This window comes from Ramlibacter sp. GS1-15, from assembly GCF_057785015.1.
Genome location: NZ_JBYNTU010000001.1, coordinates 2,644,976 through 2,700,637, shown reverse-complemented (window position 1 = coordinate 2,700,637; position 55,662 = coordinate 2,644,976). Strand labels below are relative to the sequence as shown.

At 66.1% G+C, this 55,662-nt stretch carries 54 protein-coding genes (2 of these 54 only partly in view); 23 read left to right on the top strand and 31 right to left on the bottom strand.

Annotated elements, in window-relative coordinates; all coding sequences use genetic code 11:
- From AC3EF3_RS13475 to nagZ, 10 genes are all read left to right on the top strand, one after another.
- Positions 1-843 carry the 3' portion of a DegQ family serine endoprotease gene (locus AC3EF3_RS13475; protein WP_488532662.1) on the top strand. The gene continues 636 nt to the left of window position 1, outside the view, so only the last 843 of its 1,479 coding nucleotides appear in the window; its start codon lies off the left edge, out of view; its stop codon occupies positions 841-843.
- Positions 844-1,340: 497 nt separating this feature from the next.
- On the top strand, positions 1,341-3,149 hold the full coding sequence (gene lepA / locus AC3EF3_RS13470) for a translation elongation factor 4 (RefSeq protein ID WP_488532661.1): 1,809 nt from the start codon (positions 1,341-1,343) through the stop codon (positions 3,147-3,149).
- A gap of 4 nt (positions 3,150-3,153) precedes the next feature.
- On the top strand, positions 3,154-4,122 hold the full coding sequence (lepB, locus tag AC3EF3_RS13465; protein WP_488532660.1) for a signal peptidase I: 969 nt from the start codon (positions 3,154-3,156) through the stop codon (positions 4,120-4,122).
- A gap of 38 nt (positions 4,123-4,160) precedes the next feature.
- A complete protein-coding gene (locus AC3EF3_RS13460) occupies positions 4,161-4,517 on the top strand; it encodes a DUF4845 domain-containing protein (protein ID WP_488532659.1) in 357 nt (118 codons plus the stop codon).
- A 14-nt stretch (positions 4,518-4,531) separates the two neighbouring features.
- Entirely contained in the window at positions 4,532-5,215 is a 684-nt protein-coding gene (gene rnc / locus AC3EF3_RS13455; protein WP_488532658.1) for a ribonuclease III, read from the top strand.
- 7 nt (positions 5,216-5,222) lie between these two features.
- Positions 5,223-6,131, top strand: coding sequence for a GTPase Era (era, locus tag AC3EF3_RS13450; RefSeq protein ID WP_488532657.1), 909 nt, complete (start codon positions 5,223-5,225; stop codon positions 6,129-6,131).
- 12 nt (positions 6,132-6,143) lie between these two features.
- Positions 6,144-6,896 (top strand): DNA repair protein RecO, encoded by a 753-nt coding sequence (gene recO, locus AC3EF3_RS13445; RefSeq protein WP_488532656.1) that lies wholly within the window; start codon positions 6,144-6,146, stop codon positions 6,894-6,896.
- On the top strand, positions 6,893-7,651 hold the full coding sequence (locus AC3EF3_RS13440; protein WP_488532655.1) for a pyridoxine 5'-phosphate synthase: 759 nt from the start codon (positions 6,893-6,895) through the stop codon (positions 7,649-7,651). The genes recO and AC3EF3_RS13440 overlap by 4 nt, the downstream gene beginning before the upstream one ends.
- Positions 7,648-8,049 (top strand): holo-ACP synthase, encoded by a 402-nt coding sequence (gene acpS / locus AC3EF3_RS13435; protein WP_488532654.1) that lies wholly within the window; start codon positions 7,648-7,650, stop codon positions 8,047-8,049. The genes AC3EF3_RS13440 and acpS overlap by 4 nt, the downstream gene beginning before the upstream one ends.
- A complete protein-coding gene (gene nagZ / locus AC3EF3_RS13430) occupies positions 8,046-9,110 on the top strand; it encodes a beta-N-acetylhexosaminidase (protein WP_488532653.1) in 1,065 nt (354 codons plus the stop codon). The genes acpS and nagZ overlap by 4 nt, the downstream gene beginning before the upstream one ends.
- Before the next feature lie 7 nt (positions 9,111-9,117).
- Here nagZ and AC3EF3_RS13425 read toward each other — a convergent pair whose 3' ends face one another.
- From AC3EF3_RS13425 to AC3EF3_RS13395, 7 genes are read right to left on the bottom strand one after another with little or no spacing between them, the layout of a single operon-like run.
- The gene (locus AC3EF3_RS13425; RefSeq protein ID WP_488532652.1) at positions 9,118-9,912 is read right to left on the bottom strand and encodes a DUF707 domain-containing protein; all 795 of its coding nucleotides are present in this window, start codon (positions 9,910-9,912) and stop codon (positions 9,118-9,120) included.
- A gap of 17 nt (positions 9,913-9,929) precedes the next feature.
- A complete protein-coding gene (gene lysS / locus AC3EF3_RS13420; protein WP_488532651.1) occupies positions 9,930-11,459 on the bottom strand; it encodes a lysine--tRNA ligase in 1,530 nt (509 codons plus the stop codon).
- Positions 11,460-11,498: 39 nt separating this feature from the next.
- Positions 11,499-12,059, bottom strand: a complete 561-nt coding sequence (locus AC3EF3_RS13415; RefSeq protein WP_488532650.1) for a sugar transferase — start codon at positions 12,057-12,059, stop codon at positions 11,499-11,501.
- Positions 12,056-12,955, bottom strand: a complete 900-nt coding sequence (locus AC3EF3_RS13410) for an NAD-dependent epimerase/dehydratase family protein (protein WP_488532649.1) — start codon at positions 12,953-12,955, stop codon at positions 12,056-12,058. The genes AC3EF3_RS13415 and AC3EF3_RS13410 overlap by 4 nt, the downstream gene beginning before the upstream one ends.
- A 23-nt stretch (positions 12,956-12,978) precedes the next feature.
- The gene (locus AC3EF3_RS13405) at positions 12,979-14,115 is read right to left on the bottom strand and encodes a glycosyltransferase (RefSeq protein ID WP_488532648.1); all 1,137 of its coding nucleotides are present in this window, start codon (positions 14,113-14,115) and stop codon (positions 12,979-12,981) included.
- A complete protein-coding gene (locus AC3EF3_RS13400; protein WP_488532647.1) occupies positions 14,112-15,359 on the bottom strand; it encodes a glycosyl transferase in 1,248 nt (415 codons plus the stop codon). The genes AC3EF3_RS13405 and AC3EF3_RS13400 overlap by 4 nt, the downstream gene beginning before the upstream one ends.
- Positions 15,356-15,907: an acyltransferase gene (locus tag AC3EF3_RS13395; RefSeq protein ID WP_488532646.1), complete on the bottom strand. Its 552-nt coding sequence runs from the start codon at positions 15,905-15,907 to the stop codon at positions 15,356-15,358. The genes AC3EF3_RS13400 and AC3EF3_RS13395 overlap by 4 nt, the downstream gene beginning before the upstream one ends.
- Before the next feature lie 370 nt (positions 15,908-16,277).
- On the opposite strand from AC3EF3_RS13395, the gene AC3EF3_RS13390 reads away from it, so the two are divergent.
- Positions 16,278-17,534 (top strand): glycosyltransferase family 4 protein, encoded by a 1,257-nt coding sequence (locus AC3EF3_RS13390; RefSeq protein ID WP_488532645.1) that lies wholly within the window; start codon positions 16,278-16,280, stop codon positions 17,532-17,534.
- 160 nt (positions 17,535-17,694) lie between these two features.
- Here AC3EF3_RS13390 and wecB read toward each other — a convergent pair whose 3' ends face one another.
- A complete protein-coding gene (gene wecB, locus AC3EF3_RS13385) occupies positions 17,695-18,828 on the bottom strand; it encodes a non-hydrolyzing UDP-N-acetylglucosamine 2-epimerase (protein WP_488532644.1) in 1,134 nt (377 codons plus the stop codon).
- 198 nt (positions 18,829-19,026) lie between these two features.
- Here wecB and AC3EF3_RS13380 point away from each other — a divergent pair, with 198 nt between their 5' ends.
- Together AC3EF3_RS13380 and AC3EF3_RS13375 are read left to right on the top strand one after the other, a co-directional pair.
- On the top strand, positions 19,027-20,376 hold the full coding sequence (locus AC3EF3_RS13380; RefSeq protein WP_488532643.1) for an oligosaccharide flippase family protein: 1,350 nt from the start codon (positions 19,027-19,029) through the stop codon (positions 20,374-20,376).
- 46 nt (positions 20,377-20,422) lie between these two features.
- Positions 20,423-21,226, top strand: a complete 804-nt coding sequence (locus AC3EF3_RS13375) for a glycosyltransferase family 32 protein (RefSeq protein ID WP_488532642.1) — start codon at positions 20,423-20,425, stop codon at positions 21,224-21,226.
- 62 nt (positions 21,227-21,288) lie between these two features.
- On the opposite strand, the gene AC3EF3_RS13370 is transcribed toward AC3EF3_RS13375, so the two are convergent.
- Entirely contained in the window at positions 21,289-23,244 is a 1,956-nt protein-coding gene (locus AC3EF3_RS13370; RefSeq protein ID WP_488532641.1) for a polysaccharide biosynthesis protein, read from the bottom strand.
- 7 nt (positions 23,245-23,251) lie between these two features.
- Positions 23,252-23,887, bottom strand: a complete 636-nt coding sequence (locus AC3EF3_RS13365) for an LON peptidase substrate-binding domain-containing protein (RefSeq protein ID WP_488532640.1) — start codon at positions 23,885-23,887, stop codon at positions 23,252-23,254.
- A gap of 53 nt (positions 23,888-23,940) precedes the next feature.
- On the opposite strand from AC3EF3_RS13365, the gene AC3EF3_RS13360 reads away from it, so the two are divergent.
- Positions 23,941-24,489, top strand: coding sequence for a YggT family protein (locus AC3EF3_RS13360; protein ID WP_488532639.1), 549 nt, complete (start codon positions 23,941-23,943; stop codon positions 24,487-24,489).
- Here the strand turns inward: AC3EF3_RS13360 and accD are convergent.
- The 19 genes from accD to AC3EF3_RS13265 form a co-directional block, all read right to left on the bottom strand.
- Positions 24,486-25,358: an acetyl-CoA carboxylase, carboxyltransferase subunit beta gene (gene accD, locus AC3EF3_RS13355; protein ID WP_488532638.1), complete on the bottom strand. Its 873-nt coding sequence runs from the start codon at positions 25,356-25,358 to the stop codon at positions 24,486-24,488. The two genes, AC3EF3_RS13360 and accD, sit on opposite strands and share 4 nt — an antisense overlap.
- A 13-nt stretch (positions 25,359-25,371) precedes the next feature.
- The gene (trpA, locus tag AC3EF3_RS13350) at positions 25,372-26,196 is read right to left on the bottom strand and encodes a tryptophan synthase subunit alpha (protein WP_488532637.1); all 825 of its coding nucleotides are present in this window, start codon (positions 26,194-26,196) and stop codon (positions 25,372-25,374) included.
- Entirely contained in the window at positions 26,193-27,443 is a 1,251-nt protein-coding gene (gene trpB, locus AC3EF3_RS13345; protein ID WP_488533789.1) for a tryptophan synthase subunit beta, read from the bottom strand. Before trpB ends, trpA begins: the two co-directional genes overlap by 4 nt.
- Positions 27,421-28,134 (bottom strand): phosphoribosylanthranilate isomerase, encoded by a 714-nt coding sequence (locus AC3EF3_RS13340; RefSeq protein WP_488532636.1) that lies wholly within the window; start codon positions 28,132-28,134, stop codon positions 27,421-27,423. The genes trpB and AC3EF3_RS13340 overlap by 23 nt, the downstream gene beginning before the upstream one ends.
- The gene (truA, locus tag AC3EF3_RS13335; protein ID WP_488532635.1) at positions 28,131-28,913 is read right to left on the bottom strand and encodes a tRNA pseudouridine(38-40) synthase TruA; all 783 of its coding nucleotides are present in this window, start codon (positions 28,911-28,913) and stop codon (positions 28,131-28,133) included. The genes AC3EF3_RS13340 and truA overlap by 4 nt, the downstream gene beginning before the upstream one ends.
- A gap of 25 nt (positions 28,914-28,938) precedes the next feature.
- Positions 28,939-31,665 (bottom strand): motility hub landmark protein FimV, encoded by a 2,727-nt coding sequence (locus tag AC3EF3_RS13330; RefSeq protein ID WP_488532634.1) that lies wholly within the window; start codon positions 31,663-31,665, stop codon positions 28,939-28,941.
- A 241-nt stretch (positions 31,666-31,906) separates the two neighbouring features.
- Positions 31,907-33,052: an aspartate-semialdehyde dehydrogenase gene (gene asd, locus AC3EF3_RS13325; RefSeq protein WP_488533788.1), complete on the bottom strand. Its 1,146-nt coding sequence runs from the start codon at positions 33,050-33,052 to the stop codon at positions 31,907-31,909.
- Between the two features lie 77 nt (positions 33,053-33,129).
- Positions 33,130-34,221, bottom strand: coding sequence for a 3-isopropylmalate dehydrogenase (leuB, locus tag AC3EF3_RS13320; protein WP_488532633.1), 1,092 nt, complete (start codon positions 34,219-34,221; stop codon positions 33,130-33,132).
- A gap of 10 nt (positions 34,222-34,231) precedes the next feature.
- Positions 34,232-34,882 (bottom strand): 3-isopropylmalate dehydratase small subunit, encoded by a 651-nt coding sequence (leuD, locus tag AC3EF3_RS13315; RefSeq protein WP_488532632.1) that lies wholly within the window; start codon positions 34,880-34,882, stop codon positions 34,232-34,234.
- The gene (locus tag AC3EF3_RS13310; RefSeq protein WP_488532631.1) at positions 34,879-35,004 is read right to left on the bottom strand and encodes an entericidin A/B family lipoprotein; all 126 of its coding nucleotides are present in this window, start codon (positions 35,002-35,004) and stop codon (positions 34,879-34,881) included. Before AC3EF3_RS13310 ends, leuD begins: the two co-directional genes overlap by 4 nt.
- Before the next feature lie 22 nt (positions 35,005-35,026).
- Positions 35,027-36,448, bottom strand: a complete 1,422-nt coding sequence (leuC, locus tag AC3EF3_RS13305) for a 3-isopropylmalate dehydratase large subunit (protein WP_488532630.1) — start codon at positions 36,446-36,448, stop codon at positions 35,027-35,029.
- 28 nt (positions 36,449-36,476) lie between these two features.
- A complete protein-coding gene (locus AC3EF3_RS13300) occupies positions 36,477-37,424 on the bottom strand; it encodes a LysR family transcriptional regulator (RefSeq protein WP_488532629.1) in 948 nt (315 codons plus the stop codon).
- Positions 37,425-37,553: 129 nt separating this feature from the next.
- Positions 37,554-38,864 (bottom strand): citrate synthase, encoded by a 1,311-nt coding sequence (gltA, locus tag AC3EF3_RS13295; RefSeq protein ID WP_488532628.1) that lies wholly within the window; start codon positions 38,862-38,864, stop codon positions 37,554-37,556.
- A 10-nt stretch (positions 38,865-38,874) separates the two neighbouring features.
- Positions 38,875-39,165: an FAD assembly factor SdhE gene (locus AC3EF3_RS13290; RefSeq protein WP_488532627.1), complete on the bottom strand. Its 291-nt coding sequence runs from the start codon at positions 39,163-39,165 to the stop codon at positions 38,875-38,877.
- Entirely contained in the window at positions 39,162-39,866 is a 705-nt protein-coding gene (locus tag AC3EF3_RS13285) for a succinate dehydrogenase iron-sulfur subunit (protein ID WP_488532626.1), read from the bottom strand. Before AC3EF3_RS13285 ends, AC3EF3_RS13290 begins: the two co-directional genes overlap by 4 nt.
- A gap of 39 nt (positions 39,867-39,905) precedes the next feature.
- Positions 39,906-41,714, bottom strand: coding sequence for a succinate dehydrogenase flavoprotein subunit (gene sdhA, locus AC3EF3_RS13280; RefSeq protein ID WP_488532625.1), 1,809 nt, complete (start codon positions 41,712-41,714; stop codon positions 39,906-39,908).
- A 4-nt stretch (positions 41,715-41,718) separates the two neighbouring features.
- Entirely contained in the window at positions 41,719-42,084 is a 366-nt protein-coding gene (gene sdhD / locus AC3EF3_RS13275) for a succinate dehydrogenase, hydrophobic membrane anchor protein (RefSeq protein ID WP_488532624.1), read from the bottom strand.
- 21 nt (positions 42,085-42,105) lie between these two features.
- A complete protein-coding gene (sdhC, locus tag AC3EF3_RS13270) occupies positions 42,106-42,540 on the bottom strand; it encodes a succinate dehydrogenase, cytochrome b556 subunit (RefSeq protein ID WP_488532623.1) in 435 nt (144 codons plus the stop codon).
- A gap of 115 nt (positions 42,541-42,655) precedes the next feature.
- Positions 42,656-43,420, bottom strand: coding sequence for a GntR family transcriptional regulator (locus AC3EF3_RS13265; protein ID WP_488532622.1), 765 nt, complete (start codon positions 43,418-43,420; stop codon positions 42,656-42,658).
- 166 nt (positions 43,421-43,586) lie between these two features.
- Here AC3EF3_RS13265 and AC3EF3_RS13260 point away from each other — a divergent pair, with 166 nt between their 5' ends.
- The 5 genes from AC3EF3_RS13260 to acnB are packed head-to-tail and all read left to right on the top strand — an operon-like array spanning position 43,587 to position 49,542.
- On the top strand, positions 43,587-44,573 hold the full coding sequence (locus AC3EF3_RS13260) for a malate dehydrogenase (RefSeq protein WP_488532621.1): 987 nt from the start codon (positions 43,587-43,589) through the stop codon (positions 44,571-44,573).
- 16 nt (positions 44,574-44,589) lie between these two features.
- Positions 44,590-45,366 (top strand): trans-aconitate 2-methyltransferase, encoded by a 777-nt coding sequence (gene tam, locus AC3EF3_RS13255; protein WP_488532620.1) that lies wholly within the window; start codon positions 44,590-44,592, stop codon positions 45,364-45,366.
- The gene (locus AC3EF3_RS13250; RefSeq protein WP_488532619.1) at positions 45,363-46,376 is read left to right on the top strand and encodes an HpcH/HpaI aldolase/citrate lyase family protein; all 1,014 of its coding nucleotides are present in this window, start codon (positions 45,363-45,365) and stop codon (positions 46,374-46,376) included. Before tam ends, AC3EF3_RS13250 begins: the two co-directional genes overlap by 4 nt.
- Positions 46,373-46,918 carry a hypothetical protein gene (locus tag AC3EF3_RS13245; RefSeq protein ID WP_488532618.1) on the top strand — a complete coding sequence of 182 codons (546 nt, stop codon included), beginning with the start codon at positions 46,373-46,375 and terminating at the stop codon, positions 46,916-46,918. Before AC3EF3_RS13250 ends, AC3EF3_RS13245 begins: the two co-directional genes overlap by 4 nt.
- A 38-nt stretch (positions 46,919-46,956) precedes the next feature.
- Positions 46,957-49,542: a bifunctional aconitate hydratase 2/2-methylisocitrate dehydratase gene (gene acnB / locus AC3EF3_RS13240; protein ID WP_488532617.1), complete on the top strand. Its 2,586-nt coding sequence runs from the start codon at positions 46,957-46,959 to the stop codon at positions 49,540-49,542.
- Positions 49,543-49,592: 50 nt separating this feature from the next.
- Here acnB and AC3EF3_RS13235 read toward each other — a convergent pair whose 3' ends face one another.
- Both AC3EF3_RS13235 and AC3EF3_RS13230 read right to left on the bottom strand, forming a co-directional pair.
- Positions 49,593-50,093: a pyridoxamine 5'-phosphate oxidase family protein gene (locus AC3EF3_RS13235; protein WP_488532616.1), complete on the bottom strand. Its 501-nt coding sequence runs from the start codon at positions 50,091-50,093 to the stop codon at positions 49,593-49,595.
- A 102-nt stretch (positions 50,094-50,195) separates the two neighbouring features.
- Complete coding sequence (locus tag AC3EF3_RS13230; RefSeq protein ID WP_488532615.1) at positions 50,196-51,017, bottom strand: helix-turn-helix domain-containing protein; 822 nt, start codon at positions 51,015-51,017, stop codon at positions 50,196-50,198.
- Positions 51,018-51,124: 107 nt separating this feature from the next.
- On the opposite strand from AC3EF3_RS13230, the gene AC3EF3_RS13225 reads away from it, so the two are divergent.
- From AC3EF3_RS13225 to AC3EF3_RS13210, 4 genes are all read left to right on the top strand, one after another.
- Positions 51,125-51,529: a hypothetical protein gene (locus AC3EF3_RS13225; protein WP_488532614.1), complete on the top strand. Its 405-nt coding sequence runs from the start codon at positions 51,125-51,127 to the stop codon at positions 51,527-51,529.
- A gap of 75 nt (positions 51,530-51,604) precedes the next feature.
- On the top strand, positions 51,605-52,687 hold the full coding sequence (gene serC / locus AC3EF3_RS13220; protein WP_488532613.1) for a 3-phosphoserine/phosphohydroxythreonine transaminase: 1,083 nt from the start codon (positions 51,605-51,607) through the stop codon (positions 52,685-52,687).
- Positions 52,680-53,873 carry a phosphoglycerate dehydrogenase gene (locus AC3EF3_RS13215; RefSeq protein WP_488532612.1) on the top strand — a complete coding sequence of 398 codons (1,194 nt, stop codon included), beginning with the start codon at positions 52,680-52,682 and terminating at the stop codon, positions 53,871-53,873. The genes serC and AC3EF3_RS13215 overlap by 8 nt, the downstream gene beginning before the upstream one ends.
- A gap of 76 nt (positions 53,874-53,949) precedes the next feature.
- Positions 53,950-55,662 carry the 5' portion of an aconitate hydratase gene (locus tag AC3EF3_RS13210; RefSeq protein ID WP_488532611.1) on the top strand. 1,161 nt of this gene lie beyond the right edge of the window, so only the first 1,713 of its 2,874 coding nucleotides appear in the window; it begins with the start codon at positions 53,950-53,952; its stop codon lies off the right edge, out of view.

Below are 55,662 nucleotides of genomic sequence, written 5' to 3'. Positions count from 1 at the left end.
ACGGGCGACTACCTGCCGCTGATCCAGACCGACGTGGCCATCAATCCGGGCAACTCGGGCGGCCCGCTGATCAACATGCGCGGCGAGGTGGTGGGCATCAACAGCCAGATCTATTCGCGCTCGGGCGGCTACATGGGCATCTCGTTCGCGATCCCCATCGACGAGGCCATCCGCGTGAGCGAACAGCTGCGCGCCACCGGCCGTGTCACCCGTGGGCGCATCGGCGTGTCCATCGACCAGGTCAGCCGCGACGTCGCGGAATCGATCGGGCTCGGCCGGCCGATGGGCGCACTGATCCGCAGCGTCGAAAGCGGCTCGCCGGCGGACAAGGCGGGGCTGGAGCCGGGCGACATCATCACGAAGTTCAACGGCAACTCCATCGAACGGGCGAACGAGCTGCAGCGCATGGTCGGGAACACGAAGCCTGGCACGCGCGCCACGCTGACGATCTTCCGCAAAGGGGCTGCGCGCGACCTGCCGGTCACGGTCGCCGAGTTCGAACCCGAAAAGCCGGTGCGGGCCGCTTCGGCGCCCAAGGAGGAAAAACCCAAGCCCTCCTCGCCGGGGGCGCAATCCATCGGCCTGCAGGTGAGTGACCTGACGGAAGCGCAAAAGAAGGAGCTCAAGGTCAAGGGTGGGGTGAAGGTCGAAGCGGCGAGCGAAGGCGCGGCGCGCGCAGGCATCCGCGAGGGCGACGTGATCGTGCAGATCGGAAATGTCGACGTGAGCAGTGTTCGCGAGTTCGAGGCCGTGCTGGCGAAGACGGACAAGAGCAAGCCGATTCCCGTGTTGCTGCGGCGAGGCGAGCTGGCCACCTATCTGGTGATCCGTCCCGCGCGCTGAGCGGCCCTGGCGTGAAAGCCCCAACCCGGACTCGGGTTTGGGGCTTTTTTTGCGGCAGCCGGTCGTCCAAATGAGACGCGGCAAAAATTTTTTTCAGGACGGCTGGGCTGGCTTCAAAGTTTGCGTCCGCTAACTTTCGCCTCAAGCACCTGCCTTTTTCGATAGAATCCACCGGCCCGAGTCGCCATTCGGCGTATATCGCAGGCCTTGCGAACCACCATGCGGGAACCGCAGCTCAGATTCACAGATCGCCCACAAGTTGTCCCAGAGCTTGCTCCCGAAAATTGTTGATAACCTGTGATCAAAGTGCTTGTTGCTGGTCTGCAACGACGGTTGGCGGCCGTCCCTGCGGCTGTACGCCCCGGGCTTTTTGCCTACAATGAAGCTCCAACTATCGCAGTTGCCATAGATTGTTGGTTCAGGGCGCGTCGCCATTCGACGCGCCCTTTTTTCTTGTCCTTCGCCGTTTGAATTCAATCACTTAAGCGTTCCCGTTGATGAATCACATCAGAAACTTCTCGATCATCGCGCACATCGATCACGGCAAATCGACGCTCGCGGATCGCCTGATCCAGCGCTGTGGCGGCTTGTCGGATCGCGAGATGGAAGAGCAAGTGCTCGACTCGATGGAGCTCGAGAGGGAGCGTGGGATAACCATCAAGGCGCAGACCGCTGCACTGCGTTATCAGGCACGCGACGGACGCGTCTACAACCTCAATCTGATCGACACGCCCGGCCATGTCGACTTCTCGTACGAGGTCTCGCGTTCGCTGTCCGCGTGCGAGGGCGCACTGCTCGTTGTCGACGCGAGCCAGGGTGTCGAGGCGCAGACGGTCGCCAACTGCTACACGGCCCTCGACCTGGGCGTCGAGGTCCTGCCGGTCCTGAACAAGATGGACCTGCCGCAGGCCGACCCGGAAAACGCCAAGCGCGAGATCGAGGACGTGATCGGCATCGACGCGTCCAACGCCATTCCCTGCTCGGCCAAGACCGGCATGGGCATCGACGACATCCTGGAGGCGATCGTCGCCAACATCCCGGCGCCCCGCGGCAATCCGCTGGCGCCGCTGCGCGCCATGATCATCGACAGCTGGTTCGACAGCTACGTCGGCGTCGTGATGCTCGTGCGCGTGGTGGACGGCCGCCTCGCCAAAGGTGAGCGCATCAAGCTGATGGCCACCGACGCGGCGTACGAGGCCAACCAGCTCGGCGTCTTCACGCCCGCCAACCAGCCGCGCGATTCGCTGGAGGCGGGCGAGGTCGGCTACGTGATCGCCGGCATCAAGGAGCTGCAGGCGGCCAAGGTCGGCGACACGGTGACGCTCGAGAAGAAGCTGCCGAACAACGCGGGCAGCGCCACCGAGCCGCTGCCGGGCTTCAAGCAGATCCAGCCGCAGGTGTTCGCGGGCCTGTACCCGACCGAGGCGAATCAGTACGACTCGCTGCGCGATGCGCTGGAAAAGCTCAAGCTGAACGACTCGTCCTTGCATTACGAGCCGGAGGTGAGCCAGGCGCTCGGCTTCGGCTTCCGCTGCGGCTTCCTCGGCCTGCTGCACATGGAGATCGTGCAGGAGCGCCTGGAACGCGAATTCGACCAGGATCTCATCACCACCGCGCCGTCCGTCGTCTATGAAGTCGTCAAGGGCGACGGCGAGGTGATCATGGTCGAGAACCCCGCCAAGATGCCGGACCAGGGCCGCATCCAGGAGATCCGCGAACCGATCGTCACGGTGCACCTGTACATGCCGCAGGAATACGTCGGACCGGTGATGACGCTGGCCAACCAGAAGCGCGGCGTGCAGCTGAACATGGCCTACCACGGCAAGCAGGTGATGCTCACGTACGACCTGCCGCTCGGCGAGATCGTGCTGGACTTCTTCGACAAGCTGAAGTCCGTGAGCCGCGGCTACGCGTCCATGGACTACACGTTCAAGGAGTTCCGTGCCTCGGACGTGGTGAAGGTCGACATCCTGCTGAACGGCGACAAGGTCGACGCGCTGTCTATCATCGTGCACCGCAGCCAGGCTCCCTACCGCGCGCGGGCGGTGGTGGCGAAGATGCGCGAGATCATCAGCCGCCAGATGTTCGACGTGGCGATCCAGGCGGCCATCGGGGCGAATATCATCGCGCGCGAAACCGTCAAGGCGCTGCGCAAGAACGTGCTGGCAAAATGCTACGGCGGCGACATCACCCGCAAGCGCAAGCTCCTCGAAAAACAAAAGGCAGGCAAGAAGCGAATGAAGCAGATCGGTTCCGTCGAAGTCCCGCAGGAAGCCTTCCTCGCCATCCTCCAGGTCGAGGAATAAGGCGATGCAGCTCCTGACCGCCGCGATCCTCGCGGCTTTCGTCGGCTACGCAGGCGCGTGGTACTTCGGATTCCTCGAGGGCAACTTCGCGCTGCTCCTTTTCCTGGCCACCGTCGTCACCGGCCTGTACTGGCTGGCCGAACGCTTCTATTTTCTGCCCAGGCGCCGCGAGGTCGCCTCCGAGCTGGAGGCCAAGGCGGAAGTTCGGCGCGCGAGCCTCTCGGCGCAGGGCATCCGCGCCGAGGACGGCGAGATGGTCGCGCAGGCCAGGCAACGGGTGCTCATGCAGCCCTGGTGGCTGGATTGGACGGCGGGCCTGTTTCCCGTGATCCTCGCCGTCTTCGTCCTGCGCTCGTTCCTCTTCGAGCCTTTCAAGATCCCTTCCGGCTCGATGATCCCGACGCTCCTGGTGGGCGACCTGATCCTGGTGAACAAGTTCGCCTACGGCGTGCGCCTGCCGGTGCTGAACACCAAGCTCACCGAGGGCACGCCGCCGCAGCGCGGAGACGTGATGGTTTTTCGCTACCCGCCCAAGCCGAGCCTGGACTACATCAAGCGCGTGGTCGGCGTCCCCGGCGACGAGGTCGCGTACTTGAACAAGCGCCTCACGGTCAACGGGCTGCCCGTGAGCAAGCAGCCGGTGGCCGACTACTTCGACGAGGACTCGATGGCGTACTTCAAGCAGTACGAGGAGGTGCTCGGAGGCAAGCGCCATCGCATCCTGAACGACGACAACCGGCCCGCGTTCATCCCGGGCGTGGAGAACTTCCCATTCAAGGAGAATTGCCGCTACAGTGTCGAGGGCGTCGTGTGCAAGGTGCCGCCGGGACACTATTTCATGATGGGCGACAACCGCGATAATTCGCTCGACTCGCGCTACTGGGGGTTCGTCCCGGACCGGAACATCGTCGGCAAGGCGTTCTTCATCTGGATGAATTTCGGCAGTTTCAGGCGCATCGGGTCATTCGAGTAGTCGCCCAGGGTCAAGGGCGCTGAGGAGTGGGAATGGAGATGAAATCAAGAGCGGGGCAGTCGGGTGTGTCCTTCATCACCCTGCTGTTCATCGCGGGCGTGCTCGCCTGCGTCGGGGTGGTGGGCGCGCAGGTGTTGCCGACGGCCGTCGAATACCAGGCGATCCTCAAGGCCGCCCAGAAGTCGTCCGACGGAGCCACTGTCGCCGATGTGCGAAAGATTTTCCAGAATGCGGCGGACATCGACAACATCACATCGATCGAGCCGAAGGACCTCGTGGTCACCAAGGACGGCGACTATGTCGTCGTGAGCTTCGCGTACAACAAGGAAATCCACCTGTTCGGGCCGGCGTTCCTGCTGCTCAAGTACGCCGGGCAGTCCAAGCACGCCAGGTAAGTCGCCCAGCACGCGTGGATGGCCAGCTCGCCCAGTTGCAGGAAAGGCTGCAACACCGGTTTCGCGACCCGAAGCTGCTCGAGCGGGCGCTGACGCACCGCAGCTATTCCAGCGACCACAACGAGCGCCTCGAATTCCTCGGCGATTCGGTCCTGAACCTCGCCGTGGCCAGCCTGCTGTACCAACGCCTGAGCGCGCTGCCGGAGGGCGACCTCTCGCGCGTGCGCGCCAACCTCGTCAAGCAGGACACGCTGCACCGCCTGGCGGTGCAATTGAAGCTGTCCGACGTCATCCGCCTGGGCGAAGGCGAAGCGCGTTCCGGCGGGGAACGGCGTCCCTCGATCCTCGCCGACTCGCTGGAGGCCCTCATCGGCGCCGTGCACCTCGACGCCGGCTATGCCACAGCCGAGGCGCTGGTCCATCGGCTGTACCGGGATGTCGAGATCAACCCGGGCATGGCCCAGGCCGCCAAGGACCCGAAGACGGAACTGCAGGAGTGGCTGCAGGGGCGCAAAATGAAGCTGCCGGTGTATCGCGTGGCCGCCACGCTGGGGGCCGCGCACAAGCAGACCTTCGACGTCGAGTGCGAGATTCCCGAACTGGGCGTGGTCGAGCGCGGCATCGGCGCATCGCGGCGGGCCGGCGAGCAGGCTGCCGCCGCCGCTGCCTTGCTGACGCTCAAATCGAAGCACAAATGAGCCCCACATGACCGAGGCCGCCCCGCAGCGCTGCGGACTGATCGCCATCGTCGGCAAGCCCAACGTCGGCAAGTCGACGCTGCTCAACGCGCTGGTCGGCCAGAAGATCAGCATCACCTCGCGCAAGGCGCAGACCACGCGCCACCGGATCACGGGCATCCGCACGATCGGTGCCACGCAGTTCGTGTTCGTCGACACGCCGGGTTTCCAGACCCGCCATGGCACGGCGCTCAATCGCGCGCTCAACAAGGCCGTGACGGGCGCCGTGTCCGACGTCGACCTCGTGCTGTTCGTGGTGGAAGCGGGCCATTTCACGCCCGCCGACGCGAAGGTGCTCGGCCTGCTCCAGCCGGGCATCCCGGTGGTCCTGGTCGCGAACAAGCTCGACACGGTGAAGCGCCGCGCCGAACTCGCGCCGTGGCTGCAGGACGTGGCCCAGCGCCACGCGTTCGCCGACATCGTGCCCATGGCGGCCAAGAACGCGAAGGACATCGAGCGCCTGTTCCCGGTCTGCGAGAAGTACCTGCCCGAGCAACCCTGGTTCTATGGCGAGGACGAGCTCACGGACCGCAGCGAACGGTTCCTCGCCGGCGAAACGGTGCGCGAGAAGCTGTTCCGTCTCACGGGCGACGAGCTGCCCTACACCTCCACGGTCGTCATCGAGAAGTTCGAGGAGGAGCCGAGCCCGAAATTCAACCGGCTGGTGCGCATCTCGGCCACCATCGTCGTCGAGCGGGATGGCCACAAGGCGATGGTGATCGGCGAGAACGGTGAGCGGCTCAAGCGCATCGGCACCGAGGCGCGCCAGGAACTCGAGAAGCTCATGGACTGCAAGGTGTTCCTCGAGCTGTGGGTGAAGGTGCGTTCCGGCTGGGCGGACGACGAAGCGCGCGTGCGCAGCTTCGGCTACGAATAGCCCGGCAGTCCGATGGCCACCAAGCGAATCTCGGACGAGCCGGCGTTCGTGCTTCACCGCTATGACTGGAGTGAATCCAGCCTGATCCTCGAGGTCTTCACGCGCCATCATGGTCGCGTGGCGCTCGTCGCGAAAGGCGCCAAGCGCCCCAGTTCCAGTTTTCGCCCGGTCCTGCTGCCGCTGCAGCCGTTGCACGTCGCGTTCGGTGGCGACGCGGAGATCCGCACGCTCAAGGGCGCCGAGTGGGTCGGCGGGCAGGTGATGCCCACCGGCGACGCGCTCCTGTCGGGCTATTACCTGAACGAGCTGGTCCTGCGGCTGCTGGCGCGCGACGATCCGCATCCCCAGCTGTTCGACGCGTATGCGGCGGCCGTCGCCGTGCTCGGCTCCGAACACGGCGACGCGCTGGAGCCGGCGCTGCGCGCCTTCGAGCTGCTGCTGCTGCGGGAAATCGGTCTGCTGCCAACGCTCGATGCCCAGACGCTCACGTTCACCCCGCTTGACGTGGACGCGCGCTATGCGCTCGTTGCCGAAGCCGGCCTGATCGCGGTCGGGGAGGACGACGAGCGGCCGGCCCTCACCGGGGCGCAGTGGCTCGCGTTGCAGCGGGCGCTGGACAATCCGGCGCCGTTCCAGGCGACCGCGCGCGAGGCGGCACCCGTCAATGCCGAGCTCAAGCCGCAGCTGCGCGCGCTGCTGCACTACCATTGCGGGGTCGGTACGCTGCGCACGCGCCAGCTGATGATCGACCTGCAATCGCTATGAACACCCCTCGCACCGCGCTGTCCGTGAACCTCAACAAGGTGGCGCTCGTGCGCAATACGCGGCATTTGGGCATCCCGAGCGTCACGCACGCCGCCGTGCTGTGCCTGCACGCCGGTGCGCACGGCATCACCGTGCATCCGCGTCCCGACGGCCGCCACATACGCGCCGAGGACGTGCGCGACCTGCACGAGCTGCTCAAGGCCTGGCCGCAAGCCGAGTTCAACATCGAGGGCAACCCCTTCCATAACCTGATGGACTTCGTGCGCGAGTTCCGGCCGCACCAGTGCACGCTGGTGCCCGACGCCGAGGGCCAGTTCACGAGCGACCACGGCTGGGACATGCCCGCGGACGCGAAGCGGCTGAAGACCATCGTCGACGAGGCGCATGCACTGGGTGTGCGCGTCAGCCTGTTCATGGACCCGGTGCCGCGGGCCATGCAGGCTGTGAAGGACATCGGCGCCGACCGGATCGAGCTCTATACCGAAGGCTACGCGCGCGCATTCGGCACGTCGAACCAAGACCAGGTGCTGCGTGCCTACGCGAACACGGCGCAGGCGGCGCTCGACTGCGGCCTGGGCGTCAACGCGGGCCATGACCTGAATCGCGACAACCTCACCACGTTCCTGCGCGTGGTGCCGGGCGTCGGCGAAGTCTCGATCGGCCACGCCTTCATTGCCGATGCGCTCGAGCTCGGCTACGAGGCGACCACGCGCGCCTACCTGGCGAGCATCGCCCGCGCATTCGACGGCGCATGATCTTCGGGATAGGCACCGACATCTGCGACGTGCGGCGCATCCGCGCCTCGCTCGAGCGGCACGGCGACCGGTTCCCGCAGCGCGTGCTGTCCGCGGGCGAGATCAAGGTCTGGCAATTCCGCAGTGCCCGTTGGCCCGACCGCGGCATCCGCTACCTCGCGACGCGCTTTTCGGCGAAGGAAGCCTTCAGCAAGGCGGTGGGCCTGGGCATGCGCATGCCGATGGCCTGGCGCCTGTGCGAGATCGCCAACGAGCGCAGCGGCAAGCCCTACATCCTCCTGCACGGCGGCCTGAAGGACTGGTTCGAGGCCCAGGGCCTCGTCGCACACGTCACCGTGACCGATGAATCCGATTACGCGGCGAGCTTCGTCGTGGTGGAAAAGAAAGAACAGCAATGACCCAGCACGCCCCCATCATCCTGGACATCGCGGGCACGCAGCTCACGGATGCCGACCGCTCGCGCATCGAGAACCCGCTGACCGGCGGTCTCATCCTTTTCACGCGCAACTGGCAGGACCGGGCGCAGCTCACGCAGCTGTGCGCGGACATCAAGGCGGTCCGCGAGGACGTGATCATCTGCGTGGACCACGAGGGCGGGCGCGTGCAGCGTTTCCGCACCGACGGCTTCACGCACATCGCCCCGATGCGCACGTTCGGCGAGCTGTGGATGAAGGACGCGATGGCGGCGACCAACGCAGCCACCGCCGCCGGTTTCGTGCTCGGGGCGGAACTGCGCGCCTGCGGCGTCGATTTCAGCTTCACGCCGGTGCTGGACCTCGACTTCGGGGGCAGCACCGTGATCGGCGACCGCGCCTTCCATCGCGATCCGCGCGTCGTCGGGTTGCTTGCCAAGAGCCTGATGCACGGCCTGCTGAAAGCGGGCGTGGCGAACTGCGGCAAGCACTTCCCGGGACACGGCTTCGTCAAGGCCGATTCGCACACGGACATTCCCGTCGACAACCGCAGCCTGAAGGCGATCCTGGCCGACGACGCCGCGCCATACCGCTGGCTCAGCACCGTGCTGACCTGCGTCATGCCGGCGCACGTCGTCTATACGAAGGTCGATGCGCGCCCGGCGGGGTTCTCCGACCGCTGGCTCAACGACATCCTGCGCGGCGACCTGGGTTTCCAGGGCGCCGTGGTGAGCGACGACCTGAGCATGGAAGGCGCACGCCTGATCGACGGAAAGCGCGTGAGCTATTCCGAAGCCGCCGTCGTCGCGCTGCAGGCCGGCTGCGACCTCGTGCCGCTGTGCAACCAGTCGGTGCAGAGCGAGGGCGGCGCGGCGATCGACGAATTGCTCGCGGGCCTCGCGCAAGCGCGCGACAAGGGCCAGTGGCAGCCCAGCGAAGCGAGCGAAGGGCGCCGCCTCTCGCTGCTGCCGCGTTCACCCGCCTTGAGCTGGGACGCCCTCATGGGCGACCCGGACTACATGCACGCGCTGGACCTGCTCCCCTGAAAGCTGGTCAAGGCAGGGGATAGGCCCACTGCACCAGCGAGATCCCGCCGAACGTCGTCGCGCCGAAGTTCGACATGCCGTGCCGCGCCAGGAACCATGCCAGCTCCTCGCTCGGCTCGACCCCCATCGAGCGCAGGTAACGGTAGAAAGGGCCATTGACCGGGTCGACCGGCTTCGTGTGCGACACCATGATCGCGTCGACGATCGCCATCGGGCGCTGCGGTCCCAGCACGTGATGGAAAGCGATGTCCACGCCGTACCCGGAAACCGCCGCACGCAGGTCCTCCTCCAGCAGTCGCACCGCTTCGGCGCCGAGCAACGGCATCATGGACTCCACATAGTTCGTGTGGCGCAGGAACCATGACGGGTTGTGTCGCGTGATCAGCCAGCTCGCGTGCGATTGCGGCGACAGCGAGGGCTGGCAGATCGCGAGCCCGTGGTCGTGGGCGATGGTGAACATCCGGTCGACGTCCGCCCTATCGCGGAACTCGATATCCTCGTCCACGAGGAAGAAGCGCTCGTAGCCGTCGAAACCGAGCCCGGGCTGCTCGAAGCGCGCTTGCGCGAACGCATCCCATTTGCTCACGCCGCCGGTCAGCACGTATTCGGCTTGCCGGTCGCTCGCGTCGGGCGCCTCGTAACACGAAAGCGCGCAGTCCCAGCTGCGATGCGCAGGCAGCGGATAGAGCCGGCGATGCAGCGACCGCGCGCCGCACCGGAAAAACACCAGGTTGCGCCGGCGCTGCGCGGGAAGCGGCGTGTGCAACCGGAGCGGAACGGCTGCCGCGACCTGCGGAGGCACGTTCCGGGCCAAGCGCGTCAGCCCTCGCGTCGCAGCGCCGGGAACAGGATCACGTCGCGAATGCTGGGGCTGTCGGTGAGCAGCATGATCAGCCGGTCGATGCCGACACCACAGCCGCCGGTGGGCGGCATGCCGTATTCGAGCGCGCGCACGAAGTCGTGGTCGTAGAACATCGCCTCGTCGTCACCCGCGTCCTTCGCATTCACCTGCGCGGCAAAGCGCGCAGCCTGGTCCTCGGCGTCGTTCAGCTCCGAGAAGCCGTTGGCGATCTCGCGGCCGGTGATGTAGAGCTCGAAGCGCTCCGTCACTTCCGGCCGGTAGTCGTTGGCGCGCGCGAGCGGCGAGATCTCGGTCGGATGCTCCATGATGAAGGTGGGCTGCCAGAGCTGCTCCTCGACCTTCTCCTCGAAGTACATGACCTGCAGCGCGGCCAGCGAGCGCTTCGAGAGCCGGTCCTTCTCCTCGCTCAGGCCCAGCTTGCGCAGTGCGTCGACCAACCAGTCGCGGTTGCCGACGTTGTCGCCGGCATCGGTGTACTTGCCGATCGCCTCGACGATCGTGAGTCGGTCGAAGGGCGTCGCGAGGTCCACCGGCTTGCCGCCGTACGTGAGCTGCAGCGTGCCCACGGCCTTCTGCGCGGCGTCGCGGACCAGGCTTTCGGTGAAGTCCATCAGGTCCAGGTAGTTCCAGTACGCCGCATAGAACTCCAGCATCGTGAACTCGGGGTTGTGGCGCACCGAGATGCCTTCGTTGCGGAAGTTGCGGTTGATCTCGAACACGCGCTCGAAGCCGCCGACCACGAGGCGCTTGAGGTAAAGCTCCGGTGCGATGCGCAGGTACATCGCCTGGTCCAGCGCGTTGTGGTGCGTGATGAACGGTTTGGCGTTCGCGCCGCCCGGGATCGGGTGCAGCATCGGCGTTTCGACCTCGAGAAAACCGTTTCCGGACATGAATTCGCGGATGCCGCTCACCGCCTTGCTGCGGGCCACGAAGCGGTCGCGCGCTGCCGGGTCCATCATCAGGTCCACGTAGCGCTGGCGGTACTTCAGCTCCTGGTCGGCGACGCCGTGGAACTTGTCCGGCATGGGCCGCAGGTTCTTCGTGAGCAGGCGGATCCTGGTCGCGTGCAGCGAGAGCTCGCCCGTCTTCGTCTTGAACAGCGTGCCTTCCGCGCCGATGATGTCGCCCAGGTCCCAGTGCTTGAACGCGGCATAGGCTTCTTCGCCGACGGCATCGCGCGTCACGTAGATCTGGAAACGGCCGGTCGCGTCCTGGAGGGTCGCGAAGCTCGCCTTGCCCATGACGCGCTTGAGCATCATGCGTCCGCCGACGCTGGCGACGATGGCTTCCTTCTCCAGCTGCTCGGCCGCTTTCGCGCCATGGTGCTCGTGCAAAGCAGCCGCGCGATGGCCCGGCTTGAAGTCGTTCGGGAAGGCGACGCCCTGGCCCGCCTTCTGCGCCTCGCGCAGGGCCTTGAGCTTCTCGCGGCGCTCGGCGATCAGCTGGTTTTCATCCTGGGGCGGGGTGGGGCGGTCTTGTTCGGACATAAGCCCTCTATTCTAGTTTTTCGGCCCAGCGGGGCCGGATCAGTGCGCGACGCCCTCCCGGCGCAGCACCTTGAGCGCCGTGAGCGCCATGATCCGCAGGTCCAGCGCGAGCGACGCATGCTCCAGGTACCAGGCGTCGTACGCCACCTTGTCGGTAATCGGGATCTCGTCGCGCCCGTTGACCTGCGCCCAGCCGGTGAGGCCCGGCCGCAGCTGGTGCACGCCGCGCTGCGCGCGCAGTTCGATCAAGTCATGCTGGTTGAACAGCGCCGGTCGCGGCCCGACGATGCTCATGTCGCCCGCGAGGATGCTCCACAGCTGCGGCAGCTCGTCGAGGCTGCTCCGGCGCAGGAAGCTGCCGATCGGCGTGAGCCAGCGCTCGGGCGATTCGAGCAGGTGCGTCGCGACCTGCGGCGTGTCGATGCGCATGCTGCGGAACTTGGGCATGCGGAAGGTGCGGTTGTCGCGGCCGATGCGGTCGGACCAGTACAGGACCGGACCGGGAGAGGTGAGCTTGACGGCGAGCGCCACCAGCGCGATCGGAATGGCGAGCACGATCAGGGCCGCGAGCGAAAGGACGATGTCGATTGCGCGCTTCATCGGTCCGTCCTTCGCTGCGCCACGGCGCTCGCGATGCCCTCGAGCGTGGCCTGCGGGGGGTGCCAGCCAAGCAAGCGGCGCACCTTGGAGGCGTCGACTTCCAGCGAGGCGCACAGGCTCTCGGCCATGCGCCGGCGGCCGGCCAGCGATGCGGCCCCCATCAGCAAGGCCGGCGGAACCGGCCACAGTCGCGCGGGCTGGCCAAGCCCGCGTGCGATCGCGCGGACGATCTCCGGCGTGGATACGCGATCGCCGTCGGCGACGAGAAACAGCTCGTTGGCCGCGGCGGCATGTGTGGCCGCCAGGAGCAGGGCCTCGCTCAGGGCGTCGACCCCGACGAGGCTGCGGCGGTTATGCACTGCGGCCAGCGGCAGCGGCAACCCGCGTGCGACTGCACCTACCAGCCGCGCGAAATTCCCGGGCGCTGCGGGACCGTACACAAGCGGCGGGCGCACGATCGTCCACGAGGTCGCCGAATCCGCGAGCTCGCGCTGCACCGCCTGCTCGGCGCGCAATTTGCTCCGCGCATAAGGCTCGACCGGCGCCGGCGCATCGGCTTCGGTGAAAGGCCGCGCATGCGTCACATTGCCGTTCACGCCGATGGAGCTGACCAGCACGAGGCGGCCTACACCGCTTGCGCGCGCGGCGCTGGCGACCGTGCTCGCCGCGAGCACGTTGGGCTCGAAATCCGCGTCCAGGCCGCCGCGGTGCGCGCGCGCCGCGAGATGGATCACGCTCGAGGCGCTCTGCATCGCCGCGGCGAGCCGGCGCGCGTCCGCATAACCGGGTACCGTGACCATCGCGCTTTCTGAACGCGAGATCGTCACGACCTCGTGTCCGCGCTGCCGTAGCAGGGCCACCAGCGTGCGGCCGACGAAACCGCCCGCCCCCGTCACGACGATGCGTTGTGCTGGCCCCGTCACAGCAGCGACGCGTAAAGGTCCATCAAGCCGCGCTTCATGGACGCGATGCCGAATTCGTCGCGCACCCACGTCCTCGCGGCCGCGCCGAGCCGCAGCCGCAGCGCCTCGTCGTTCGCGAGCCGGTCGATCGCCGCCGCGAGCGCGTCCACGTCGCGCGCCGGCACCGTCAGGCTGGTGGCGCCGTCGCGATTGAGGTAGTTCACGCCGTTGCCCAGCTCGCAGACGATGGTCGGCTTGCCGCAGGCCATCGCTTCGGCGCTCGCGATGCCGAAGGCTTCGGAGCGCTCGATCGAGGGCAGGCAGAAGAAATCGCAGCGCTGCATGGCGGCCGTAAGGCTGGCGTTGCCGACCTCGCCCATGAACAGCACGCGGTCGCCCAGCCCGAGGTCGCCGGCCTGCCGCATCAGCGACTCGGTCAGAGAGCCGGTGCCGATCATCACCAGCACCGTCTCGCTGCGCACGCGCGCCATCGCCTCGAGCAGGTAACCGTAGCCCTTGTAGTACACGTGACGTCCCACCGTGAGCATCACGGGTCGGCCGCGCGCGAAGGCGTCGATCTGTGCGTGCTCCTCGGGGGCGGCTTCGACATCCAGCCGGCTGAAGTCGATGCCGATCGGCACCTTCACGATCTTCGCGGCCAAGTCGATCTGGTGCAGCTGTGCGGAGCTTTCGTAGTGGCGCGGCGTGAAGACGACGATGCGGTCGGCCCGGCGCAGGGCCGCCAGTTGCACGGGCCGGTACACCTTCAGCAGCGCCTGCTGGCGCACGATATCGCTGTGCCACGTCATCACGACCGGCACGTCGCGACCACACGCCAAAGCGGCCAGGTCGGCCCACGGGTTGGGTGCATGGACGTGCAGGAGGTTGCAACGGCCGCTGCGCAGTTCCCGCCGCACGTGCGGGATCACGCCCGGACTGAAGGGGACGGTCGCCTTCAGCCGGCCGAAGGATTTCGCGACGAGCACGCGATACGGCGGCGGGTCCAGGCTCGCATCGGAAGGCAGTGTGCCCGCCACCAGCGTGCCTTCCACCTCGGGCAGCAGCGCGCGCAGGACCGTGTCCACATGGGCCTCGACGCCGGCGTAGGGCGGAGGCACGAATTTGGCGACGTGGATCGGTCGGACAGCGGTCACAGCGGCGGCTGGTTGCGGATGGACGATGCGTGCGCGAGGTAGCGCATCAGGAGGAAATAGCGGTTCGGCCCGAGGGCCCGCAGCGCGAGCTTGAAGCCCAGCGTGATGAGGCGGACCTGCCAGCCGTGGCGGCCCAGGTCGCCCGCCGTCATGCGCTGGGCCTTGCCGATCGAAGGCCCGACGAGGCCCTTGGCCCGGGCGAACCGCAGGAGAGCCGAGCCGGGTTCGAACGGATCCTCGTCGAGCGGGAAGCCGTAGGCCTTGTTCGCATAGAGCCGGCGCAGCGTGGGCGAGACGTAGTCGCCGGAAGGGAAGTAGTCCCAGCCGTACTCGATCCGGGAGAACTCGTCGTAGCCGGCAGCGAGCAGGTCGGCCGCGTAAGCGTCGAGCAGCTGCTCCAGGTCGCGGCGCTCGCCCTCCTTGAAGCGCGACTGGCGCTTGGCGACGGTTTGCGGCGCGTGCGGGTCGAAGCTGCTGAAGTGGTACAGGCGCAGCGGCGTGGACCCGTTCACCAGATAGCGGTCGCCGCCCCTGGAGAGCACCCGCTCGTGAAGGTTCCACTGGGCCATGTTGACGCCCGGGTCCCTCAGGATCCGGCAGCCTTCGAAGTAGCACGGCGCGAGGTTGACCCATTTCTGGTCCACGAACACGCCGCTTTGCGTTTCGTGGAAGCCGTCGCTGAGGCACCGATCGGACCACCAGCGCAGGAAGCGCCTGGCCTCGTCGCACGCACGCACGGCGATGAAGCCCAGGTTGAACACGCCGACGCGGAGGAACTCGATGTCGTCTGGCCGGTGGCCGTCGAGGATGGGTGTGGTCGAGGCTGGCGTGACGACCATGGTCCCTTCGCGCAACGCCTCGAAGACCGGGTCGAGCCGCTCATACGCGACCATGTCCGGATCGATGTACATCGCCGTCTCGTACCGTTCGAGCAGCAGCGACAGGCAGTGCGGCTTCACGTTGGTGCTCAGCTCGATGACGTCGAAACGCAGCGCGTGGGCGGGAAAATTCGGCAGCCCGATGTCTTCGACCCAGGTGAGGCTCAGGCCCGGGAAGCGCGCGGCGAAAGCGTCGTCGCGGCGGTCGACCAGGACGATGTGGAAATCGTGGTCCGGGTGGTGGGCCTTGAACGAGCGCTCCAGCACCAGCGCCTGCGCGAAGTAGTTGCGGGCGCAGATGGTGAAGGCGGCGTGTGCGGCTTGTGGGCCAGAGCGTGCGAACACGGCGGCAGGAATGTCGCTCATGAGATGGGCAGCGTTTCCAGCAGCTTCGCCGGCGCACCTGCAATCACCGATCCAGCGGGAAAGGATTTCGTGACGACCGAATTGGCCCCGACGACGCAATAGTCTCCGAGCGTCACACCGCCCAGGACGCAGACACGAATGCCGAGAAAACAGTGGCGCCCGATGCGCACGGGCCCTCGGGGCACGAGGGGCTGCTTCGTTGGAGGCATCGGTCCCGGAGTGGTGCCGTGGTTATGGTCGGAGATGAAGACCTGCTCGCTCAGCAGGCAACCCTCCCCGATGGAAACCTGATCGATGGCGGTAATCATAACGTGGCGTCCAATGCGGGTGTGGTCGCCAATCTCGATGCGCGGCTCGAAACGAGCGGGTCCCCACCTGTGAAAGGCGGCAATCCAGCCATGCGCCTGGACGACGACATCTTCACCAATAGAGATGCCGCGCGCACCCTCGATACGCCGGGGCAGCATGACGACACTGCCGCTTCCCAGCGTAGCCAGACCCGGAGGTCGCGGGTACAGGGCCAGGGCGATGGTTTTGAGCAGGTGCATTTGTCTTTTTGGTCTCCCCCGGGTAGCTGCGCGCGAGTCTATCCGGAATGCGGCGCTCCTCGCGAGGTGGCGCGCTACACGCGAACTGCATGAGCACTGCTAGGGCGACGAGCACCCTGTCGATGCAATGAAACTGAAGCTGTCGCCCGGATGGCGACGTTCCCAAAAGGCAGCAGGAAAGACGGCGTGCAGCACGTCCACGTCAAGACCGGAGAACTGGGGGATGCTTTGAATCGCGCCCCTTTGGCGCATGGGCGCCGGTACTGCACCAATTGTGGGTACACTGCTCGACGCTTTCGCACGTCGCCGTACCTGATGGTGGGCGGAGCACGCGATTGCCGTCCTCAATGCCCGCCGCCTACCGTCGCACATGAGAATCCTTTGGTTGTCGGTGACTCCATCCCTCTATTCGGGAAGCGGAGTCGCACACAAAGGAGGCGGCTGGATCGAGTCGCTCGAGCGCCTGGTTCGCACCGCATCGGAAATCCAGCTTGGGGTCGCATTTGAACATGTTGACGCTGAGTTCCGGACGGAGAGGGACGGGGTGGCGTACTACCCGATCCGCATCAACCGCGGTGCGGCGAACCGTGTGCTCACGCGTCTCCATTTTGCGCAGGAAGAGCGCAATCTCATCGCGTGGTGCTTACGGATCATTGACGATTTCCGCCCGGACGTCATCCACGTATTCGGGGCCGAATGGTCTTTCGGCCTCGTGGCGCAGCATACGCCGGTTCCAGTGGTGATCCACATGCAAGGTTCGCTGCCTGCATACTTCAACGCGCGGCTGCCCCCTGGTTTCAGCACGCTGGATGTTCTTCGCCGCCTGGTTGCGAGGCCCATCAGCCTGTTGAGATACGCGGCCAACGACCTCCTGTTCAAGCAGAGGGCGGAGCGCGAAAAAAGGGTGCTTACCGGCTGCAGATACTTCATGGGCAGGACGGAGTGGGATCGTGCCATTGTCGCCCTCTACCAGCCTCTGGCGCGCTACTTCCACTGCGATGAAATGCTTCGGCCCGAATACCATGCAGCAAGCGGGACTTGGACCGATTCCGCGGGGGGCAAGCTCCGGATTGTCTCGGTCATTTCCATCCCTTTATACAAGGGCTTGGACCTTGTCCTGAAGACTGCCAGCCTGCTGAAGCGGCGTGCCTCCATCGAATTCGAGTGGAAGATCTATGGCGTCGACGATGCAGCTTTGCAGGAAGCTGTCACCGGCATCCGTGCGAGCGAAGCCGGTGTACAACTGATGGGTGTCGCTTCAGCCAGTCACATCAGAGCCGCGCTATGTGAAGCAAGTGTGTACGTGCATCCGTCCTATATCGACAACAGTCCGAACAGTGTCTGCGAGGCGCAGATGATCGGCGTTCCTGTCGTCGCATGCAATGTCGGTGGTGTCGGATCACTGGTCGAGCACGGTCTGAGTGGATTCCTTGTCCCGGCCAACGATCCGCACATGCTTGCGTTCAGGCTCCTAGAGTTGTCGCGGGACTCAGACCTTCGTCGTCGCTTGAGTTCGGAAGCGCACCGGAGGGCCAGGGAACGCCACGCGCCTGCGAAGATTCTCGCCGAGCTGATCGGCATCTACCAGGAAGTGTTGGCTGATTCCCGGGCCAATTCATCGAGCTGAGGGGTTCGGCCGCAGAAAGCGCCCATCTCGAGAAAGTTCCTCGTCGTACTGCGTCGCAATGATGAGCGGTGTTTTTCCGGCTGCGACGAGCCCTTGGTCGTGTTCCGATAGTTGGGAATGCAGACTTGGTGCAGCCGCGAGTGTTCTTTGAGCGCGGGCATCATCGACCTTCCACCAAGAACTTTCTCACGCGGCCGACGATACGCTCAGCGGCATGGCCATCTCCGTAAGGATTGATGCGACCCGACATGGACGCATAGGCACGCGGATCGTCGAGCAGTTCGTTGACGGCTTGCACAATTCTGGCAGCCTTGGCACCCACAAGGCGCGCGGTTCCCGCTGCAACGGCCTCGGGCCGCTCGGTGGTGTCGCGCATGACCAGCACGGGCTTGCCCAGGGTGGGCGCTTCCTCCTGGATCCCGCCGCTGTCGGTCAGGATAATGCTGCAGTTCATCATCAGGTAGACAAAGGAAAGATAGTCCTGTGGCGGAGCCAGGTGAATGTTGGGTACAGCGCGTAGCGCCGCCTCCACCGGACCCTTCACGTTGGGATTGAGGTGCACGGCATAGACGATCTGCAGGTCCTGGCGGCGTGATAGAGCCAGCAAAGCGTCGCAGATTTCGCGCATGCCTTCGCCGAAATTCTCGCGGCGGTGCCCAGTCACCAGCAGGAGTTTCTTGTCAGCGCGCAGATAAGAAAATCGCTCCCGTAGCGGTAGGCTCAGGGTCGGCTCCAGGCGCAGGCGCTCGGCGGTCTCCGACAGGGCATCAATCACCGTATTCCCTGTAACTTCGATGGTCGCGGGATCGACAGCTTCGGCCAGCAGGTTTTTCCCTGAAGCCTCGGTCGGCGCGAAGTGCAGTTTCGCCATCAGCCCCGTTAGACGACGGTTCAACTCCTCCGGCCACGGGGAGCCCAGGTTGCCGGTTCGCAAGCCTGCCTCTACATGCGCCACCGGCACGCGGTTGTAGAAGCATGCCAGCGAGGCCATGGCCGTTGTCGTGGTATCGCCGTGCACCAGCGCCAAGTCGGGCCGCCACTCGCGCAGCACGGCGGACATCCCTTCCAGGATGCGGGCAGAAAGCGCTTCCAGTGTCTGGGACGCGGACATGAGGTTCAGGTCAAACTCGGGCGCAATATCGAAGAGTGACAGCACCTGGTCCACCATCGAGCGGTGCTGCGCAGTCACGCAGACCTTTGTCTCCCATTCCGTCTGCCTGCGAAACGCCCGCACCACCGGCGCCATCTTGATCGCCTCGGGACGCGTGCCGAAGACGATGAGTACCCTATTCATTGTTCCTGCCTCTCCTGCGCGGCGCGTTGAAACCACCGTAGACGATTCTAGATGGGCATGCTCCTCTGCCCGCACAGCTTGCCCGGCGCACGTGTTCTGACTTTCCCCGGACACGTGACAGTTTCAGGCGGAAAGTCAGGTGCATTCCGGCCTCCCTGCTAAAGTGCGCCGTCTTCACCAGTCCTCACCCCGCTCGCAATGCCCCCCCTGGCCCAGCGAATCCTTTACCGCCTCTCAAACCGGGGGCCCTTGACCCGGCTGGCCCGTGGTGCGCTCTGGAGTTCCGCCTCCAATGCTGTCACGCTGGCGATCGGGGTTGCAGCGACTATCGTGGTAGCACGGATCCTGGGCAGTACGGGCTTCGGGCAATTGAGCATGTTGCGCAGCACCGTCGAAACGGCCGCCCTGGTGGCGGGCATGGGATTGGGCGTCACGGCCAACCGGTACGTCGCCCTTCACCGAGAGAAAGCGCCCGAGGCAGCGGGCGAAATCGTGGGCACGTCCACACGGATCGCGTGGACAGCCGCAGCCCTCGTTGCCTGCGGAATGGCGATATTCGCCGGCCCCTTGGCAGCCTTGCTTCATGATCCAGCCCTGGCGCAGCCGCTGCGCGTCGCAGCGGCGCTCGTGCTGTTTACTACCGTAACCGGCGCGAGTTCGGGCATCCTGCTCGGACTCGAGGCGTTCAAGTCGCAGGCCTACGTGTCAGCTATGGTGGCTATCCTCTCTGCTCCGCTCCTCGTCGCGGGCTCTCTGCTGGCGGGGGTCACCGGTGCCCTCGCCGGGCTGGCTCTTGCTTCCGCCGTCGGCTTGCTCCTTACCATAAAGACTGTGAACTCAGTAGTCCGAAGGAGCGGGATTCGACCGAGATTTGCATGGAACGAGGAGCAGAAGAGGACTTTGCGCGAATTCACCGTCCCCGCGCTACTCGGCGGTCTGATGGTCGTTCCCGTCTTCTGGGCTGGTAACGTGATGCTCTCGAGTTCGCCTGGCGGGTACCAGGAAGTCGGAGTCTTCGCAGCCGCGAACCAGTGGCGCCAGGCCGTCTTGTTGTTACCCAATATCCTGGCCTCGGCGTCACTACCTATCTTGAGCAACCTGATCGGCGCCGGAGACGGGCACAGCTTTCGCAGAATGCTCCGCACCAACATCGGCTTGGCCTTGGCTGCAACAGTGCCGGTGTCCGTAGTGCTCGCGATGTTGGCTCCGCGGATCCTGAAACTGTACGGACCTGCGTTCGTGCAAGGTGCGGGCACCTTGGCGTTGCTCCTTCTGTCCGCCGTGTTCTCCGCCGTCGCCAATGCCATCGGGCAGGTGATCGCGAGCACAGGACGCATGTGGCTGGCCATGGGCTTGAATGCCTGCTGGGCAGCCGTGTTCCTGGTGGTAGGGTGGGTGCTGTGCGAACGATACGGAGCACTCGGGCTCGCGGCAGCCTATGCGCTTTCCTATACAACTCATCTGGCCCTCTCGATGGCGCTCATTCGCCCTGTGCTCCCCTCCTCAGGAGAGGCGGACCCACTTCCGACCGTTGACAGCAAGGCATGAGCTTGCCGCATAGATTGGCACGCCGCTGCGTCAGGTTAGCTGAGACATGATTCCGAAGATCATCCATTTCGTGTGGGTCGGACCCGCTCCAAAACCCGAGCTTGTCGAGAAGTGCATCAGAAGCTGGCGGTTCAAGCTGCCCGACTACCAGATCATGGAGTGGGGCAATGCCAGCCTCGACTCCATCGACAACCGGTACGCCAGGGAGGCCTTTGCCTGGAAGAAGTGGGCGTTCGTTTCCGACTACCTGCGGCTCCATGCCCTGCAAAAGTACGGGGGCTTCTACTTTGATTCTGACCTTGAGGTCACGCAAGACATCGGTGAATTCCGTCGCCATCGATTCGTGACTGGCTTTGAGAAATACGACGTGTACATTTCCCCGGTAACCGCCTTCATGGGGGCCGTAGCCGGGAGTGAGATCGTTACGGACCTCCTGAGCGAATACTCCAATGAATCCTTCATTCGGGCGGACGGCTCCCTGAACGAAAGGACGAATACAGACCGGATCTCCGCCTACTTCATGCGCAAATTCGGCTTGTCGCGTCCGTTCAAAGGGGACCAGGTTACGTGGCTCTCGAACGAAGACGTGATCTATCCCTACTGGTACTTCTGCACGCCCGAGGAGGGCAAGCCGAACTACTCCATCCATCACTTCAATGGGTCCTGGGTGGACCGGTTTTCGAGGAGAGTCCTGCTTCGGACACCCAAAGGAAATGTGTCACTTGTCCTAGACAGGGGGGCTTCGGAGAGATACCCGTGCAAGGCGAACGAGGAGCTGCTGTTCGGGTTACCTGTCAGCAATCGCCTGAAAATAGTGGTGTACCGGACGAGGCAAGCCCCGCTCGCCTAGCAGGACCTGCAGCGGCGATAGGCCGTCATGTGGATCAATGCACTAGCCGTCGGCACGTTCGGCTACGTTGCTTCTTGTGTGACGGGCAGCACGCCAGAGGTCTCGTCGGTCAGCTGGGCGCCCGAAACCAGCTGTCGCAGGAGCTGCTTCATTTGCGCCACGTCGTTGTGCCGGAGTGCGGCATCCAGCTCGCACAGCGTTTTCGCAAGGGCTGGCCAGCCGACAAAATCTTCCCTGGCCCGCATGATTCGTGGGTGCGCCGTCGGCATCGGGTTTTCGCCAATCAGGAGCTCCTCGTACAGCTTCTCACCCGGTCGCAGGCCTGTGATCGTCACCGCGACATCGCCGTCGGGATGCCCCGCGTCCCGGACGGAGAAGCCCGAAAGCTGGATCATCCGGCGCGCGAGTTCGAGGATATTGACCGGCTCGCCCATGTCCAGGACGAAGACTTCCCCCCCTTCGGCCATCGCGCCGGCTTGCAGCACGAGCTGCACGGCCTCCGTGATCGTCATGAAATATCGGGTGACTTCCGGGTGCGTTACCGTGAGGGGCCCGCCCATTTCGAGTTGCCGGCGGAAGAGGGGAACGACGCTGCCGCTCGACCCGAGGACGTTCCCGAAGCGGACCATCGAGAATCGCGTGCTGCAGGCGATGGCGGTACGCGGGAGCGCATGCGCCATATCGAAAGCGGGGAAGGAGGCGGTTTGCGAATGCGCCAAGGCCTGGAAGATGAGTTCCGCGACCCGTTTGCTGGCCCCCATCACGTTGGTAGGACGCACGGCCTTGTCCGTCGAAATCAGCACGCATTGGCTCACGCCGGCCTCGATCGCAGCGCGGGCGACGTTCAAAGTGCCGAACACGTTGTTTGCGACGCCCTCCACCGGGTTGTGCTCCACTATCGGCACATGCTTGTAGGCGGCGGCGTGGTAGACCGCATCCGGTTTCCATGTGCGGCACACTTGCGAAACGCGGGCGAAGTTCGTTACGCTGCCCAGCAATGCGAGGACCTTCACATCCAGGCCGCTGCGCGCAATGAATGCGTTCAGCTCTTCGTGCACGGTGTACAGGCCGAACTCGCTGTGGTCCAGCAGCAAGAGCTGCTTCGGTTCCTCGCGCAAGATCTGCCGGCACAGCTCGCTGCCGATGCTGCCGGCCGCGCCGGTCACGAGCACCACTTTGCCCGCGCAGTTGCGCGTGAGCAGCTCGCGGTCCGGCTCGATCGGCGCGCGCCCGAGCAGGTCTTCGATGTCCAGTTCGCGGAAATCGCGCACGGAGACCCGCCCGCTTGCCAAATCCTGCAGGCCGGGAATCGTGCGGATGTGGATCGGCAAGCCCGCGAGACTCTCGATGATCCCGTTGCGGCGCTGGCGCGTCGCGCTGGGAATCGCCAGCAGGATGTCCGTGATGCCCAGGCGCTCCACCAGCATCGGAAGGTCCGTGGGCGCATACACGCGCGACTCGTTGATCGTGCGGCCCACCTTGGCGGGATCGTCGTCGACGAAGCCGAGCAACGCGAATTCGCGTGTGCTCGCCATCGCCGCGGCCGTCTGGATGCCCGCGCTGCCGGCGCCATAGATGATCAGCCGGTGCTGGGGGCGATGGCGTGCCGAGAGCAGCAGGCGCGCCAGCGTGCGGCTCAGGCCGACCAGCACGCCGAAGAGGATCGGTTGCGAGATGGCGACCGTCCGCGGCAGGTTGTCGTAGCCGCGGGACTGCAGGAACAGCACGCAGGCGAACAACAGGACAGCGTACAGGCTTACAGCCTTCACCAGGGCGCCCAGGGCGGCCAGGCCCGTGTAGCGGAAGATCGCGCGGTACAGGCCGAAGCGCATGAACATGGGAAGCGCGAGCGCGGGCGCCAGCGCGTACATGATCCACTGGTTGCCCCGCGGCCAGTTGGGCGCATCGAAGCGCAGCGTGTACGCCACCCACGTGGCGACGACGGCCAGCGCGAGATCGAGCACAATCACCACCAAACGCTTGGCAGTTCGCGGCCACTCCAGAATCTTCTTTCTCATCGTTGTGCTACGTCGCGATCCCTGTCTTCGCCAGCACGTCGCTGACCAGCTCGAGCCTGACCAACGGATTATCCAGCTCCATCAGCCTTTGCTTGAGCGCCAGGGGCAGGGGGAGCAACTCGCACCAGCGGTTCGCGACCCAGCCGCAATCGTCCAGGTGCCAAGGCGGCTGCAAGGGCAATTGGCCGGCATCGCCGCCCGCCTTCAGTTCGAGCGAATGGATCAATTGCCGCAGCGCCGTCGCGGCGACCTGCAGGTCGGCGGGGATGGCGACGCTGACGTCATCGGGCAGGCGCTCGACGTCCGCGATCCACAGGCCATGTTTGAGCTGGTCGTGCGAGGTGATGCGAAAACGCTGCGCGCCGGTGACCCGGATCATCATCAGTCCCGGCCGCGGCGCTTCGTACTCGCCGATCGTCGCCAGCGTGCCGACGCCGGAGAACGCCTCGCTCGAGCCGGGCTGCCGCACCTCGGAGCCTTGCGTGAGCGACACCACGCCGAACGGCGCGCCCGCCTTGTGGCACTTCCCGATCATGTCCAGGTAGCGCACCTCGAAGATCCTCAGTGGCAGGACTCCGCCGGGGAAAAGGACTGTGCTGAGGGGAAATAGCGGCAGCGAATGCAGCGTGAGGGCGGACGACATGGAAATCCCGGCTTGGCCGCTATCATCCCACGACCCCCAGCCCCCCGAGCCCGATGGCCTACCAAATCATTTCGTTCCTGCTGGATGTCGCCGCCGGCCTGCTCGGCGGCGCCTGCCTGCTGCGCCTGTACATGCAATACCAGCGGATCCCCTTCGGCAATCCCGTGGGCCGATTCGTCTTCGCGCTGACGGACTGGCTGGTGCTGCCGCTGCGCAAGGTGCTGCCCGCCATCCGCAAGATCGACACCGCCAGTGCCGTTGCGGTGTACCTGGTCGAACTGGCCCAGTTCGCGTTGCTGTGGCTGCTGGCCGGTCGCGACGGCGGGCTCGAGATGCTGCCCGTGCTGGCGGTTTTCGGCGTGGCCCGGCTCGTGATCTCGGGGCTCACCGGCCTCGTGATCGTGTATGCCATCCTGTCGTGGGTGCAGGCGGATTCACCGATCGTGGACGTGATCGACCGGCTCTGCGCGCCGGTGCTGCGTCCCTGGCGCAAGCTGGTGCCGCTGGTGGGCGGCATCGACCTCTCGCCGCTGGTGTTCCTGGTGGTGCTGCAGGTGCTCGCGATCGTGCTCGCCTACCTGCAGGCTGCCGTCTTGCGCTAGTCGACCGCGTCGGCCGGCTGCCGTTGCAGCATGGCCAGAGCGTTCGCCACGTTCTTGCGCAGCTCGCGCCGGTCGCAGATGAAGTCCACCGCGCCTTTCTGCTGCAGGAACTCCGCCCGCTGGAAGCCTTCGGGTAGCGTCACGCGCACGGTGGATTCGATCACGCGCGGGCCGGCGAAGCCGATCAGCGCCTTCGGTTCGGCGATCACCACGTCGCCCACGAACGCGAAGCCCGCGCTCACCCCGCCCATCGTCGGGTCGGTCAGCACGCTGACATAAGGCAGGCCCTTCTTCGCGAGCCGCGTGAGCGCGGCGTTGGTCTTGGCCATCTGCATCAGCGACAACAGGCCTTCCTGCATGCGCGCGCCGCCGGTGGCGGTGAAGCAGACGAAGGGGACCTTCTGCTCGATCGCGGTCTCGACGCCGCGCACGAAGCGCTCGCCGACCACCGAACCCATGCTGCCGCCCATGAAGTCGAACTCGAACGCGGCCGCAACGAGCGGGATGCTGTGCACCGCACCGCCCATGACCACGAGCGCGTCGGTTTCCTGCGTGTTCTCCAGGGCTTCCTTGAGGCGCTCGGGATAGCGGCGGCTGTCCTTGAACTTCAGCGCGTCCACCGGCAGTACCTCCTGGCCGATCTCGTACCGGCCTTCACCGTCGAGGAACGAATTCAGGCGTGCTCGGGCCCCGATGCGGTGATGGTGCCCGCAGGTGGGGCAGACATTCAGGTTCTGCTCAAGGTCCGTCTTGTACAGGACGGTGTCGCAGCTCGGGCACTTGATCCACAGGCCCTCGGGCACCTGCCGGCGGTCGGCGGGGTCGGTCTGCTGAATCTTGGGCGGGAGCAGTTTTTCGAGCCAGCTCATGGGCGGTCCTCTTTCAGGCGGAAGCGCGATTATCGTCCAGCGCCGAGCGGATCTCGCGCAGGAACCCGGACACGGCAGTAACGACTTCGGAACGCGGTAACTCCTCGGCCAGCTGGATGATCTTCGAGCCGATCACCACCGCGTCGGCGACGCGGCCGATGGCCTTGGCCGTGGCGGCATCGCGGATGCCGAAGCCGACGCCGACGGGAATTTTCACGTGCGTACGGATGCGGGGCAGCATGCGCTCCACGGCGCCGGTATCCAGGTGGCCCGCGCCCGTCACCCCTTTGAGCGAAACGTAGTACACGTAGCCGCTGGCCACGCGCGCGACTTCCTCCATCCGTTGGTCCGTGCTGGTGGGGGCGAGCAGGAAGATCAGGTCCATGCCGCGCGCACGCAGCCTGGCGGCGAACTCCACGCATTCCTCGGGCGGGTAGTCGACGACCAGGATGCCGTCGACACCGGCATCCGCCGCGTCACGGACGAACGCGTCGGCGCCATGCCTCTGGTCGTAGCGTTCGACCGGGTTGGCATAGCCCATGAGCACGACGGGCGTCTTGGCGTCGCGTTCACGGAAGCTGCGAACCATCTGCAGCACCTGCGTCATGCCTATGCCCAAGGCCAAGGCCCTCTCGCCGGCGCGCTGGACCACGGGACCGTCTGCCATCGGGTCGGAGAAGGGCACGCCGAGTTCGATCACGTCCGCGCCCGCCTCGACCATGCCGTGCATCAGCTGCGGCGTGATGTCAGCGTAGGGAAAGCCGGCGGTGATGTAGGGAATGAGGGCCTTGCGCTTTTGCTCGCGCAGGGTCGCGAAGGTCGTGGCGATGCGGCTCATTTCGACTCCCCGCCCTTGACCTTCAGGCCGCGCATCGAGGGGCGGTCGTAGAAGTCGACGCCCGCGAGGTCCGCCACCGTGCCGATGTCCTTGTCACCGCGCCCCGAGAGGTTCACCAGGATGCTCTGGTTCGGTTTCATCGTCTTCGCGAGCTTCATCGCGTACGCGATCGCGTGGCTCGACTCGAGCGCGGGAATGATGCCTTCCGTCCGGCACAGGTAGTGGAACGCATCGAGCGCTTCCTTGTCCGTGATGCCGACGTATTCCGCGCGCCCGGTGTCCTTCAGCCACGCGTGCTCGGGGCCGACACCGGGGTAATCCAGGCCGGCGCTGACGCTGTGCGTCTCGGTGATCTGGCCGTTCTCGTCCTGCAGGACATAGGTGCGGTTGCCGTGCAGTACGCCCGGCGATCCACGCTGCAGCGAGGCGGCGTGCTTGGGCGTGTCCAGGCCTTCACCCGCGGCTTCGACGCCAATCAGGCGCGTGGCCGCGAGGGGGATGTACGGGTAGAAGATGCCCATCGCGTTGCTGCCGCCGCCGACGCAGGCGATCACCACGTCGGGTTGCCCGCCGGTCATCTCCGGCATCTGGCTCAGGCATTCGTTGCCGATCACGCTCTGGAAATCGCGCACCATCATCGGGTAAGGATGCGGGCCCGCCACCGTGCCGATGATGTAGAAGGTGTTCTCGACGTTCGTGACCCAGTCGCGCATTGCCTCGTTCAGCGCGTCCTTCAGCGTCTTGCTGCCGGATTCGACCGGAACGACCGTGGCCCCGAGCAGGTTCATGCGGTAGACGTTCGGGCTCTGGCGCTTGACGTCCTCGCTGCCCATGTAGACCACGCACTCGAGGCCGTAGCGCGCGCAGATGGTGGCCGTCGCAACGCCATGCTGGCCCGCGCCGGTTTCGGCGATCACACGCGGCTTGCCCATGCGCTTGGCGAGCAGCGCCTGGCCGATCACGTTGTTGATCTTGTGCGCACCCGTGTGGTTCAGGTCTTCGCGCTTGAGGTAGATCTGCGCGCCGCCCATTTCGCGGCTCATGCGCTGGGCATGGTAGATTGGGGACGGACGGCCCACGAAGTGCGCCAGCTCATAGTTGAACTCGGCGACGAACTCGGGGTCGTGCTGGTATTTCGCGTACGCCTCACGCAGTTGAGCGATCGCGTGCGTGAGCGTCTCGCTCACGAAACTGCCGCCGTAAGGCCCGAAATGGCCGGCAGCGTCAGGTTGCTGGGAAGATGGAATGGGGGGCATCGGGAGACTTCGCAAGAAGCGCGTCGGCGGCACGCACCGCCGCGACGAACTGGACGATCTTTTCCGGGTCCTTGATCCCCTTGGAGATTTCGACCCCGGAGCTCACATCAACGGCCAGCGACTTGGATCGTGGCCGCACTTGCGCAATGCCATCGGCCACGTTTGCAGGTGTCAACCCACCAGACAAGACGAGGTGAGCGTTGACGCTTGGAGGAAGACGTGACCAATCGAAGGCTTTCCCGGCGCCGCCATAGCCCTCGACATGCGCGTCCAGCAGGATCGCGCGGGCTGCGTGGTGCTCGTGGGCGAATTTTACCAAGTCGAAAGGCGTGCCATCGAGCGGGATGCGGGCGGCGCGCATGTACGGGTGCCGGCCGTTGCCGGTGGAGGCCAGGCACCGCCCGGGCGTTTCGTCGCCGTGGAACTGCACCAGCGCGTTGGGCAGGTGTTGCAGGCACTCCAGCACGCGCTGCGGACTCTCATTGACGAACAGCAGCACCGGCGTGACGAACACCGGCAAGCGCGAAGCCAGCTCCACGGCTCGCTCGATCGGGACGTGCCGCGGGCTCTTCGGGTACTGGATGAAGCCGACCGCGTCCGCGCCCGCCTCGACGGCCGCGTCAACGTCCTGCTCGCGCGTGAGGCCGCAGATCTTGATGCGAGTACGCGGGGGGACGGTCATGGCAGCCAATCATACGCAGCGGTGCGGCTCGGCAGTCCCCACTTCGCCTCGTACACCGGCCCCAGGAAATACAGGCCATCGGGCGAGAAGGTCGGCGCCGCGGCATCGCGGTCGCGCGCTTCGATCACCTCCTGCATCCAGTCCGGCGGATGCAGGCCCTGGCCCACCGCAACGAGGCAACCCATGATGTTGCGGATCATGTGGTGCAGGAAGGCGTCGGCCTCGAAGTCGAAGCGCCAGTACGCGCCGCGCCGTGCGATCGAAGCGCGCGCCAGTGTCTTGACCGGGCTGCGTGCCTGGCATTCGGAAGCGCGAAACGAGGTGAAGTCGTGGGTGCCGAGCAGGTGCGCCGCGGCCCGTTCCATCGCGCCCTGGTCGAGCGGCCGGAAGACCCAGCCGACGCGGCCGGCATCGACGCTCGGTCGCACCGGCGATTCGAGCAGCACGTACGCATAGCGCCGCGCGTTTGCGCTCGCACGCGAATGGAATTCGTCGGGCACGGGTTGCGCCCATTGCACGGCGATGTCCGGCGGCAGGAAGCGGTTGGTGCCGCGCACCCACGAGAAATCCTCGCGCTGCAACCCGGTGTCGAAATGCACGACCTGCATCAGCGCGTGCACGCCGGCGTCAGTGCGTCCGGCGCACACCGTGGAGACGGGCTGCGTGGCGAACTCGGACAAGGCGAGTTCCAGCTTGTCCTGCACGGTGCGACCCGAAGGCTGGCTCTGCCAGCCCTCATAGGCCTGTCCGTGGTAACTGACGCCCAGAGCGATCCTCATGGGCCCGCCTGAATGGAGGATTCGCTCAGCCGATCTCGGCGAGGAACTTCTGCGCCTTGGACTTGAGTTCGCCCGAGGCTTCGGCGATCACTTCCTGCGCGAGGCTGCGGGCGCCGTCCGGGTCGCCGATCGCGTTGAATTCCTGCGCGAGGGCCAGCTTGGTGGCGAGCGGATCGCTGCTGGAGTCTTCGAACCCGCCCATCGAGAGGGGCGATCCGGCCGTGGACGGCGACTCGGTATCGGGCTCGGTCGACGCCACTGGGGCGGCGGGCGCGGCGGCCTTCGGCTTGTCCAGGTCGAGCGAGAGGGCGCCCAAGTCGAATTCGATCATGCCGCCGCCGGCAGCGGCTGCCGGGGCCGCAGCGGCCGGCGCGGGCGCCGGTGCCGGGTTGCGCGGCGTGACGTCGAATTTCAGGCTGTTCTCGTCAAGCACCAGGTCGGGCGCGGCGAGCTTTGCGGGCTGGGTGGCAGCTTGCGCCGTCGTCGGAGCGCCGAAGTCCATGTCGAGCGAAGGCATGGCTGGGGGCTCGTCGCGCTGGATCGATTGCGTGCGCGCGTAGCTGCCGGTCGCAGCCGCAGCGGCCTGGACCGGTGCGGGAGCGGCGGGCCCTTCATCCCCCAGGGAGAAATCGAGGTCGAGGTCGATGTCGCTCGCGACCGGCGGCGGAAGCGGCACGGGCACCGTCTGCGTCTGGATCGTGGAGCCGAACTTGGCCGGCGCCACGGGGCTTGCCGAACCCGCAGTCGGCTGGCCGCCCGGGCGGTACAGCGAGTTGGGCGGATCGAGCTCCTGGCCAAGTTCGCAGACGCGATCCCATTCGGGGCCTTCGCCGTGCGTGACGCCGTAGGCTTCGGTCGCGACCAGTTCGAACGCCTTGGCGTCGCGCCGCTTCGCGTAGATCTCGAGCAGCTTCGCGTGGATCGCGACGCGCTGGGGTTGCGTGCGCAGCGCTTCCTTGAGGATTTCCTCGGCCTGCAGGTCGCGGCCGTAGGCCAGGTAGACATCCGCTTCGGCCACGGGGTCGACATCACCGGCCGCGTCGAGCTGGCTGGGCGAGTAGACCATCGAGGAGCCGGTCGCGCTGCCTTCGTTGGTGTCGATGCGCTGGCCGCCGCTCGCGCCGAAGAACGAATCGGGCTGCAGGCGGCTTTCGAGGAACGAGCTGTCGACCTGGGCCGTCTTCCTGCGCTGCTGGACCTTGTACAGGCCGAGACCGGCCCCCAATGCGAGGACCAGGCCGCCCACGCCCAAAAGCAGCGAATTGTCGAGCAGATCGTCGAGGAAGCTCGGCTCCGGCGGCGGAGCCTTCGGTTTGGCGACCGGCTTGGCGGGCGCAACGGCAAGCGCCGACGCCTTCGGGGCGACGGAGGAAGCGGCAGTCACGACGGCGCTGGCCACGGGAGCGGGGGCGGAGGCGACGGATGATGCTGCAGCGACTGCCGCGCTCGCCACGGGGGTGGCGGGAGCCGCCGCAGAAGCAGCAGCGGCGATCACCGGCGCTGCTGCGGAACTGGAGGCCGGCTTCGCGGCAGAAGCCGCGATCGGTGCCGGCGTGGTGACTGCGGGCGTTGCGGCGGGCTTGGCGGCGCTCGCGGGCGCGCCGATGGGCAACGCAACGCCGGCCTTGGCCGCACTCGCGGAGGCGGCCGGCGTGGTACCGGTGCCGAGCTTGCTCAGGTCATTGATGTTCTTGTTCAGTTCGGCGACGCGTGTGGCCGAGTCTTGTGCGGCGTGCTCGCGGGCGATCTTCTCTTCGGGCCCGGATTTGCCTTGTGCCGCGGCCTTCGACAGCGTCAGCTTGTCGGGTGCAGCTGCCGTGGGCTTCTTCTCCTCGACCTGCGCGGTGATCTTGCCGGACGACTGCCGTTCGGCCGCAGCGACCCTCGTGGAGGGCACGCTTTCAGCGAGGCGGCGGCGGAACTCGTTGAAGTCGCGGCTTTGCGCGACCAGTGTCTGCTTCGCGTCGTCGGGCGGAACGAGCGCAGCCTGCTCGGTGCTGGGCATCTCCAGCACGGCGCCGGCGCGCAGCCGGTTGACGTTGCCATCCGCAAATGCATCGGGATTGGCACGCAGCATCGCGACGAGCATCTGGTCCAGCGAAACCGCCGGCGGCTTGTTCGCCGCAGCGATCTTGCCGGCCGTGTCGCCGCTCTGCACGGTGACCTGCTTGCCGTCACCGGACGGTGTTGGGGCGGCAGCGGGGGCTGCCGCGGGAGCGCGGGCAGTGGCGGCCGTCGCACGCGAGGAGGAGGTGGTGGTGCGCGCGGCCGTGGACGGCTGCGACGCGCGCGGCGCCGCGGGTGTGGCCTGCGCCATCATGGGCTGCTGTTCCTGCCGCAGGGCCGGCGGGTCGAACAACATCGTGTAGTCGCGCAGCACATGGCCGGAGGACCACCTGCTGTCCAGCAGGAGGTCGACGAACGGATCAGTGACGGCGCGCGGACTGGTGAGGCGCAGGAAGTAACGCCCGTCAGGCCGCTTCTCGAGCGAGACCTTCACGTCGGACAGCGCGGGGCTGTATTCGAGGCCCGCCGACTTGAACGCCTCCGGCGAGGCCACGGAGGCGCGCAACGAGGCGATCTCGTCCGCGTTGATGTCGGGGATGTCGATCTCCGCGTTCAGCGGCTCGCCCAGCGCGGAATGGACGGTGATGCGACCCATGGCCAGGGCGCTCGCATCCGAGGCCCAGCTGCCGAGCACGACGGCGGCGGCGAAGGCCGCGGCCGTAGCGCGCCAGTGCGGCTTGCCCATGGATGTGTGCGTCCCTATTGCCTGGCCGGCAGGCAATGTTTTTCTCTTCATGCGAACCAACGCCTCGACGCTGTACTTGCTAAAAAGGACCATAACATCAATGTCTTAGGCTGACAAGCTGAGACAAGTTTTTAACTTCCGAGCCTAGACGCGATTCATGGTTACCACGCACAGTCTCGTTGTGACGCGACAACGGCCTGTAACCAGGGATTACAGGCCGTTGTTTTAGGCTTCGACGAAATTATGCGTCGAGCAGGATGCGCAGCATGCGGCGCAGCGGCTCGGCCGCGCCCCACAGCAGCTGGTCGCCGATGGTGAAGGCGCCCAGGTAGTCCGGCCCCATCGCGAGCTTGCGCAGGCGTCCCACGGGGATGGACAGCGTGCCCGTCAACGCGACCGGCGTGAGGCCCTTCAGCGTCGCCTCGCGCGTGTTGGGCACGACCTTCACCCACTCGTTGTCGGCGGCGATCATCGCCTCGATGTCGGCGAGCGGCACGTCCTTCTTCAGCTTGAAGGTGAGGGCCTGGCTGTGGCAGCGCATCGCGCCCACGCGCACGCAGAAGCCGTCGACCGGCACGCCGGCCGTCCCGAATCCCGGGCCTTGCCCGAGGATCTTGTTCGTCTCCGCGCCGGCCTTCCACTCCTCGCGCGACACGCCGTCGCCGAGGTCCTTGTCGATCCAGGGGATGAGCGATCCCGCGAGCGGCACGCCGAAGTGCTCGGTCTCGCTCGCCGACATGGCTTGCTGGCGCGCGAGCACCTTGCGATCGATCTCGAGGATGGCGGACTTGGGGTCGTCCAGCAGCGCTCGCACTTCGCCGTTGAGCGTGCCGAACTGCGTGAGCAGCTCGCGCATGTGCTGCGCGCCACCGCCCGACGCCGCCTGGTACGTCATGCTCGACATCCATTCGACCAGGCCCGCCTTGTACAGCGCGCCCACGCCCATCAGCATGCAGCTCACGGTGCAATTGCCGCCGATCCAGTTCTTGCCGCCCTTGGACAGCGCGTTCCTGATGACCGGCAGGTTCACCGGGTCGAGGACGATGACGGCGTCGTCCTTCATGCGCAGCGTCGAGGCCGCATCGATCCAGTGGCCGTTCCAGCCCGCGGCGCGCAGCTTGGGGAACACCTCGGTGGTGTAGTCGCCGCCCTGTGCGGTGATGACGATGTCGCACTTCTTCAGCGCGTCGATGTCGAAGGCGTCCTTCAGGCCCTTCTCGTTCTTCGCCTGCGCCGGCGCCTTGCCACCCGCGTTGGACGTCGAGAAGAACACCGGCTCGATCAGCCGGAAGTCGCCCTCGGCCTCCATGCGGTCCATGAGGACCGAGCCGACCATGCCGCGCCAGCCGACGAGGCCAACCAGCGGTTGTTGTGCCTTGAGAGTCATCGTCATCGCCCTTTCGGTTTGCCTGTTGTCCCCGGCTCGTCTGGGGCCGGGGAGGGCGCACGACGAACCGGAGCTTGCTAGCTCTTGGTAATCGTCTTTTTGGTGATGGCGGCCACGACGGCATCGCCCATTTGCCGGGTGCCGACCTTGGTGGTGCCTTCGGACCAGATGTCCGCCGTGCGCAATCCCTGGGCGAGCACCGACTTGACCGCGGACTCGATGCGGTCGGCGGCTTCGGGCTGGTTGAGGGAGAAACGGAGCATCATGGCTGCGGACAGTATTGTAGCCAAAGGATTGGCGATCCCCTTGCCCGCGATGTCCGGCGCGCTGCCGTGGCTCGGCTCGTACAGGCCCCGGTTCGACGCATTCAGGCTCGCCGAGGGAAGCATGCCGATCGATCCGGTGAGCATCGCCGCTTCGTCCGACAGGATGTCGCCGAACATGTTGCCGGTCACCACCACGTCGAACTTCTTGGGCGCGCGCACCAATTGCATGGCCGCGTTGTCGACGTACATGTGGTCCAGTTCCACGTCGGGGTACTGCCTGCCGACCTCGGTGACCACGTCTTTCCACAGCTGGAAAGTCTCCAGCACGTTGGCTTTGTCGACGCTCGTCACGCGCTTGCTGCGCTTGCGCGCGGCCTGGAAAGCGACGTGCGCGATGCGCTCGATCTCGGGGCGCGTGTAGCGCATCGTGTCGAAGGCCTCCTCCGCGCCGGGGAAGTGGCCGTCCACCGCCGTGCGGCGGCCGCGCGGCTGGCCGAAATAGATGTCGCCCGTCAGCTCGCGAATGATCAGGATGTCCAGACCGGCGATCAGTTCGGGCTTGAGGCTCGAGGCGTCCACCAGTTGCTCGTGGCAGATCGCCGGGCGGAAGTTCGCGAACAGGCCCAGGTTCTTGCGCAGGCCCAGGATCGCCTGCTCGGGGCGGAACTGCCGCTCGAGCCTGTCGTATTTCCAGTCGCCCACCGCGCCGAACAGGATGGCGTCGGCTTCCTTCGCGAGCTTGAGCGTGGATTCGGGCAGCGGATGCCCGTGCGCCTCATAAGCGGCGCCGCCGACCGGTGCCGTTTCCATTTCGAACTTCAGGTCGAGGACATCGAGCACCTTGACGGCTTCCGCCACGATTTCGGTGCCGATGCCGTCGCCCGGCATGACTGCAATCTTCATGAATTCGCTTTCAGTGCTGGAGCGTGTGCGCGAGCCAGGGCTTGGTGGCAAGGCGCCGGGCCTCGAACGCCTGAATTTCATCCTTGTGGCGCAGCGTGAGGCCGATATCGTCGAGGCCGTTCAACAGGCAGTGCTTGCGGAAGGGCTGCACGTCGAAGGGCATCGTGTCGCCCTGCGGGGTGGCGACAACCTGGCGCTCGAGATCGACCGTGAGCTCGTAGCCCGGAAACGCGTTCACCTCGTCGAACAGGCGCGACACCTGCGCCTCGGGCAGCACGATCGGCAGCAGGCCGTTCTTGAAGCAGTTGTTGAAGAAGATGTCGGCGTAGCTCGGCGCGATGATCGCGCGGAAGCCGTATTGGTCCAGAGCCCAGGGCGCATGCTCGCGCGAGGAGCCGCAGCCGAAGTTCTTGCGCGCGAGCAGGATCGAGGCGCCCTGGTAGCGCGGCTGGTTCAGCACGAAGTCCGGATTGGGCTTGCGCTCTTCCTGCGGCTTGCCGACCCAGCCCGGGTCGAGGTAGCGCCACTCGTCGAAGAGGTTGGGGCCGAAGCCGGTCTTGCGGATCGACTTGAGGAACTGCTTGGGGATGATCGCGTCCGTATCGACGTTCTCGCGATCCATGGGGGCGGCAAGCCCCTTGTGCACGGTGAATTGCTTCATTTCTTCGATGCCGCGCCTTCGATCTTGTCGCCGACCTTCTGCACGTCCTGGCCGAAGCCCCTCATGGTGTTGCACCCCGCGAGGATGATGGCAGTGGCAAGCAGGGCGAGGATCGATTTCATGCGGCTCTCCTAAAGAGTTGCGTCAGGCGAACTGACGGACGTCGACGAAGTGGCCATGCACCGCCGCGGCGGCGGCCATGGCCGGGCTGACCAGGTGGGTGCGGCCGCCGGCACCCTGGCGGCCTTCGAAATTGCGGTTGCTGGTGGAGGCGCAGCGCTCGCCGGGCTCGAGGCGGTCGGCGTTCATCGCCAGGCACATCGAGCAGCCGGGCTCGCGCCACTCGAAGCCGGCGGCCTTGAAGATCTCGTGCAGGCCCTCGCGCTCGGCCTGGTCCTTCACCACGCCGGAGCCGGGCACGACCATCGCGAGCTTGACGTTCTTCGCGACTTTCTGTCCCAGCTTGCGGACCACGGCGGCGGCCTCGCGCAGGTCCTCGATGCGGCTGTTGGTGCACGAGCCGATGAACACCTTGTCCACGAAGATGTCCGACATCGGCTTGCCCGGGGGCAGGCCCATGTAGGTGAGCGCGCGTTCGATGCCGCCGCGCCGGGTCGCATCCTTCTCGCGCTCGGGATCGGGCACGCGCCCGTCGATGCCCATCACCATCTCGGGCGACGTGCCCCAGGTGACCTGCGGCAGGATCTTCGTCGCGTCGAGTTCCACCACGGTATCGAATTTCGCGTCAGGATCGGTGTGCAGCGTCTTCCAGTACGCGACCGCCTGGTCCCACTCGACGCCGGTCGGCGCCAGCGGGCGGCCCTTGAGGTAGTCGATCGTCTTGTCGTCCACGGCCACGAGGCCCGCGCGCGCGCCGGCCTCGATCGCCATGTTGCACACCGTCATGCGGCCTTCCATCGTGAGCGAGCGGATCGTGGAGCCGCCGAACTCGATGGTGTAGCCGGTGCCGCCGGCCGTGCCGATGCGGCCGATGATGGCGAGCACGACGTCCTTCGCCGTGACGCCGCGGGCAAGCGGACCCTCCACCTTCACCAGCATGTTCTTCGCCTTCTTGGCGAGCAGCGTCTGCGTGGCCATCACGTGCTCGACCTCGCTCGTGCCGATGCCGTGCGCGAGCGCGCCGAACGCGCCATGCGTGGACGTGTGCGAATCGCCGCAGACCACCGTCATGCCGGGCAAGGTCGCGCCTTCTTCCGGGCCGATCACGTGCACGATGCCCTGGCGCCTGGACAGGAACGGGAAGTACGCGGCGGCGCCGAACTCCGCGATGTTCTTGTCCAGCGTGGTGACCTGCTCCTTGCTCACCGGGTCGTCGATTCCTTCGTAGCCGCGCTCCCAGCCGGTGGTCGGCGTGTTGTGGTCGGCGGTCGCGACGATCGAGCTGATGCGCCAGACCTTGCGGCCGGCCTCGCGCAGGCCTTCGAATGCCTGCGGGCTCGTCACCTCGTGCACCAGATGGCGATCGATGTACAGGATGGCTGTGCCGTCGTCCTCGGTGCGGACCACGTGCTCGTCCCAGATCTTGTCGTAGAGGGTTCGTCCCATGCTCACGTCTTTCCAGTGTGGATTCTATTCAAGCAGTCTCGAGCGGCTCGGTTGCCCCGGCGCGTGCCTGCAGGTGTTCGACCAGCGTGCGTGCAGTGAGCGGCAACGCGTCGAAATCGCGCGCGACCAGGTTGATCTCGCGCACTGCCCAGTCGTCGGTCAGGCGCACGCAGGCGAGGTCGCCGACGCCGCGCATCAGCTCGAACGCGCGGCGCGGCATGACGCCGACACCCAGGCCGTTGTGGATCATGCGGCACATCGCATCCAGGCCCGTGACCTGGATGCGCAGGCGCACCGTGCGGCCCGCCGCGGCAGCCGCTTCGCGCATCGCCACGTAGATCGAGCTGTTCGAGTGCAGGCCGACGTGGTCGAAGGCGAGCGTGTCGTCGAACGCCAGCTCCCTCTCTTGGGCGAGCGGATGCCGGCGCGGCGCGACCAGCACGAGCTCGTCACGGCGGTACGGCCGCTGCGCCAGCGTGGCGCCCAGCGCCAGGCCCTGCGTGTTGCACACGCCCAGGTCGGCGGCGCCTTCATGCACCGCGCGCGCGACTTCGCTCGACAAATGCTCCTGCAGGTCGATCTTCACCTGCGGGTGTTCGCGCGCGAACGTGCCCAGGTCCTCGGGCAGGAACTGCACGATCGCCGAGATGTTGGCGTGCATGCGCACGTGGCCGCGCACGCCGTCGGCGTATTCGGAGAGCTCCGCCTGCATCTTCTCCAGGCCGAACAGTACCGAGCGGGCGTGATGCAGCAGCGTCTGGCCGGCCGGCGTGAGGTTCACGCCGCGCGTGTGGCGATAGAGCAGCGGTGTCTCGAGTGCGGCTTCCAGGTCCGACAGGCGCTTGCTCACTGCCGATGCGGCGATGAACTCGCGCTCGGCCGCCTTGCCGATCGAGCCGAGCTCGCACACCGCCACGAAGAGCTGCAGCGAGGTGAGGTCGACCTTGCGGACGAAGGAGCGGTCGGAAGATGGCATCGTGGCTGACGATGGAAGATCGCCATTTTCCCTCTAAAGACGGCTGCCGGTCATCGCGGTTTGCGATGGCCGCGTTCGGAAACGGAAAAGCCCGCCGAAGCGGGCTTCCTGCCGGGGTGGGCGTGAAGATCAGCGCTGGACGATGGGCTTCACGTCGCGCTTGGGCGAACCCGTGTACAGCTGGCGCGGGCGGCCGATCTTGTACTCGGGGTCGCTGATCATCTCGTTGAGCTGCGCGATCCAGCCGACGGTGCGGGCCAGCGCGAAGATGGCCGTGAACAGCGACACCGGGATGCCGATGGCGCGCTGCACGATGCCCGAATAGAAATCGACGTTCGGGTAGAGCTTGCGCGAGACGAAGTATTCGTCCTCCAGCGCGACCTTTTCCAGCGCCATCGCGAGCTTGAACAGCGGATCGTCGTGCAGGCCCAGCTCGTTCAGCACCTCATGGCAGGTTTCGCGCATCAGCTTGGCACGGGGGTCGTAGTTCTTGTACACGCGGTGGCCGAAGCCCATCAGCTTGATGCCGCTGTTCTTGTCCTTCACCTTCGCGACGAACTCGCCGATCTTCGCAACGCCACCCATTTTCTGGATGTCCTCGAGCATGTTCAGCGCGGCCTCGTTGGCCCCGCCGTGCGCCGGGCCCCACAGGCAGGCGACACCCGCGGCGATCGCCGCGAACGGGTTGGTGCCCGACGAGCCGCACAGGCGCACCGTGGAGGTGGACGCGTTCTGCTCGTGGTCCGCGTGCAGGATGAAGATCCGGTCCATCGCGCGCACCAGCACGTCGTTGGGCTGGTATTCCTCGCACGGCGTCGCGAACATCATGCGCATGAAGTTCGACGTGTAGCTCAGGTCGTTCTTCGGGTACATGTACGGCTGGCCGGCGCTGTACTTGTAGGCCATCGCCACCAGCGTCGGCATCTTGGCGATCAGGCGGATCGCCGCGATCTCGCGGTGCTCGGGATTGTTGATGTCCGTGCTGTCGTGATAGAAGGCCGAGAGCGCGCCGACCAGGCCCGTCATGACGGCCATCGGGTGCGCGTCGCGCCGGAACCCGCGCAGGAAGAACTGCATCTGCTCGTTGACCATCGTGTGCATGGTCACGGTGCGCGTGAACTTCTGCTTCTGCTCGGCGTTCGGCAGCTCGCCGTACAGCAGCAGGTAGCAGGTCTCGAGGAAGTCGCACTGCGTCGCGAGCTGCTCGATGGGGTAGCCGCGGTACAGCAGCTCGCCCTTGTCGCCATCGATGTAGGTGATGGCGGACTGGCAGGCGGCCGTGGAGAGAAAGCCCGGGTCGTAGGTGAACATCCCGGTCTGCGCGTAGAGCTTGCGGATGTCGATCACATCCGGGCCGATGCTGCCGGAATAGACGGGCAGCTCGACGCTGGGGCTGCCGCTGGAGAACGACAGGGTGGCTTTGGTGTCGGCGAGTTTCATGACGTGTTTCCTAACGAGATTGCCCGGTTCGCGGCGATGTTCTCAGCATCCCCAGCATTTGTCTGATGTCGGTCCTGTCCAGCCCGCCCCCGGGCTCCTTGCGTGCCAGCAGGAGGTCCAGCAGGTCGTTGTCGGCCAGCTCCATCAATTCGGCCAGCGCCCGCGCCTGCCCCACCGTGAGGCTCGCGCCATGGCGCTCGAAGAACCGCTCGACGAACAGGTCATTTTCCAGCAATCCACGGCGGCATCGCCACCTGAGCTTGCTCAGTTCCCTTTCGCCGATCGGTTCGTGGTCATTCACACGGCCCGCCGCACCATCAGTTCCTTGATCTTGCCGATCGCCATCGTCGGGTTCAGTCCCTTCGGGCACACGTCCACGCAGTTCATGATGGTGTGGCAACGGAAGAGGCGATACGGGTCCTCGAGGTTGTCCAGGCGCTCGTTCGTCGCTTCGTCGCGGCTGTCGGCGATGAAGCGGTAGGCCTGCAGCAGGCCGGCCGGGCCGACGAACTTGTCGGGGTTCCACCAGAAGCTCGGGCAGCTGGTCGAGCAGCTCGCGCACAGGATGCACTCGTACAGGCCGTTGAGCTCCTCGCGCTCTTCGGGCGACTGCAGGCGCTCCTTCTCGGGCGGGATGTTGTCGTTGATGAGGTAGGGCTTGATCGAGTGGTATTGCTTGAAGAAGTCCGTCATGTCGACGATCAGGTCGCGCACGACGGGCAGGCCCGGCAGGGGCTTCAGCACGATCGGGTCCTTCAGCGTGAGCATGTTGGTCAGGCACGCCAGGCCGTTCTTGCCGTTGATGTTCATCGCGTCCGAGCCGCACACGCCTTCGCGGCAGGAGCGGCGGAACGAAATCGACGGGTCCTTCGCCTTGAGCTTCATCAGGGCGTCCAGCAGCATGCGCTCGTTGCCCTCGAGCTCGATCTCCACCGTCTGCATGTACGGCTTGGCGTCCTTCTCGGGGTCGTAACGGTAGATCTGGAAAGTGCGCTTTTGCATGATCGGATGTTTCTAATTTAGTCGCTGGCGAGGTACGTACTAGAACGTACGGATCTTGGGCGGCACGGACTCGACGGTGAGCGGCTTGAGCTTCACGGGCTTGTAGGCGAGGCGGCTGCCCTGGCTGTACCACAGCGTGTGCTTGAGCCAGTTCGCGTCGTCGCGGCCGAGCGGGGCGACCGGATCGTCGGCCGGCCGCTCGTAATCGTTGACGGTGTGCGCGCCGCGGCATTCCTTGCGGGCGGCAGCCGAGGTCATCGTGGCCTGCGCGCACTCGATGAGGTTCTCTACCTCCAGCGCCTCGACGCGCGCCGTGTTGAACACGCGCGACTTGTCCTTGAGGGCAATGGCGCCGACCCGCTCGCGGATCTGCGCGATCCTGCGCACGCCTTCGTCCATGCTGGCCTGCGTGCGAAACACGCCGGCGTGCTTCTGCATCGTGGCGCGGATGTCGTTGGCGACGTCCTGCGCGTACTCGCCGCCGGACGCGCTCTCGAGCCGATTGAGGCGCTCCAGCGTGCGCTCGGCGGCATCCGCGGGGATCGCCTTGTGCGACTTGGTGCGGCTCGCGAAATCGACGATGTGGTTGCCCGCCGCGCGGCCGAACACCAGCAGGTCCAGCAGCGAGTTCGTGCCCAGGCGGTTGGCGCCGTGCACGCTGACGCACGAGCATTCGCCCACCGCGTACAGGCCGTTGATCACGGCGTTGTCGTCGCCGCCGCGCTGCGTCACGACCTGGCCGTGGATGTTCGTCGGGACGCCGCCCATCTGGTAGTGGATGGTGGGCACGACCGGGATCGGCTCCTTGGTCACGTCGACGTTGGCGAAGTTGATCCCGATCTCGTACACCGACGGCAGGCGCTTGTGCACCGTCTCGGCGCCGAGGTGGGTCATGTCGAGGTTGATGTAATCCTTGTTCGGCCCGCAGCCCCGGCCTTCCTTGATTTCCTGGTCCATGCAGCGTGAAACGAAGTCGCGCGGCGCGAGATCCTTCAGCGTGGGCGCGTAACGCTCCATGAAGCGCTCGCCATTGGAATTGCGCAATATCGCGCCTTCGCCGCGGCAGCCTTCGGTGAGCAGCACGCCCGCACCGGCCACGCCGGTCGGGTGGAACTGCCAGAACTCCATGTCTTCGAGCGGGATGCCCGCGCGCGCCGCCATGCCCAGGCCGTCGCCGGTGTTGATGAAGGCATTGGTCGAAGCCGCGAAGATGCGGCCCGCGCCGCCGGTGGCCAGCAGCACGGTCTTGGCTTCGAGGATGTACAGGTCGCCCGTCTCCATCTCCAGCGCCGTCACGCCGACCACGTCGCCTTCCGCGTCGCGGATCAGGTCGAGCGCCATCCACTCGACGAAGAAGCTGGTCTTGGCCTTGACGTTCTGCTGGTACAGCGTGTGCAGCATCGCGTGGCCGGTGCGGTCCGCGGCGGCGCAGGCGCGCTGCACGGGCTTCTCGCCGTAGTTCGCGGTGTGGCCGCCGAAGGGACGCTGGTAGATGGTGCCGTCGGGATTGCGGTCGAACGGCATGCCCATGTGCTCGAGGTCGTACACGACGTTCGGCGCTTCGCGGCACATGAACTCGATCGCGTCCTGGTCGCCGAGCCAGTCGGAGCCCTTGACCGTGTCGTAGAAGTGGTAGTGCCAGTTGTCCTCGGACATGTTGCCGAGCGAGGCGCCGATGCCGCCTTGCGCGGCGACCGTGTGCGAACGCGTCGGGAAGACCTTGGACAGGACGGCGACGTTGAGGCCGGCGCGCGCGAGCTGCAGCGACGCGCGCATCCCGGAGCCGCCGGCCCCCACGATGACGACGTCGAACTTGCGGCGGGCGATGTTGGAGGAGGTGTATGTCATGTTGTTAGACCCGCCAGAGCACCTGCACGGCCCAGCCGGCACAGCCCACGAGGTAGACGATCACGAAGAACTGCAGCACGAGTCGCACGCCCACGGGCTTGATGTAGTCCATCAGCACGTCGCGCATGCCGACCCACACGTGATAGAGCAGGCCGACGATCGTGGCGAAGGTGAGCATCTTCATGCCCTGGCCGGCGAAGAGGCCGGCCCACTTGTCGTAGCCGATGGGGCCGCTGGTGAGGAGGAAGCGGGCGAGCACGACGAGCGTGAAGATCGCCATCAGCGCCGCCGTGACGCGTTGCGCGAGCCAGTCGCGGGTGCCGTAGTGGGCGCCGACGACCGTGCGCCGGGAGCCGTAGTTCACTGCCATGTTTCTTGTCTCCGTCTTCGATCAGTACAGGCCGAACAGCTTCGCGCCGAGGATCACCGTGAGCAGCAGGCTCGCGATGAGGGTGAACTGCGCGGACTTGGCGCCGATTTCCTTGGTCACCGCCTTGTGGCTCACGTCCATCCACAGGTGGCGCAGGCCGGCGATGAAGTGCTGCAGGTAGGCCCAGACGAGAGCGAGCGCGACGAGCTTGAGGAACCAGCCCGGCGCGAACCCGATGCCGTTGGCGAAGGCGCTGCGGAACTTGGCGAAGGAAATCTCGGAGGAGACCGAGGTGTCGAACATCCAGATGATGAAGGGCATCAGGACGAACATCAGCACGCCGCTGATGCGATGCAGGATCGAGACCCAGCCCGCGGCGGGCAGGCGGTAGGTGGTCAGGTCGGTGAAGGCGTTGATGTTTCGGAACTCGGGGCGCTTCTTGGCAAGCTCGGTCATGAGGGCGCTTTCATTTATGCGGCGAATCGGGCCAATCCAAAATTTTATGGCATCGCAACAAACCGATACGCTGCTCGGCAATTATTCGCGCCGTGCCTGACGCGAAGCGGACAGTTCAACTCAGTTCGTTGCGGTAGTGGTGGGTGTCCGTGCGATAGAGGCCGCGCCGCAGTTCCATGGGCGCGTCGTTGTAGGTGAAGGCCAGGCGCTCGACGCTGAGAAGGGGCGAGCCTTGCTCCACTTTCAATAGCATCGCAGCCTGGGCGTCGGCGGCGACCGCCCGGATCTTTTCCTCGGCGCGGACCATGCGCACGCCGAACTCCACTTCGAACATCGCGTAGGTCGGGCCCGGGTACTGCGCCATCTGTTCGGCGGTGATTCCCTTGAACGCGGCGCCGGGCAGCCACAGGTCCTCGAGGATGGTGGGCACGTCGCCGAAGGCGAGGACGCGCCGCGCCTGCACGACGGTGTCGCCGGTGCGCAGCGCGAGCAGCCGCGCGATCTCGGCGGACGCGCGCACGCGCTTGCACTCGAGGATGTTGCGATGGGCCGGGCCTTCGCTGTCCAGGTCGCCCTCGTCGGGCATCAGCCGCAGGAACCGGTACTGCACATGGTGCTCGGCGTGCGTGGCGACGAAGGTCCCCTTGCCCTGGCGGCGCACCACCAGGTTCTCGGCCGCGAGCTCGTCGATGGCCTTGCGCACCGTGCCCTGGCTCACGCGATAGCGCGCCGCCAGGTCCATCTCGCTGGGGATGGACTCGCCGGGCTTCCACTCGCCGGACTGCAGGCTTTGCAGGATCAGGCCCTTGATCTGCTGGTACAGCGGGCTGAAGGCGGGCGTGGCCGTCGGGTCGTCGGCGGGGAGCGTCGAAGTGGCCATGAAGGTCCTTGCAATCGAGGCAATGATATCTTATATAAGATACAAGACAAATTGACGTTTCAGGGTTTTCGCGGGTAAACTCCGCGCCTGCCGCAGCGCTCCCGAGCGCGCATCCGGCGCCCTCGCGACGCCGAGCGAATCCAGCAACTTCCATTCGGAGAACCCCATGAGCAAGAAGCCCGTCCGCGTTGCCGTCACCGGCGCCGCAGGCCAAATCGGTTACGCCCTGCTGTTCCGCATCGCCTCGGGCGAAATGCTCGGCAAGGACCAGCCCGTCATCCTCCAGCTGCTCGAGATCCCGGACGAGAAGGCCCAGAAGGCGCTCAAGGGCGTGATGATGGAGCTGGAAGACTGCGCCTTCCCGCTGCTCGTCGGCATGGAAGCGCACAGCGACCCGATGACCGCGTTCAAGGACACCGATTACGCGCTGCTCGTGGGCGCCCGCCCGCGCGGCCCCGGCATGGAGCGCAAGGACCTGCTGTCGGCCAACGCGCAGATCTTCACGGCCCAGGGCAAGGCGCTCGACAAGGTGGCCTCGCGCAACGTGAAGGTGCTGGTGGTCGGCAACCCCGCGAACACCAACGCCTACATCGCCATGAAGAGCGCGCCCTCGCTGCCGCGCAAGAACTTCACCGCCATGCTGCGCCTGGACCACAACCGCGCGCTGTCGCAGATCGCCGCCAAGACCGGCAAGCCGGTGGCCTCGATCGAGAAGCTCACGGTATGGGGCAACCACTCGCCCACGATGTACGCCGACTACCGCTTCGCGACGATCGACGGCAAGTCCGTCAAGGACATGATCAACGACGACGCGTGGAACCGCGACGTGTTCCTGCCTACCGTGGGCAAGCGCGGCGCCGCGATCATCGAGGCGCGCGGCCTGTCGTCGGCGGCATCGGCTGCCAACGCGGCCATCGACCATATGCGCGACTGGGCGCTGGGCTCCAACGGCAAGTGGGTCACGATGGGCATCGCGTCGGACGGCCAGTACGGCATCCCGAAGGACATCATCTTCGGCTTCCCGGTCACCACCGACAAGGGCGAATACAAGCTGGTCGAAGGCCTGCCGATCGACGCGTTCTCGCAGGAGCGCATCAACGTCACGCTGAAGGAACTGCAGGAAGAACAGCAGGGCGTGGCTCACCTGCTGTAAATCCCTGACGAGAACGATGGCCGACTGGAACCCCGCGCTGTACCGCCGCTTCGAGGACGAGCGGACGCGTCCGGCCCGGGAGCTCCTGGCGCGCGTGCCGCTGGAGGCGGCACGCCTCGTCTATGACCTCGGCTGCGGCCCGGGCAACTCGACCGAGCTGCTCGTGCAACGCTTCGAAGGCGCGCGCGTGGTTGGCGTCGACAACTCCCCGGCGATGGTCGAGAGCGCGAGCAAGCGCCTGCCGGGTGTCGAGTTCGAGCTGGGCGACATCGCCAGCTGGAAGCCCGCGCAGGCGCCGGACCTGATCTACTCCAACGCCACGCTGCAGTGGCTGTCGGACCATCGCTCGCTGATCCCGCGCCTCTTCTCGCTGCTAGCCCCGGGCGGCGTGCTTGCCGTGCAAATGCCGGACAACCTGCAGGAGCCGTCGCACCGCGCGATGCGCGAGGTGGCCGCACAGGCGCCGTGGGCCGGCGTGATCGGCGACGCGGCCAAGGTGCGTGAGGCGATTCTGCCGGTGGGCGGCTACTACGACCTGCTGGTGAAGGATGCGGCGCAGGTCGACGTCTGGCACACCGTCTACCAGCACCCGATGGCCTCGCCCGCGGCCATCGTCGAGTGGCTGAGCAGCACGGGCCTGCGGCCCTTCGTCGATCCGCTGCCGTCCGACCTTCGCGCGAGCTTCGTCGCGCAGTACGAGCAGTGCATCGCACGCGACTACGCCGTGCGTGCCGACGGGAAATTGCTGCTCGCCTTCCCGCGCCTGTTCTTCGTGGCGCAGAAGAAGTCATGAGCGTGCATCCGCGGGAAGCGCTGCTGGGTGCGCAGGCGGGTGCCATCGCGTTGCCGGTGTGCGATCACTACAGTGGCGTCGAGGCGCGCATGCGCAAGAGCCTGCAGTTGCAGGCCGAGATGATCGAGGAGTTCGGCGCCTGCGTCTTCGACGTGACGCTCGATTGCGAGGACGGCGCACCGGTCGGTGCCGAAGCGGAACATGCGGCCCTGGTCGTCGAGCTCGCGCTGGCCGCAAGTGACAAGGCGCGCGTCGCGGTGCGGGTGCATCCGGTCGATCACCCCGCGTTCGGGCAGGACGTCGCGATCGTCGCCGGCCAGGCCGGCGGCAAGCTCGCGCACATCATGCTGCCGAAGGTCGAGCGCGTGGAGGATATCGAGTGCGCCGTCCAGGCGATGGATGCGGTCGGCGCCAGCGGATTGCCGGTGCACGCATTGATCGAATCGGCCGCCGCCGTGCATCGCGCCTTCGACATCGCGGCGCATCCGCGCGTGCAGTCGCTCAGTTTCGGCCTGATGGATTTCGTCTCCGCTCATGGTGGCGCGATTCCGTCCGAAGGCATGGGCATCGAAGGCCAGTTCACGCACCCGCTCGTGGTGCGCGCGAAGCTGGAAATATCTTCCGCTTGCCATGCCCATGGCAAGGTGCCGTCGCACGGCGTCGTGACGGAATTCAAGGATTCGCAGGCGCTGGGCCGCGCGGCGCGCCGGGCCGCGCGCGAATTCGGCTATACACGCATGTGGAGCATCCACCCGGACCAGATCCGGCCGATCCTGGAGGCCTTCGCCCCCGAGGCGAAGGAGATCGACACCGCAGCACGGATCCTCGTCGACGCGCAAGCCGCCGACTGGGCGCCGATCAGCCATGCGGGGAAACTGGAGGACAGGGCAAGCTACCGTTACTACTGGCAGGTGCTGGAGAGGGCGCACCGGACCGGAAGGCAGCTCCCGCAAGACGTACTGGGCTGGTTCGCCGCCCAGAGTGCAAGCACAAACAGGAGATCAACATGAGGAGCCTTGTCATTTCCGTCGCGATCGCGCTCACGCCGGCGCTCGCACTCGCCCAGAGCCCCGCGCCCGGCAAGCCCGCGCCCGGCATGAACAAGAAGCTGGCCCGCTCGGCGCAGAAGGCCGTCGAGGAAGTCACCCCGATCGACACCGACCCGAACATCAAGCTGACCGACACCGACATCGAGACCGCGAAGCGCGTGTATGTCGGCGACATCCCGTGCGAGCTCGGCGCGAAGGTCACGATCAAGCCGCTCAAGCGCGAAGGCTTCTTCATGGTCAGCACGAAGAACTACCGCTTCGCCATGCACCCGGTCGAAAGCCGCACCGGTGCGATCCGCCTCGAAGACGCCAAGCGCGGTGCCATGTGGCTGCAATTGGGCAACAAGTCGATGCTCATGAGCCAGAAGCTCGGGCAGCGCCTGGCCGACGAGTGCCAGAGCCCCGAGCAGATCACCTATGCCGAGAAGCTCAAGGCGAACCCGATGCCGAGCATCCTCGACGCGGCGCCTGCCGACGGCGCGACCAAGCAGCCGGGCAGCTGATCGCCGCGAATCCAAGAACCCCGAACGGAGAAAGAACCATGTTGCAAGCCTATCGCGAACACGTCGCCGAACGCGCGGCCCTGGGCATCCCGCCGCTGCCGCTGTCGGCCAGGCAGACCGCCGAACTGATCGAGCTGCTGAAGAAGCCGCCGGCGGGTGAGGCCGACGTCCTGGTCGACCTGATCACGCATCGCGTGCCCGCGGGCGTGGACGATGCCGCGAAGGTGAAGGCGAGCTACCTCGCCGCCGTCGCGCACGGCGGCGAGAAATGCCCGGTCATCAGCCGCGAGAAGGCCACGCAACTGCTGGGCACCATGCTCGGGGGCTACAACATCAGCCCGCTGATCGACCTGCTGGATGACAAGGAAGTCGGCGCGGTCGCGGCGGAGGGCCTGAAGAAGACGCTGCTGATGTTCGACCAGTTCCACGACGTGCAGGAGAAGGCGGCCAAGGGCAATGCCAACGCGAAGGCCGTGTTGCAAAGCTGGGCCGACGCCGAGTGGTTCACCTCGCGTCCCGAGCTGCCGAAGTCGCTCGAGGTCACCGTGTTCAAGGTGACCGGCGAGACCAACACCGACGACCTCTCGCCCGCGCCCGACGCGTGGAGCCGCCCCGACATCCCGCTGCACGCGCTGGCGATGCTGAAGAACCCGCGTCCCGGCATCACGCCCGAGGAAGAGGGCAAGCGCGGCCCGGTCAAGTTCATCGAGCAGCTCAAGGCCAAGGGGCACCCCGTCGCCTACGTCGGCGACGTGGTCGGCACCGGCTCGTCGCGCAAGTCGGCCACCAACAGCGTGCTGTGGTGGACCGGCGAGGACATCCCGTTCGTGCCGAACAAGCGCTTCGGCGGCGTGTGCCTGGGCTCCAAGATCGCGCCGATCTTCTACAACACGATGGAAGACGCGGGCGCGCTGCCGGTCGAGCTCGACGTGAGCAGGATGGAGATGGGCGACGTCATCGAACTGCGTCCCTACGAAGGCAAGGCGCTGAAGAACGGCGAAGTGATCGCCGAGTTCAAGGTCAAGAGCGACGTGCTGTTCGACGAAGTGCGCGCCGGCGGCCGCATCCCGCTGATCATCGGCCGGGGCCTGACGGCCAAGGCGCGCGAGGCGCTCGGGCTGCCGCCTTCCACGCTGTTCCGCCTGCCACAGGCGCCGAAGGACACCGGCAAGGGCTTCACGCTTGCGCAGAAGATGGTCGGCCGCGCCTGCGGCCTGCCGGAAGGTCAGGGCATCCGTCCCGGCACGTACTGCGAGCCCAAGATGACGTCCGTCGGTTCGCAGGACACGACGGGCCCGATGACGCGCGACGAGCTGAAGGACCTCGCGTGCCTGGGCTTCTCGGCCGACCTGGTGATGCAGTCGTTCTGCCACACGGCGGCGTACCCCAAGCCGGTGGACGTGAAGATGCACCATGAGCTGCCCGACTTCATCTCCACGCGCGGCGGCGTCTCGCTGCGCCCGGGCGACGGCGTGATCCACTCGTGGCTGAACCGCATGCTGCTGCCCGACACCGTCGGCACGGGCGGGGACTCGCACACGCGCTTCCCGATCGGCATTTCCTTCCCGGCGGGTTCGGGCCTCGTCGCCTTTGCCGCGGCGACCGGCGTGATGCCGCTGGACATGCCGGAATCGGTGCTGGTGCGCTTCAAGGGCAAGATGCAGCCCGGCGTCACGCTGCGTGACCTCGTGAACGCGATCCCGCTGTACGCGATCAAGCAGGGCCTGCTCACGGTCGAGAAGAAGGGCAAGAAGAACATCTTCTCCGGCCGCATCCTCGAGATCGAAGGCCTGCCGGACCTGAAGGTCGAACAGGCGTTCGAGCTCTCCGACGCGTCCGCCGAGCGCTCCGCCGCCGGTTGCACGGTGAAGCTGAACAAGGAACCGATCATCGAATACGTCAACAGCAACATCACGCTGATGAAGTGGATGATCGCCAACGGCTACGCCGACGCCCGCACGCTGGGCCGCCGCATCGCGGCGCAGGAAGCCTGGGTGAAGAACCCGCAGCTGCTCGAGGCGGACAAGGACGCCGAGTACGCCGCCGTGATCGAGATCGATCTCGCCCAAGTCCACGAGCCGATCGTCGCGTGCCCGAACGACCCGGACGACGTGAAGACGCTGTCCGAAGTCGCGGGCGCGAAGATCGACGAGGTGTTCATCGGCTCGTGCATGACCAACATCGGCCACTTCCGCGCGGCATCGAAGCTGCTGGAAGGCAAGCGCGACATCCCGGTGAAGCTGTGGGTTGCACCGCCGACGAAGATGGATGCCCACCAGCTGACGGAAGAAGGCCATTACGGCGTGCTCGGCGTCGCCGGTGCCCGCATGGAGATGCCCGGCTGCTCGCTGTGCATGGGCAACCAGGCGCAGGTGCGCGAGGGCGCGACGGTGATGTCCACGTCCACGCGGAATTTCCCGAACCGCCTGGGCAAGAACACCAACGTGTACCTCGGCTCGGCCGAACTCGCCGCCATCTGTTCGCGCCTTGGTCGCATCCCGACCAAGGACGAATACATGGCCGACATCGGCGTGATCAACGCCAACGGCGACAAGATCTACAAGTACATGAATTTCGACCAGATGGCCGACTTCAAGGACGTGGCGGACAAGGTGGCGGCGTAAAGCTGCTGTCCCGAACGAAAAAGCGGCCGGCCGGCCGCTTTTTTTTTGCCTCAGTGCATCTCCAGTTCGCGATGCTCGCCGATCTCGGGCTGCCTGCCCGTCACCGCGGCCTTGGCCAGCTTGTACAGCTGCGCCGTCTTGCTCTCCTTGATGTCCCAGTACTCGGCGTGCACGATGCGCACCTGCACGAGTTCAAGGTCGGGGTCGCGCGCACCCCCCGGAAACCACGCGCGCGACAGCGCGTTGAACAGCTGCTGCTTCTGGTGCAGGTCCTCGCTGATGCTCGCGCGGCCCGTGATCGAGACGTAGGTGTCCTTCTGCGGGTCGGCATATGCGACGTTCACGTTGCCGTCCTCGCGCAGCCGCTTGCCCAGCTCGGTCTTCTTCGACACGAAGAAGTGCAGCATCATGTCCGGCTCGAGCGACTTGTTGAGCGTGGTGAGGGGATGCGCGTGCAGGCTGCCATCGGCGTGGCGATGCGTGAGCATCCCGTAGTGCATGTGCTTGATCAGTTCCCACAGCCGCTTGTGCGGGTCGGGTGAGAGGGCCATGGCGGTCTCCTTCGGTTGGAGACCATACTGGCCCGCACAGCTCGGGCCGGTCGTCGTCTGCCTGCGGGCTTCCTTGTCCGACCCGGCCGACAGCGGCTGCGTTCAGGTCGCCGCCGCGAGCTGCCGCAGAGCCTGCGCCGTCGCTTCGTCCGCAGGGAAGAAGGTTTCCAGCGCGAGTTCCTGCAGCGTCACGTCGATCGGCGTGCCGAAGATCGTGGTCGTGCTGATGAAGTTGAGCGTTCCTGCCGGCGTGCGAAAGCGGAAGGGCATCGCCACACCCAGCAACTCGCCCTCGATGTTTTCGTCGCTCCCTTCGGCGACGGGATAGGCGCGCAGCTCCTCGAGCAAGGCTGCCAGCTCGCTGTCGCCGGTCGCGTGGATCTGCTGGCGCAGGCGCTCGAAGATGTGCGCGCGCCACTGCACGAGATTGGCGATCTTCGACGCGAGCCCTTGGGGATGCAGCGACAGGCGCAGCACGTTCACCGGCGCCTGCAGCAGCGAGGCATCGGCGCCTTCCATCAGGTGCGGCAGCGTGCGGTTGGCGGCGACCAGGTTCCAGTGGCGATCGACGGCCAGCGCAGGGTAGGGCTCGTGGCTCTTGAGGATCAGTTCGACGGCCCGCCGTGCCGGGGCGAGAGCCGGGTCGTCGAGCGAGCGCTGGCGATACATCGGTGCGTAGCCGGCCGCAACCAGCAGCGCATTGCGTTCGCGCAGGGGCACGTCGAGCCGCTCGGCCAGCCGCAGGACCATCTCGCGGCTGGGAAGCGAGCGGCCCGTCTCGACGAAGCTCAGGTGCCGCGTGGAGATCTCGGCTTCCTGCGCCAGGTCCAGTTGCGACAGGCGTCGGCGCTGGCGCCAGTCACGCAGGTAATCGCCGAAGGCGCGCGGCGCGGCGCGGACGGCAATCGAAGGCGAGGTGTTCATGGCGCGGATGGTAGTGCGACCGCGCGGGCGGGCCATTACGTCGCGCGTAATCGACCCAAAGCGCGCGGCGCCGAATCATCACGTCGTTTTCAACGAAAGGAGCTGTGATGTCGATGTTCGAATCCCCCCGCTTCCTGCGCAACGTGCTGTTGGCCGATGCCGCGTCCTGCCTGGCTACGGGAGCGCTGCAGGTCGCTTTCGCGCAGCCGCTGGCGGACCTGACGCAACTGCCCGCGGGCCTGCTGCAGGGGACCGGCTGGTTCCTGCTCGCGTATGCGGCGCTTGCGGCCGTGATCGCCACCCGCCAGCCGATCCCGCGCGGTTTCGTCTGGCTCTTCGTCGCCGGCAACTTCGCCTGGGCGGCGGGCTGCACAGCGCTACTGGTGGCGCGGCCCACCGCGCCGAGCCTGCTCGGGCAGGCCTGGGTGATCGCGCAGGCCGCGACGGTAGTGGTGCTGGCCGAATTGCAGTGGACGGGCCTGCGCCGCAGCACGCCCCCGGGCTGGGCCTGACGCCGCATCGGGGATGGGCTTTCTTGTATGCTGTGGCGAACCACAACCACAGGCACACCAGAGAGAAAGCCCCCGATGACCCGCGTCTTCAATTTCAGCCCCGGACCTGCCACCCTGCCGGAAGCCGTGCTGCGCCAGGCCGCCGACGAGATGCTCGACTGGCACGGCAGCGGCATGTCAGTCATGGAGATGAGCCACCGCGGGAAGGAGTTCATCGCAATCCACGCCGAGGCCGAGGCGCTGGCGAGGGAACTGCTGGGCATCCCACAGAACTACAAGGTGCTGTTCATGCAGGGTGGCGCCATCGGCGAGAACGCGATCGTGCCGCTCAACCTGATCGGCAGGAACGGCAAGGCGGACTACGTCGTGACCGGCGAGTGGTCGAAGAAGTCGGCCAAGGAAGCGCAGAAGTACGGCACCGTGAACATCGCGGCCTCCGGCGAAGCGAGCAAGTTCACCGCGATCCCGAAGCGCTCCGACTGGAAGCTCGATCCGCAAGCCTCCTACGTCCACATCTGCTCGAACGAGACCATCGGCGGCGTGCAGTACCACTGGCTGCCCGATGTCGGCAACGTGCCGCTGGTGGCGGACATGTCCTCCGACATCATGTCGCGTCCGATCGACGTGAGCCGCTACGGCCTGATCTATGCCGGCGCCCAGAAGAACATGGGGCCCTCGGGCGTGACACTCGTGATCGTGCGCGAGGACCTGCTCGGGCACGCACTGCCGGCGTGCCCCTCGGCCTTCGACTACAAGATCCAGGCCGATGCGGACTCGATGTACAACACGCCGCCGACCTACGCCATCTACATCGCGGGCCTCGTGTTCAAGTACATCAAGCAGCACGGTGGCCTGAAGGCGATGGAGGAACACAACCAGGCCAAGGCGAAGATCCTCTACGACTACCTCGACGAGAGCAAGTTCTACCGCAACCCCGTCGCGAAGGAAGACCGCTCGCTGATGAACGTGCCCTTCAAGCTGAAGGATGACGCGCTGGACGAGGCGTTCCTCAAAGGCGCGCAGGCCAGGGGCATGATCCAGCTCAAGGGCCACCGAGTGGTGGGTGGCATGCGCGCCTCGATCTATAACGCGATGCCGATCGAAGGCGTGAAGGCGCTGGTCGCGTACATGAAGGACTTCGAGGCCCAGCATGCCTGAAGGGCAAGGCTTGAGGCCGTTCCGTGTGCTGGTCCTGAACCAGGTCTCCGAGAACGGCCTCAAGCGCTTGCCCGCCGGGCAGTATGTGGTGGGCAAGGACCTCGCCGACCCCGACGCCGTGCTGGTGCGCTCCGCGGACATGCACGCGATGGAGATCCCGGCCAGCGTGAAGGCGATCGCGCGCGCGGGCGCGGGCACCAACAACATCCCCGTGAAGGCGATGAACGCGCGCGGCGTGCCGGTGTTCAATGCGCCCGGCGCCAACGCCAACGCCGTGAAGGAACTGGTGCTGGCCGGCATGCTGATGGCCGCGCGCAACCTGGCGCCGGCGCTGCGCTTCGTCGGCGGTCTCGATGCGCGGTCCAAGGACCTCGACAAGGTGGTCGAAGAGGGCAAGAAGACTTTCGCGGGCTTCGAGCTCGCCGGGCAGACGCTCGGCATCGTGGGCCTCGGCAAGGTGGGCTGCCTCGTGGCCGACGCCGCGATCCGGCTCGGGATGAACGTGCTCGGGCATGACCCCGAGATCACCGTCGACGCGGCGTGGAGCCTGCCCGCGCAGGTGAAGAAGGCGGGCAGCGTGTCCGAGGTGATGCGCAATGCCGGCTTCATCTCGCTGCACGTGCCGCTGGTCGAGGCCACCCGCGACCTGGTGAACGCGAAGAACCTGGCGCTCGTGAAGCCCGGCGCGGTGCTGCTCAATTTCTCGCGCGAAGGCGTGGTGAACGACGCGGCCGTGCTCGCGGCGCTCGATGCGGGCCAGCTCTCCTGGTACGTCTGCGATTTTCCCGGAGGCTCGATCCTCGCCCATCCCAAGGTGATCGCGCTGCCTCATCTCGGTGCATCGACGCGCGAAGCGGAAGAGAACTGCGCGATCATGGTCGCCGACCAGCTGCGCGACTACCTGGAGAACGGCAACATCGCCAACGCCGTCAACTTTCCCCAGGTGGTCATGGCGCGCGAATCGAAATTCCGCGTCGCGATCGCCAACGCCAACGTGCCCAACATGCTGGGGCAGATCTCGACCACGATGGCGCAGGCGGGCCTGAACATCCACAACATGGTCAACAAGTCGCGCGGCGACATGGCGTACACGCTGGTGGATGTGGACAGTGCCGTCAGCGACGCGGTCATCGCACAACTCAAGGGAATCGAAGGCGTGCTCGCGGTGCGCTACCTGCCCGAGTAGAAGGCATCGTCATACCAAGGGTGCTTTCCGGGGGCAAAATGATCGCCTTCCAAGAGCAATAACACCGAGGTCCAGGATGCCCCACGCCTTCGAACACACCCTCCAGTCGTTCAAGCTCGGCGCCGGCAAGTCCGGTCGCTTCTTCTCCCTGCCCGAGCTCACCAAGCAGTTCCCCAAGATCAACCGCCTGCCGGTCTCGATGCGCATCGTGCTCGAGTCCGTGCTGCGCAACTGCGACGGCAAGAAGGTCACGGCCGAGCACGTGCGGCAGGTCGCGAACTGGTTCCCCAACGCGGACCGCACGGAAGAGATCCCCTTCGTCGTCGCCCGCGTCGTGCTGCAGGACTTCACCGGCGTGCCGCTGCTGGCGGACCTGGCGGCCATGCGAAGCACGGCCGCGTTGCTCGGCAGGAAGGCGTCGCAGGTCGAGCCGCTGGTGCCGGTCGACCTGGTGGTCGACCACTCGATCATGGTCGACCACTACGGCCACAAGGATTCGCTGGACCTCAACATGAAGCTCGAGTTCCAGCGCAACCGCGAGCGCTACGAGTTCATGAAATGGGGCATGCAGGCCTTCAAGACCTTCCAGGTCGTGCCCCCCGGCTTCGGCATCGTGCACCAGGTGAACCTGGAGTACCTCGCGCGCGGCGTGCACGTCACGGACAGGGGCGTCTTCTACCCCGACACGCTGGTCGGCACCGACAGCCACACGACGATGATCAACGGCATCGGCGTGGTGGGCTGGGGCGTGGGCGGCATCGAGGCCGAAGCGGCCATGCTCGGCCAGCCCGTGTACATGCTCACGCCCGACGTGGTCGGCTTCGAGTTGAAGGGCAAGCTGCGCGAGGGCTGCACGTCCACCGATCTCGTGCTCACGGTCACCGAGCTCCTGCGCAGGCACAAGGTGGTGGGCAAGTTCGTCGAGTTCTTCGGCGAGGGCACGCGCACGCTGGCCGTGCCCGACCGCGCGACCATCGGCAACATGGCGCCCGAATACGGCGCCACCATGGGCTTCTTCCCGATCGACGACAAGACGATCGATTACTACAAGGGCACGGGCCGCACCAAGGAGCAGATCGCCGCGGTGGAGGCCTACTTCAAGGCGCAGGGCCTGTTCGGCGTGCCGCTGGCGGGCGAGATCGATTACTCGCAGGTCGTCACGCTCGACCTCGGCGAAGTCACGCCCAGCCTGTCGGGCCCCAAGCGGCCGCAGGATCGGATCGAGATCGGCAGCGTGAAGAGCCGGTTCATCGATCTGTTCAGCAAGTCGGCCTCGGACAACGGCTTCAACAAGCCGGCCGGGACGCTGCAGTCGCGCCATCTCATCCACCCGGGCGGCGAGGCACCGGACCCGAAGGTTCCCACGAACCCGCCCGTCAAACCCGCGGCCCCGGTGTTCGAGGCCGAAATGGAAGCCAACAAGTCCACGCTCGCTTCGGCGCAGTTCGAGGCGCCTTCGGCCCCGGCCGTGCAGCAGGACATCGCGATCGGCAATGGCGACGTGCTGATCGCCGCGATCACGAGCTGCACGAACACCTCCAACCCGAGCGTGATGCTGGCGGCCGGCCTGCTGGCGAAGAAGGCCGTGGAAGCGGGCCTGCGCGTGAAGCCGCACATCAAGACATCGCTGGCCCCCGGCTCGCGCATCGTCACCGAGTACCTCCAGAAGTCGGGCCTGATCCCTTACCTGGAGAAGCTCGGGTTCTCCGTGGTGGGTTACGGCTGCACGACCTGCATCGGCAATTCGGGCGACCTCGCGCCGGAGATCAACGAGGCGATCACCAAGAGC

What these genes read in the sequence shown, in the direction of transcription:
- AC3EF3_RS13415 (WP_488532650.1), bottom strand. Translation starts at nt 12,059, where the DNA reads ATGAAGCGCGCAATCGACATCGTCCTTTCGCTCGCGGCCCTGATCGTG.
- leuC (WP_488532630.1), bottom strand. Translation starts at nt 36,448, where the DNA reads ATGGGACGAACCCTCTACGACAAGATCTGGGACGAGCACGTGGTCCGC.
- AC3EF3_RS13260 (WP_488532621.1), top strand. Translation starts at nt 43,587, where the DNA reads ATGAGCAAGAAGCCCGTCCGCGTTGCCGTCACCGGCGCCGCAGGCCAA.
- lepB (WP_488532660.1), top strand. Translation starts at nt 3,154, where the DNA reads ATGCAGCTCCTGACCGCCGCGATCCTCGCGGCTTTCGTCGGCTACGCA.
- sdhA (WP_488532625.1), bottom strand. Translation starts at nt 41,714, where the DNA reads ATGACATACACCTCCTCCAACATCGCCCGCCGCAAGTTCGACGTCGTC.
- AC3EF3_RS13360 (WP_488532639.1), top strand. Translation starts at nt 23,941, where the DNA reads ATGGCCTACCAAATCATTTCGTTCCTGCTGGATGTCGCCGCCGGCCTG.
- trpA (WP_488532637.1), bottom strand. Translation starts at nt 26,196, where the DNA reads ATGAGCCGCATCGCCACGACCTTCGCGACCCTGCGCGAGCAAAAGCGC.
- acpS (WP_488532654.1), top strand. Translation starts at nt 7,648, where the DNA reads ATGATCTTCGGGATAGGCACCGACATCTGCGACGTGCGGCGCATCCGC.
- AC3EF3_RS13245 (WP_488532618.1), top strand. Translation starts at nt 46,373, where the DNA reads ATGAGGAGCCTTGTCATTTCCGTCGCGATCGCGCTCACGCCGGCGCTC.
- AC3EF3_RS13380 (WP_488532643.1), top strand. Translation starts at nt 19,027, where the DNA reads ATGCCCCCCCTGGCCCAGCGAATCCTTTACCGCCTCTCAAACCGGGGG.
- serC (WP_488532613.1), top strand. Translation starts at nt 51,605, where the DNA reads ATGACCCGCGTCTTCAATTTCAGCCCCGGACCTGCCACCCTGCCGGAA.
- AC3EF3_RS13285 (WP_488532626.1), bottom strand. Translation starts at nt 39,866, where the DNA reads ATGCAAAAGCGCACTTTCCAGATCTACCGTTACGACCCCGAGAAGGAC.
- leuB (WP_488532633.1), bottom strand. Translation starts at nt 34,221, where the DNA reads ATGAAGATTGCAGTCATGCCGGGCGACGGCATCGGCACCGAAATCGTG.
- AC3EF3_RS13440 (WP_488532655.1), top strand. Translation starts at nt 6,893, where the DNA reads ATGAACACCCCTCGCACCGCGCTGTCCGTGAACCTCAACAAGGTGGCG.
- AC3EF3_RS13225 (WP_488532614.1), top strand. Translation starts at nt 51,125, where the DNA reads ATGTCGATGTTCGAATCCCCCCGCTTCCTGCGCAACGTGCTGTTGGCC.
- AC3EF3_RS13460 (WP_488532659.1), top strand. Translation starts at nt 4,161, where the DNA reads ATGAAATCAAGAGCGGGGCAGTCGGGTGTGTCCTTCATCACCCTGCTG.
- acnB (WP_488532617.1), top strand. Translation starts at nt 46,957, where the DNA reads ATGTTGCAAGCCTATCGCGAACACGTCGCCGAACGCGCGGCCCTGGGC.
- AC3EF3_RS13265 (WP_488532622.1), bottom strand. Translation starts at nt 43,420, where the DNA reads ATGGCCACTTCGACGCTCCCCGCCGACGACCCGACGGCCACGCCCGCC.
- AC3EF3_RS13375 (WP_488532642.1), top strand. Translation starts at nt 20,423, where the DNA reads ATGATTCCGAAGATCATCCATTTCGTGTGGGTCGGACCCGCTCCAAAA.
- asd (WP_488533788.1), bottom strand. Translation starts at nt 33,052, where the DNA reads ATGACTCTCAAGGCACAACAACCGCTGGTTGGCCTCGTCGGCTGGCGC.
- AC3EF3_RS13215 (WP_488532612.1), top strand. Translation starts at nt 52,680, where the DNA reads ATGCCTGAAGGGCAAGGCTTGAGGCCGTTCCGTGTGCTGGTCCTGAAC.
- accD (WP_488532638.1), bottom strand. Translation starts at nt 25,358, where the DNA reads ATGAGCTGGCTCGAAAAACTGCTCCCGCCCAAGATTCAGCAGACCGAC.
- AC3EF3_RS13330 (WP_488532634.1), bottom strand. Translation starts at nt 31,665, where the DNA reads ATGGGCAAGCCGCACTGGCGCGCTACGGCCGCGGCCTTCGCCGCCGCC.
- AC3EF3_RS13340 (WP_488532636.1), bottom strand. Translation starts at nt 28,134, where the DNA reads ATGACCGTCCCCCCGCGTACTCGCATCAAGATCTGCGGCCTCACGCGC.
- recO (WP_488532656.1), top strand. Translation starts at nt 6,144, where the DNA reads ATGGCCACCAAGCGAATCTCGGACGAGCCGGCGTTCGTGCTTCACCGC.
- AC3EF3_RS13400 (WP_488532647.1), bottom strand. Translation starts at nt 15,359, where the DNA reads ATGAGCGACATTCCTGCCGCCGTGTTCGCACGCTCTGGCCCACAAGCC.
- AC3EF3_RS13395 (WP_488532646.1), bottom strand. Translation starts at nt 15,907, where the DNA reads ATGCACCTGCTCAAAACCATCGCCCTGGCCCTGTACCCGCGACCTCCG.
- gltA (WP_488532628.1), bottom strand. Translation starts at nt 38,864, where the DNA reads ATGAAACTCGCCGACACCAAAGCCACCCTGTCGTTCTCCAGCGGCAGC.
- nagZ (WP_488532653.1), top strand. Translation starts at nt 8,046, where the DNA reads ATGACCCAGCACGCCCCCATCATCCTGGACATCGCGGGCACGCAGCTC.
- AC3EF3_RS13365 (WP_488532640.1), bottom strand. Translation starts at nt 23,887, where the DNA reads ATGTCGTCCGCCCTCACGCTGCATTCGCTGCCGCTATTTCCCCTCAGC.
- era (WP_488532657.1), top strand. Translation starts at nt 5,223, where the DNA reads ATGACCGAGGCCGCCCCGCAGCGCTGCGGACTGATCGCCATCGTCGGC.
- sdhD (WP_488532624.1), bottom strand. Translation starts at nt 42,084, where the DNA reads ATGGCAGTGAACTACGGCTCCCGGCGCACGGTCGTCGGCGCCCACTAC.
- AC3EF3_RS13300 (WP_488532629.1), bottom strand. Translation starts at nt 37,424, where the DNA reads ATGCCATCTTCCGACCGCTCCTTCGTCCGCAAGGTCGACCTCACCTCG.
- tam (WP_488532620.1), top strand. Translation starts at nt 44,590, where the DNA reads ATGGCCGACTGGAACCCCGCGCTGTACCGCCGCTTCGAGGACGAGCGG.
- truA (WP_488532635.1), bottom strand. Translation starts at nt 28,913, where the DNA reads ATGAGGATCGCTCTGGGCGTCAGTTACCACGGACAGGCCTATGAGGGC.
- AC3EF3_RS13310 (WP_488532631.1), bottom strand. Translation starts at nt 35,004, where the DNA reads ATGAAATCGATCCTCGCCCTGCTTGCCACTGCCATCATCCTCGCGGGG.
- AC3EF3_RS13390 (WP_488532645.1), top strand. Translation starts at nt 16,278, where the DNA reads ATGAGAATCCTTTGGTTGTCGGTGACTCCATCCCTCTATTCGGGAAGC.
- lepA (WP_488532661.1), top strand. Translation starts at nt 1,341, where the DNA reads ATGAATCACATCAGAAACTTCTCGATCATCGCGCACATCGATCACGGC.
- leuD (WP_488532632.1), bottom strand. Translation starts at nt 34,882, where the DNA reads ATGAAGCAATTCACCGTGCACAAGGGGCTTGCCGCCCCCATGGATCGC.
- AC3EF3_RS13235 (WP_488532616.1), bottom strand. Translation starts at nt 50,093, where the DNA reads ATGGCCCTCTCACCCGACCCGCACAAGCGGCTGTGGGAACTGATCAAG.
- AC3EF3_RS13370 (WP_488532641.1), bottom strand. Translation starts at nt 23,244, where the DNA reads ATGAGAAAGAAGATTCTGGAGTGGCCGCGAACTGCCAAGCGTTTGGTG.
- lysS (WP_488532651.1), bottom strand. Translation starts at nt 11,459, where the DNA reads ATGTCCGAACAAGACCGCCCCACCCCGCCCCAGGATGAAAACCAGCTG.
- sdhC (WP_488532623.1), bottom strand. Translation starts at nt 42,540, where the DNA reads ATGACCGAGCTTGCCAAGAAGCGCCCCGAGTTCCGAAACATCAACGCC.
- AC3EF3_RS13230 (WP_488532615.1), bottom strand. Translation starts at nt 51,017, where the DNA reads ATGAACACCTCGCCTTCGATTGCCGTCCGCGCCGCGCCGCGCGCCTTC.
- AC3EF3_RS13250 (WP_488532619.1), top strand. Translation starts at nt 45,363, where the DNA reads ATGAGCGTGCATCCGCGGGAAGCGCTGCTGGGTGCGCAGGCGGGTGCC.
- wecB (WP_488532644.1), bottom strand. Translation starts at nt 18,828, where the DNA reads ATGAATAGGGTACTCATCGTCTTCGGCACGCGTCCCGAGGCGATCAAG.